We start from the raw sequence: 57,671 nt of genomic DNA on the forward strand, positions 1-57,671 counted from the left end.
CGCGTCGCGCTCGCGCTGAAGGCGCCAAGATACCATATGTGCTGTTCACTTATTATAATCCTGTACTGCAATATGGTATGGATCGGCTGTTCTCAGAGCTGCAGGCTGCTGATATTAGCGGAATCATTATTCCGGACCTGCCGGTTGAAGAGAATGCTGCTGTTCTAGAGGGGGCTGACAGCTTCGGTGTACACCTTATACCTTTGGTAGCTCCGACTTCGAAGGAGCGGATTCGCCGCATCGTCAGCACTGGCAGAGGATTTGTCTATTGTGTGTCATCGCTCGGCGTAACAGGAACTCGCGATTCCTTTGGCGATGAAGTGAATTCGTTCCTCGACGAAGTAAGAGCAGCCACTGATCTGCCGATTGCTGTAGGCTTCGGTATATCTACACGTGCACATGTTGAGCAATTCTCAGATCATTGTGACGGGGTTATCGTGGGCAGCGCGATTGTGAAGCAAGTCGAGGAAGCCCTGCCGCTGCTAGGCGATCCGCAAACTGAGAAAGAAGGGGTCTTGCAAATTTGTAATTTTGTGCGACAATTGAAATCATAAAAATTTGATCATATAAATAGATCCAATTGTGGAAAGGGTGGGGTTTAGGATGCAACCGAAAAGCACTGTCGTACATTTGCCAGTCTATCAACCGGGCAAGTCTGCCGAGGATATTAAGCGGGAATACGGATTAGATTCCGTCGTTAAACTCGCTTCAAATGAGAATCCATACGGATCCTCTGAGAAGGCTAAGCAAGCAATACTTGCGGAAATGAACAACACAAACATCTATCCAGACGGTGCAGCGGTAAGCCTGACCCGCGCTGTGGCGGAGCATTTTAATGTGGATGCCAATCAGGTTATATTCGGCGCCGGTTCGGATGAGATTATATTGATGCTGTGCCGCGCTTATCTCTTACAGGGCGATGAGACGATTATGGCTGATCAGACATTTCCGCAATACAAGCATAATGCGGTGATCGAAGGTGCTGTAATTGTGGAGGTGCCTCTCAAGGATGGCACCCATGATCTTGATGCTATGCTGAAGGCTGTAACCGATCGCACGAAGATTATCTGGATCTGTAATCCTAACAACCCGACAGGTACGATAATTAGTCACGATGAGGTAGCGGCATTTATGGAGCGTGTGCCTGCTAATGTAATTGTCGTATTGGATGAAGCATACTGTGAATACGTAACGGACGAAGCTTTCCCAGATGCATTCTCGTTGTTAAAGCAATACCCGAACTTGATTACGCTGCGAACATTTTCGAAGATACATGGTCTCGCTGCGCTTCGTATCGGCTACGGTATCGGTCACTCAGACGTGATTCGCACGATCAATCAGGTTCGCGAACCGTTTAACACGACGCGCTTCGCTCAAGCAGCGGCATTAGCGTCAATTCAAGATACAGCATTTATCGATAGCTGCAAAGTGAAGAATGCGCAAGGTATCCGATATCTGCAAGCGGAGTTCGATCGTTTAGGCTTTACAAGCTTCCCGGCACACGGCAACTTTATCATGGTGGATTGCGGTATGCCATCCGCACAGATGTTTGAACTCTTGTTGCATAAAGGCTTCATTACTCGCGCGGGACATCGTTTGTACCCGAACCATATTCGGATTACAGTTGGACGTCCGGAACAAAATGAAGGTCTGATAGCTGCGTTGAAGCAGATAGTACAAGAGGTTAAGGTGACATCATGATAAAAGTAGCTATTCTGGGCGTGGGGTTGATCGGCGGCTCCCTCGCCCTTTGCTTTCGCGGCAAGCCTGGCATTCATGTAACCGGCTATTCACCTAACTCTGTCTCGACGGCAAAATATGTCGAACTAGGTGTGGTTGATTCAGCGACGACTTCGCTGGTTGAAGCCGTGCATGATGCTGACTTTATATTCATTTGTTCTCCCGTCGGCATACTGAATGAGATGCTTGTCCGTCTCAGTGCTTTACCGCTTAAACGCGGCTGTGTCGTTACAGATGTAGGCAGCACAAAAGCGTCTGTCTCGAAGTGCGCTCAGGAGCTTGATTGGCAAGGGGTACACTTTATTGGTGGACATCCTATGGCAGGTTCAGAGCGTTCTGGAGTGGAAGCGGCGTCTGTACTGCTATTTGAAAATGCTTATTATGTCCTGACACCCGAGCCTGGTACTGATGAGGAGGCTTATCAACGTTTAACGAATCTGCTTCTACATACACGCGCTCATCTTATACGCATGAATCCAGTGGAACATGACCGTGTGGTAGGAGCGATCAGTCATTTGCCGCACATAGTAGCAACGGCATTAGTGAATCAGGTCCGCCATTACAATGAAGACAATGATATGTATGTCTTGCTGGCTGCAGGCGGATTTCGTGATATTACACGAATCGCATCAAGTGACCCGACCATATGGAGCGATATTCTAATCAATAATCGCGGTGTTATGCTGGATCTGCTGACAGATTGGAAGGCGTCAGTTGAGCAGTGGATTGATGTTCTAGAGAATCAGGACTCGCAGTTTATTCGAGATTCCTTTATGAACTCTGGAGAATTCCGCGGCAGAATGCCTGAGCGACGCAAGGGTGTCATTCATTCGCTATATGAACTATATGTTGACGTTCCTGATGAACCAGGGATCATCGGTAGAATAACTACAGAGCTTGGCAATCATAATGTCAACTTGAGCAACGTTCAAATTATTGAGAGTCGTGAAGATGTGCCAGGCGTGCTGAGGTTATCATTCCGCGATCAGAAGGCTTGGGATGCAGCAAAAGGCTTACTTTCTACACTTGGATTTACCGTATATGTATAAAAATAGGTAAATAAAGGGAGTTTTGTCTAATTAATAGGAGAATTTAGAAAATTGATGAAATTAATATTGCAGAATATATTGACAGTTTGAAAACGTATACAATATAATAAAAGTACAGTATGGTTTCTCTCCACTCCTATCCAATTTATGTGCTTACGAATTTAAGCACTCGCCACTATTCATAGTGGCGTTTTTTTTTGTTGCAGCATATATTAATGCTGGACATCCACGATAAAAACAGTCATCATTTGAATGGTTGTTAAATAAATTAGCTTTTGGGGTAATTATTTTTAGATGTTTTCTTGTATTTGGCATAAAAGATTAAAAAAAATTAAGGATTCCTAAAGTTTTCTATGGTAGAATAATAGCGCATCTGAAATAATGACAAAAGATAACATATCATGCTAAATTCATATAGTTTTTTTGGAAAACAGTTTTTATTAACCGCAACTATTAGTTCCCTTATAGGTATATACAAGTAAGTCAGTACATCGGGAGCGCAGTGGAAAGCAAGGAGGACGCAATCCATGACTGATTCCGAAATCATCCGTGGTATTAAAGACGGAGACGTAGATTTATACGCGGAATTGATGAATCGTTATCAACGCAAGGTATTGGCTTTTATTTATCACATGCTTAGGAGCTCTCAACAAGAGCTGTTAGCTGAAGATTTATGTGCAGAAACCTTTTATAAGGCGTTTCGAAGCTTACATACGTTTCGGGAAGCAGAAGCTTCATTCTCAACATGGTTATATACGATTGCTCGCAATACTGTACTAAGTGAGCTTCGCAAGCAACGAAGCATTCAACTGTCTTTGGATGAAGACAACAGTATTGTCCCTGAAGCGCCGAAAGAGATCGTTCCAGAGAATGCTATCCTTCGCAACGAGAAAGTGCATCTCGTTCGAGAAGCGATCAATCGACTGCCTGAGAAGCAGCGATCAGCCATTATACTTCGTGAATATGAACAATTAGAGTACCAAGAGATTGCGCATAAGCTGGGGCAAACAGTCAGTTCTGTCAAATCATTGTTGTTTCGTGCTCGTGCAAGCATCAAGGTGCAGCTGGAAGGCTATGTTTCGGAGCCTGGTTTGAAGGGATGAACAGCTTATGGAATGTGCGGAAGCGCTCGATTGGATATCGGAATATGCCGATATGCCTGCTGACGATCCGCTGAGACAGGAGATTGAACGACATTTACAGGATTGTGAGAGTTGTACGGAACAGTACAATGTCTGGAATGTAAGTGAACAATGGGATGAAGACATGACCGACTGGAGCTTGAGAGCCATCGATTGGGATAACGAGGTGCCAGCTCATCAGTTTAGGCCAGAGGATGTCATGGAACGGATCTATAATGACATTCCGTGGTTTACTCCTGCTCATAGACGCGGCAACAGGATGAGTCCGAGAATGCGGAATATATTTGCCGGCATCGTATCATTCTGTCTTGCTGTGTTTTTATCTGGTTTATTAGCTTTAGCGGTGACTGCGGAGCAACCAATGGCCAAGCCTGCGACTGGCATCGTGCCGACAGTTGTCGTGGGGAGTGTTGAATCTGAAGTAAGTTCAATTGAAATGGAACTGCCTGATTTTGGCGCCAATGACCCAGTTCTGCTGGATGTGGTGCCGACAGTGCCGCAATACTGGATTGCGCTTTCGTTATTCGGTATTTCACTTGCCTTGTTGCTGCTGAACTGGTTGACACGGGCAAAGGAATAGTTTCATAATGAAATGAATTCATTGGAAGCCGAAGGTGAGCGCATGGGTAAGCAATACATTGGATTAGTAAGACATGGGTTGACGGACTGGAATGTGCTTGGCAAGATTCAAGGCCAGACGGACATACCCTTAAACGATACAGGCAGAATGCAAGCTCGTTTATTAGCAAATCGCTTATATAAGGAAGAAGGCAGCTATCCATTCGCCGGCGTCATGTCAAGCGGAATGCAGCGTGCGGAAGAGACCGCTCACATTATTGCAGATAAGCTTAATATTCCTCTGCTTAATCCGGATCACGGGCTTCGAGAACGAGCATATGGTCTCGTTGAAGGCACTACTCCTGAAGTGCGAGAGCAGCGATGGGGATCGGATTGGCGGAAGATGGACCTCGGACAGGAAAGTGATACGGCTCTTCAATCTCGAGCGCTGAATGCGCTGGAAGCCATCGCACAGCGTGAAGAAGGCAAGAGCTTATTGCTTGTTACACATGGCAGCTGGCTTGCTCAATTGTTTGCCGTATTATTAGGAGGGCGGGTACAAGCTAACATCTCGAACTTGTCCTATTCTGTACTTGAGAGAGATGGTTCAAGCTGGAACCCCATCCTATTTAATTGCACGAAACATATGCAGCCATCAGATGCATTTGCGATTCAACGCAACATTTGAATATGTTTTATAGAAGCATAAGCTTTCAGAATCACTGCGACAGTGGTTTTGAAAGCTTATTTTTGTTGCGAGACTATTGAGATGAATTGAATAAAAGTTGGAGATTTTCCAATAATGGATAATGGATAACGAAGATTCGGCATGATGCAAAATAAGATCGGGAGGAGGGAAGGCGTGAATTTAGCGGATATGCTCAGTTATGCGGACATTGCTCAACTGACACTAATAGCGAAGCGATATGACTGTGAATGCAACAAGCATTCCAAGCATGAGCTGATTCAGTCCATCTTATCAGTGCTGGGCAGAAAGGACGTATTCGAACGATACGTCATGGATATGTCGCTAGAGGAGCTGCGCTTTTTGAACTCCATTCTATTTGATCAGCGCACTTCGTTCAGCTTAGAGGATCTTGTCGCTCGCGTCCAGCAGACGCGTTTCGATATGGAGCAGCAGAAGGAGAGCTTGCCGCCGCCTCGTGATATTATCGTGAAATTTAAGCAAAGCGGATGGTTGTTCAATGGATGCAGTCCGAATACGAAGTATTTGTTTCAGATCCCTGAAGATATGAAGCTGCGCTTTAGAGATGTATTGCACCGCAGATTTGAACATGAACTGCAATATGTTCAAGAACCGGAAGCCTACCGAGATGAAGATGGACATCTAGGTGAGGATGTAGTGAAGCTGCTGGATTTCATACATACGGATTCTGTTCTATTAAATGCAGAAGGCGTCATGTATAAGAAGGCGCAGCAGCAGCTATTGGAGACGCTATCGATCTCTGAAGCTATTGTACAGAAAGGGGAGTGGCGCTTTGGGTATGGACGCAGGTTTCATAATTATCCAAACCGTATGTCCCTGCTGTATGACTATGCATTCTATCAAGGATGGATTGAGGAGCAAGAAGCCAAGCTATCATTATCGCAAGCAGGGCTTGAAAGACTGCATAGCGGCTCAAGTTACGAGCCGGTGCAACCTATATATCGTTTCTGGCTAAAGCTGTACAAGAACGCAATTCCTAATCTGCTGTCGATTGTTAACTGGATCTATAAGTGTACAGGGAAGTGGACGACGCTTGATTCTTTGGAATCCGTGCTGCTGCCTTACGTAAAACCATTTTATTACGATAGTCCAGCGAACATTATTAGACAGCGCATCGTTAGGATGATGGTGCATCTAGGATTGCTTCGTTACGGAGATCATCCAGATTATGGGGCGGTCGTTCAGATTACAAGACGAGGACAGACGCTCATTCAAGGAGTGTACGTGCCTCACGAAGATAAGATCAATCTGAAGATTGACAAATAAATGTTCCGTTGATACTATGAGTCCAACTTTTTACATATGAAATTGGGTGTTGGCCCAAGCATTGATAAGTTGGAGGAGGCAGCGGAATATGTTCATTCCATATCAGGGGATCATTCCAAGAGCGCATCAATCTGTTTATATAGCTGATGGTGCAAAAATAATTGGTGATGTTGAGATCGGTTCGGAGTCTACCATTTGGTTCAACGCCGTATTGCGCGGAGATCTGGCTCCAATAAGAATTGGTCAATGTGTCAATATACAAGACGGAGCGATCGGCCACGTAAACACGGATCAACCGCTAATCGTTCAGGATCGAGTCTCGGTCGGTCACGGCGCAATCATTCACGGCTGCCAGATAGGCAAAGGTACATTGATTGGCATGGGGGCGATTGTACTGAACGGGGCGGACATCGGTGAATATGCTTTAGTAGGAGCCGGTTCGGTCGTTACCGAAAATAAAAAAATACCAGCCTATACCCTCTCTCTAGGTTCACCCGCTCGTGTCGTTCGCGAGCTGACTGATGATGACATAGAGCGAATGAAGCGAACAACAGACAGTTATGTGGTGAAAGGAAAGGAATATAGGATCTCTTAATCGTTCTGGTTTGGAGGTGCGTCCTATGGATAAAATGAAAGTAACATATGAAGCGATGCTGAGTTTGACAGCAGAGATGGTTTGGGATGACGCAATAAAAAAATACCGCACCCGCCAAATTTACGAAGCTATTGATCAAGCGCTGGTCGCTGGTGATGAAGCTGCGTTTCAGATGCTGACAACAGAATTGAAGGCGATACAATGAAGAATCCGAATAACGGTTCTTCTTTTTTTTGTGATTATCGGTATAATAAGAAGGAATAATCAGGAAAATATGTGTTGGGAGGAACATCATGAAATTTAGTGAGTTAACATTGGAGCAATGGGAAGAGTGGAAACCTTATCTAGATACATGCCTGCTGCCTGTCACGGGCTTAAGCGGAATCGAATCCCCGGTTGAAGCAGCGCTTAAGCTAGAGGATCTAAGAGACTGGCTAGATCTAGCGGAAGGGCCATTTCACGGACGTATCGTCACATATCCAGCGTACCACTATGCAGAACACTCAGGTTCAACCGACGAACAGTGGAAGGTACTGAATGCTTTTATCCAGCAATTGAAGCAGTCTAACTTCCGATATGTCGTCATCATGTCGTCACAATTGACAATCCCCGACAAGATTCTCTTCGCAGCTGATCTCGTGCTCACTCCTAATGATAATAGACAGAAAGACTACAGCAGCTCTGCTTCATACGTGAATGCGTGCATCCAAGAAATGTGGACAACTGGAGAAAATATGAATTAATTGTGACAATATATCAACATTTCGTTCAATATATTGGTTGATTGTTCCAAATAAATTGGTAAAATATTGACGATGACATAGTGCTGGGATATTATAGGAATGTCCTAGTAAGAATGTGATAATCGTCATTGAAAGCTGTGAGAACGGTTGGGCAAAGGGGGTAGAAACGATGAGCAATTCGCATGAGAATGAGCAGACACCTCACAAACCGCTGGCGCGCAAGGAAATGTCACGTCGACAATTTCTTTCCTATACGTTAGGTGGGGCAAGCGCTTTCATGGTTGGCGGAGCAGCGTTGCCAATGATCCGTTTTGCGGTAGATCCGCTATTGGTGAAGAAGAAAGAAGGTAACTTCATTAAAGTAGTGGAAGTCAGCAAGCTGACTGATACACCGCAAGAGTTCAAATTTGATATTTTACAAGTGGACGGATGGTACGAGAGCACGGTTACGCTGAAAGCATGGATCATGAAGGATGATGTGGGTGTCCTAGCACTGTCTCCAATATGCAAGCACTTAGGTTGCGTGGTCGGTTGGAACAACAATGCTGCATATAAGGATCAGTATTTTTGTCCATGCCATGGCGCGCACTACACCAAAGATGGCAAACAGCTAGCTGTCGCTCGCGCACCGTTGGATGAGTACACGGTTAGGATTGACAATGGCTTCGTCTATCTGGGCGATAAGAAGCCGAATACACGCGTGAAATAAGGAGGCGCAATGACTGATGGCTAAAGGTGTGTACAACTGGATCGATGAACGTCTTGATATTACGCCGATGTGGCGAGACGTAGCCGACCATGAAGTGCCGGAGCACGTCAACCCCGCGCATCATTTTTCCGCATTCGTGTATTGCTTTGGCGGATTGACGTTCTTTATTACTGTAATCCAGATCTTGTCCGGTATGTTCCTTACTATGTATTATGTGCCGGATATTGTGAACGCATACTACAGTGTTGAATATTTGCAAACGAAGGTAGCCTTTGGGAATATCGTTCGCGGCATGCACCACTGGGGAGCTTCACTTGTAATCGTAATGATGTTCTTACATACGCTTCGTGTATTTTTCACTGGATCCTATAAGGCTCCTCGTGAGATGAACTGGGTAGTCGGAATGCTGCTATTCTTCCTCATGCTGGGTCTTGGCTTAACAGGTTACCTGTTGCCTTGGGATAACAAATCCTATTATGCAACCAAGGTTACGATGGAAATCGCAGATACAGTCCCGTATATCGGACCGTATATTAAAGAGTTGATGCAGGGCGGTACTATCGTAGGTACACAGACCTTGACACGATTCTTTGCAATCCATGTATTTTTCCTGCCGGCAGGCCTATTAACCTTGCTGGGTGCTCATTTCTTTATGATTCGCCGACAAGGCATCTCAGGACCGCTATAAGAGAGGAGGAGAAACCACATGGCGCACAAGCCTTCATCAAATGAAAAAATTGTGTATGTCGGTGATTCCCGGGTTAAGAAAAAAAGCGGAACTACACCGCTTCCGGTAGATTACTCCGCTTATCCGGGTAAATCTGAGGCATTCATTCCGAACTTTCTATTAAAGGAATGGATGGTTGGTGTAGTAGCACTCGTCGCTATTTTGGTTCTGACCATCTCGGAGCCAGCTCCGCTTGGTTACCCTGCGGATCCGAACGCTAACTTTATTCCGATACCGGACTGGTACTTCTTGTTCCTGTATCAATTGTTGAAGTTTCCTTACACTTCAGGTGATTACACTGTCCTCGGTACGATGGTTATCCCTGGTTTAGCGTTTGGCGGGCTCGTGTTAGCTCCTTTCCTGGACACAGGTAAAGAAAGACGCTTCTATAAGCGCCCGATTGCTACCTCGCTAATGCTCGTTTCGTTGATTGCGATCATCGCGCTTACGCGAATCGCATGGAGCGGATACCAGGCAGAACTGAAGGAACTCAATATCGTTCCTGAACATATCGAGCGTGAAGAAAAAGCCCGTCAGGCTGCAGAAGAAGGCAAAGAGACAGGCCAGCCTAAGAAGAATAAGGCTGTGGTTGCTCTCGTCGAGCCTGAGGATCCGGCTCTTGAGCTGATGAAGAAGGCGCAATGTCTAGCTTGTCACGCTGATGATCTCAAAGGTACCTCAAATGGACCAAGCCTAAGAGGTGTTGGCGATAGAAAGAGCCAAGATGAAATCTTAGCTTTCCTGCATGAAGGACCGATGAAGCCAATGTACGAGAGTGCTCTGAAGAACGGTGTAACCGAAGAAGAGATCGTGAAGATTACCGAGTGGCTTGCGAAACAAAAGGCTGCGGAGTAAGATATAGTAGGTATACAACCTGATCGTGAACACGATCAGGTTGTATTTATTTGAAGGTAGCATCTTTCGTCTATATTGATTTGGAGGGGTTCTGTTGCAATTGTCTTGGTATGTTAGCCGCTCATTTCTGAAGCAGCGCTGGTTGTTATGGGCGCTGTTTATCTCGAACTTTATCGGCACAATATATGGTTATTATTGGTACAAGCAACAGCTAATCCAGACTTGGGAAACTAAGCCGCATTGGCTGATCACATTCGTACCCGATAGTCCGACAGCAAGCTTGTTCTTTACCTTGGCCTTATTGTTCCTGCTCTTTCCACCGAAGCGGAACTCTGGCATTCTGCACATCGTGCGTGTCATTATTGAAGCACTTGCTGTTGTGACATCGGTTAAATATGGAGTCTGGGCATGTGCGATGATCATCGCAGGCACAGTACAAGGTGAACCGTTGATTTGGCAGGACTGGATGCTGATGGCTTCACATACCGCTATGGCGGTTGAAGCATTACTCTATGTGCGATTATTCCGTTTTGGAGCTGTAAGCCTGATCATAGCGGGCATGTATACTTGGTTGAATGATGTATTGGATTATACATACGACATCTATCCTTGGCTGCCTCGCACGTTATGGGATGATATCACGGCTGTAGCGTGGTTTACGTTCATTTTAACAGGCATTAGCATTCTAGCAGGATTTCTTGCATGGAGACAAAGGGAGAAGCAGAAGCTTCGAGAGGGATATTACAAATGAATCTACATGCCAACACAAATTTAGAAGAGTATGTGAATCCAGAGCAATATGATGTAGAAAATAAAGGGGCAGCCGAGATGCCTATGCTGTTGAAATGGCTTGGGCAATCTGCTCGGCGCGTTGTCGAGCTTGCATGCGGTACGGGTAGAGTCACGATACCTATGGCCGAGGAAGGCTTCGAAATGACAGGTGTTGACATAACGGACTCGATGCTGGCATTAGCTAGAGATAAAGCACAAGCGAAAAGCGTAGAGGCTCAATGGATTCTTGCCAATATGCTGGAATGGAATCCAGAGGAGCTTGTTGACGCTGTGTACATGGCTGGCAATTCATTTCAACATCTATTAACGAATGCGGAGCAGGAGACCTTTGTGAAGAATGTACATCATATGCTGAAGGAGAATGGACTGCTCATATTCGATCTGCGAAATGCGACCAGTGAAGAATTAGCGACCTCAGATGGAACCGAGTTGTCACATTGTATATCCATGCCTAATGGGGAAACGGTGGAGTACTTTTATAACAGTACCTATGATCCGATCAGTCAAATTCAGCATAATGTGACGTACCGCTTCTTCAAAAATGGAGATAGGCTGCTAAGAACGGAGCAAGCTGTCATTGATCTGCGCTATACATATCCGCAAGAGCTTCGCCGTTTGCTGGAATATAACGGGTTTGACATTGAACATGTATATGGAAACTGGCGTGGAGACGAATTGAACGGTTCCAGCGTACAGATAGTAGCGATATGCCGACGACGTAAGTAACGCTGTGGTTACAAGCGGAATTTGCAGTTCTAAATCTGGACATCTCCCCATAGGTTAACACTGGAGGGGGGATGGACATGCAGCGTTATGTGGTCGCTATACTGTTAGCTGTGGTGCTGCTGTTAGTCCATGGGACAGGCGCTATTGCAGCATTGCAGGCTCCAACCGTGCAGTCAATGGATGAAGAAGATGTGAAATCGCGATGGGAACAAGTTGATATGCTGTCAGAGAGCTTATATCAATTATCGGTAGTTGGCGATGTGCTGAAAGGTATCGCGAGGATGGCAGATATTGAAGCGCTGCTAAGCGATCGGGGCATGTTTGATCATATGCGGATTGAGCAAGTGAAAGCCATATCCGATTCTGTCATTCAAGTTAAGAACGAGCTGCATCGCGTTCAGATCCAGCCTCAGAAGCTGATGCATATGACTTCCAGACTGAGACTGGCTGTCGATGCGATAACGCATCCGAAGAAGCCGATGTGGCTTCAATATGACAAGGTACTGCATCAGGAAATGTCGGATATGCTGCAAGCCGAGACGAAGGAGCAATGGATCAAGGTCAGCTCAGCATGGATGGAGCATGTTGATCGCATTCTGCCTGCCGTTACGATGCAGCGTCCAATCCAGACTGTGGAAATGATGAGTTCCTTAGTTGCGCTCGTCAAGAAGACGCATGAGAATCAAGCTGGAATCGACCAAGCGAAGGCTGCGCTTCGAGATGCTGAGGAAGTGTGGATGCGGGCGTTGTTCGGCCATGGCAGGGATCAAACGACATGGGCTCATGCAGGTGAATCTTCTATCCCATGGAAGAGTGTCATGTGGTTAGCGTGTATCGTGTCAGTGACATTGGCATATGTAGGCTACATCAAATATCAACATCGTGATGATGAAATGTGGAACGGTCCGTGGGGTAACATCTCACAATGATACATGCAATGGCAATTATTATAGTTCAAACATTCGAAAACACAGCGGCTTCAGGATATCCTGTAGCCGCTGTGTTTTTTTATATGCAAATTTGAATTAGATCCGATATATAAACGGGCTGACTCATCATGAGACAACCCGTGTTCGAGTAAAGATAATTTATCATATGTGCAATAATCGGAGTGGTTGTTAGTCCTCCTTGAACCCTTCGCCCAGAACGTCGTGTACCTCGCTTACTACAATAAATGCGCGTGGGTCAATTGACTTTACTATGGCACGCAATTGGCGCATCTCTGAACGACTGACTACGCAATAGATCATATGATTGTTCTTACGGGAATAGAAGCCGATCGCGGGAATCAAGGTCACGCCGCGTTCCAATTCGGTCGTTATCATTGCACCGATCTCTTCGGCGTGCTCAGAAATGATGGTATAGGCTTTGGCTGCGTATGCTCCTTCTTGAATGAAATCAATCATCTTAGATGAGATAAAGACAGCAACAAGTGTATATAGGATCTTCTCCTTAGGTATGTAGAATAAAGCAGAGCCGATAATGAAAATATCCATAAGTAAGATGAATTGCCCCATACTGATATTGTACTTTCGATTCGCCATTCGCGCGAGAATATCTACTCCGCCTGTCGTGCCGCCGAAGCGGAACACGATGCCAAGCCCCGTACCCAGCGTCACACCGGCATATAGTGTCGCAAGTATAAAGTCATGCTCCGTCTGAAAAGGAATGATCAACTCCCGCTTGACGGCTTGCTCAAACAACCATAGGAAAAAGGTAAGAGAGAGTACTCCGTATATACTGTACATCATCTGTATCTTTCCTAATGAACGCCAACCGATAATAAAGAGCGGGATGTTAAGCAGAAGTGTGGATAGCGAGGGACTGATATCGGCCGCGTAATTAAGCAACACCGTAATCCCTGTGACCCCGCCTTCCATCAATTGGTTTGGAATGATGAAGTAAATAAGCCCAAATGCATAAATAGCGGTTCCGATCGTAATGGGTAGGAAAGTATGCCACATTTTTCTGAAGATTGGCGTTGTCATAAGTCCTTTATGCCTCCATGTCTATTCCGAATTCTGCAGGTACATTTAAGGTGATCCTTCATTAGTATATCTAATTGATGGTAGTATAAAAAGCATTTGTTTTCCACTTGTCTTTACGATAACATAGGAAACATAGAAACTTACATATCGTATGTTCAAGTCGTATGTGCAAGAAGGGGATGTCATGACAGAGATGAATCGACAAGCATTCTTGGACTCCCTTCGCAGCAAGCCCTTGGCACAAATGCAGGCAGAGGTGGACCAATACATTTCTCAATTTAAAGAGGGATATTTTAGTCCGCTCTCGATGCTGGCCCGCTTGCTAGAAGAAGCCGGAGAATTATCGCGTGAGATTAATCATCAATACGGTGAGAAGCCGAAGAAACCAACTGAGGCGGACAACTCAATTGAAAACGAGCTTGGAGACCTGTTGTTCATTATCTTATGCTTCGCCAATTCGCTCGGAATCGATCTGACGAAGGCGCATGATGATGTCATGCATAAGTTCAATACTCGTGATAAGGACCGTTGGACACGGATTGATGAGCAAGGCTCATAGGAGGAAGGGAGAAACTTCATGACACGAATTAGAGTTGCAGTTGTTGGAGCAAGCGGTCGCATGGGCCGTGAGGTTGTCAAGATGGTTCTGGAGGAGGAAGCATTCGAGCTAGTTGCGGCGATTGCGCGTTCAACAGGACCAGTAGATGCAGCGAGTTTGGTTGGTAAGTCGGCTTGCGGAGTGACTGTGATGGACGACTTAGAAGCAGCGCTAGCTGAATGGAAGCCGGATGTTGTCGTAGACTTCACTTCACCGAAGTTTGTGATGAACAATACTCGAATTGCGATAGAGCATGGAGTGAGACCTATAGTCGGAGCGACTGGTCTTTCACCAGAGGAGATCGAACAGCTGCAGCAGATGTGTGCTGAGAAGCAATTAGGCGGTCTGATCGCGCCGAACTTCTCAATCGGAGCCATTCTAATGATGCGCTTTGCTCAACAAGCTGCTAAATATATGCCTAACGTAGAGATTGTCGAATACCATGGAGATCAGAAGCTGGATGCGCCGTCAGGTACAGCCGTTAAGACCGCTGAACTAATATCACAAGTTCGCTCCGAGTTCCGTCAGGGCAACCCGAATGAGGAAGAAGTGATTGAAGGTTCACGCGGCGGTTATTATAATGGCTTCCGTATCCACAGTGTGCGTCTGCCGGGCGTATTCGCACAGCAGGAAGTTATCTTTGGCGGGCATGGTCAGACGTTGAAGATTCGTCACGATTCGTATGAACGCGCTGGCTACATGCCAGGTGTGAATATGGCTATTAAGAAAGTAATGGGATTGCAGCAGCTCATCTATGGTTTCGAGCATTTGTTGGATGACTAGAACTTATCTTAGAGCTTTAAGTATTAGAAGCTTTCGTTCAAATGTTAATAATATAGATAGATAATGGAGGAGCGACATGCTGAACATTTCATTCATTGCACATGATCGTAAGAAAGATGAAATGGTGAACTTCGTCATCGCGTATGAGCATGTGTTTGAGGGTCACAACCTATTTTCTACAGGTACGACAGGTACGAGAATTATGAATCAGACAGACCTTAAGATTCATCGCTTTCAATCAGGTCCACTGGGCGGCGATCAACAGATTGGCGCATTGGTGGCGGAAAATGAAATGGACTTAATTATATTCCTCCGTGATCCACTTATGGCCCAGCCGCACGAGCCTGACATTAATGCACTGCTTCGTCTGTGCGATGTGCAGGGCATTCCGCTTGCAACGAATATCGCGACTGCGGAAATTCTGGTCAAAGCACTGGAACGCGGCGACTTCGCTTGGCGTGAATTGCAGCACAAATATAAGCCGGGGATTGAGGAATAATGGAACTCAAGCTGGATATATTGGCGTTCGGAGCCCATCCCGATGATGTAGAGATTGGGATGGCGGGAACGCTGGTTAAGCATCAACGCGCTGGCTACAGCGTAGGGATATGCGACCTGACATTTGCAGAAATGTCCTCAAACGGGACAGTGGAGCGGCGGCAGGCGGAAGCGCAAATGGCTAGCGATCACATGAAGCTGGCGATGCGCCACACGATCGGCCTGCCTGATCGCGGTCTGCAGCCTGTTCAGGAGCAGATTGAGGCAATTGTTCGCGTCATTCGCAAGTATCGTCCGCGGATCGTATTTGCTCCGTACTGGGAAGATCGCCATCCTGATCATGTTGCTGCAAGTAAAATGGTACAGGAAGCTGTCTTTAATGCGAAATTGCGGAAGTACATGTCGGAAGTGCCAGCACATTTAGTGGAAAGTACATATTTCTACTTTATTAATGACACGGTTCCTTGCGATTTACTTGTAGATGTAACGGACGTATATGAGGTAAAGCGTCTGTCGCTTGAAGCTTATGAATCTCAATTTACCCCTCCAGGCACTGGTGAAGATGTGGTCATGACGCCGCTTAATCAGGGATATGTAGAGCGCGTAGCTGCTCGAGATGCGCTGCTGGGTCAAGGGCGCGGGATGAGTTATGCTGAAGGATTTATTCAGAAGGGACCTTATGCGGTCCGATCATTTTTAGATTGAGATGGTTCAAGAGTTCATATTGACTCATGCAGCAGTCGATATGCGACGAAATACTTGGATCGAGGGAGGGACACGATGGGAGATAAGCTGAAGATAGGAATCACTTGTTATCCATCGCTAGGCGGCTCTGGAGTTGTGGCTACGGAGCTCGGCAAGCTGCTTGCTGAACGAGGACATCAGGTTCATTTTATAACACATCATTTGCCTTTTCGATTAGGCTCCAGCTTTCAGAAAAATATTTATTATCATGAGGTTCCAGTTAACGATTATTATGTATTTCGTTATCCGCCGTATGACTTATCCCTGGCAAGCAAGATGGCACAGGTCGCGAACTCGCAACAATTGGACCTGCTTCATGTCCATTATGCGATACCGCATGCGGTGTGTGCATACTTGGCTAAACAGATGGCGAATCCTGGACTGAAGGTTGTAACGACATTGCATGGAACAGATATTACGGTTCTGGCTCAGGATGAGTCGCTGAAGGATATGATTCGCTTTGCAATCAATGAAAGTGATGCAGTTACCGCTGTCTCCAAAGATCTTATTCGTGAAACGCGAGAGCTGCTGGATATTGCGCGACCGATCGATTTAACTTATAACTTTATCGACAAGCGTGTTTACTATCCTCGTGATATATCGCATCTTCGTTCAGAATTTGCGTACCCTCACGAGAAAATAATGATGCATATTTCAAATTTCCGACCTGTGAAGCGGGTTGGAGATGTGTTGGATATATTCGCGAAAGTGCAGGAGCAAGTTCCTTCACGACTAGTGTTCGTGGGCGAAGGTCCTGATATGACGAAGGTGCAGTGCAAGATTAAAAGCATGGGCCTGGAGGATCGCGTTCATTTTCTCGGTAAGCAGGATGAGATCGCGCAGGTGATCTCGCTCGCCGATGTGCTGCTGCTTCCTTCAGAGAAGGAGAGCTTTGGTCTCGTAGCGCTGGAAGCGATGGCGTGCGGTGTTCCAACGATCGGGTCGCTGGCGGGCGGAATACCAGAGCTGGTTTCACATGGTGAAACAGGCTTTCTGGCTCCGATTGGCCATACTGAGCAGATGGCTGAATATGCGATACAGCTGCTTCAGGATGAGGAGATGGCGGCACGCATGCGTGAGGCTTGCTTGCATCGGGCTCGCCATGTATTCTGTAATGATCTTATTACTTGGGAATACGAGAAGATCTACTATCGGGTATTGAATCGTGAAGTTCATGCTCCGAAGCCGCAGTGTTAATAGCTCGAGCTATTCTTCAGCGGGTGATTGAGTTGTCAACGCAAAGTTGAAGAGGTGTCAGAAGTGAAGTTATACATGGAAGGTCCGCTGGCTGATGAAGGGCGCAGCATTATAAACCAACTGAATAAACATGGATACGCTGCTTATATGGTTGGGGGCAGTGTGCGGGATACGCTGCTGAAGCGTCCGATTCATGATGTGGATATCGCCACATCTGCTCTTCCGGCAGATGTGGCTTCTTTGTTTGAGCATGTCATCCCGACAGGGGAGAAGCATGGGACGATGACGGTCATGTCGAACGGCATACCCATCGAAGTGACCACGTTTCGCTTGGAATCCGAATATGTGAACTATCGGAAACCGGAGCAAGTGGAGTACATAGATGACATCGTCGAAGATTTGAGGCGGCGCGACTTCACGATGAACGCGCTAGCGCTGTCCGCGGATGGCGAGCTGCTGGACCCATTTGGAGGTCAAGCGGATATGGCGGCAGGACGCATTCGCAGCGTTGGCGATGCGGCGACGCGCTTTCATGAGGACGCGCTGCGCATGCTGCGCGGCATCCGATTCGCGTCGGTGCTCGGCATGCGGCTCGCGAAGGGTGTGTGGCGCGGCATGCTGCAGTCGCGCGAGCTGCTGCAGCATATCGCGATGGAGCGCGTGCAGAGCGAGCTGTGGAAGCTGCTCGAGGGGCCGGCACCGCAGGCCGGCGTGGCGCTGCTCGCGCGCAGCGGGCTCCTCGGCTATGCGAAGGAGCCGCTGGGCTTCCTCGCGCGGCCTGCCGGGCCCGCGTGGCAGCGCTGCTGCTGCGCGCTAGCCGCGTTTCCGGACCCGGTGAGTCCGGAAACACGCTTTGCGCTGCTCGCGCTGGGGCACGGCGCTGACGCGCCTGAGGCGGAGCCCGTTACACGGGCACTCCGCCTCTCCGGGGCGCAGCAGAACGCCATCCTGGGCGTTCTGCGCGCCTACGCGCGGCTCAGCGCGGCGGCCGATGTCGGTGCCGATGTCGGCACAGCCGACACAGCCGACCCCGCCGCGCGAGCCTTGCGCGAAGCGTGCGCGCGCGCCGTGCTCGCCGATGGCGAGCCTGCGCTTCGCGCAGCGCTGGCGTGCCGCCGCGCCCTGCAGGTGGCGGCGCCAGACGAGCCCGTGCCCGCAGCATGGAACATGCTGCTGCGGGACGGGGAAGCGTGGCTCGCGGCCATGCCGGTGCGGAAGCTGACCGACCTGGCCGTGAGCGGCAATGACGTGCTGGCGGTGGTAAACCGCCCCGCCGGCCCGTGGATGCGCGCTTGCCTGGAACAGGCATGGCTCGCCGCTGCAACCTTAACGCTTCCGAACACAGCGGAAGCGCTACTGACCTATATCCGCCGCATGATGGCGGAGGAAGGAAGAGAACTTGATGAATGACCGATTGTTGGCATGGTTCCAGGAACGGCCGAATGAATATATATCCGGTGAAGAAATCAGCCGCGAGCTTCAAATCTCTCGTACCGCAGTATGGAAGCATATAAATCGGCTCCGCGCCAAGGGATTTGACTTTGAAGCGACCCCTAAGCTTGGCTATCGCCTTGTACAGCAGCCGACAAGACTGGACGAGATATCGCTGTTGTCGAAGCTCAAGACAGAGCGCTTCGGCAGACAGGTTCGAGTTCTGAGTCGAACCGATTCTACTCAGAACGAAGCTCTTGCATGGGCGCAAGATGGCACTGAAGAAGGCGCGCTTGTCATTGCGGAAGAGCAGGTCTCTGGACGCGGCCGTCAAGGAAGATCGTGGTTCTCGCCACCTGGCAAGGGCATATGGATGAGTATGGTGATGAAGCCGCGCATTCCGCTGCAATTTACACCGCACTTGACTCTGCTGACCGCGGTAGCAGTATGTAGAGCCATCAAGAGAGTCGTGAATGTCCCGATAGGCATCAAATGGCCCAATGATCTGCTGATCGAGAACCGCAAGGTTTGCGGCATCCTGCTAGAGTCGAGTGCTGAAGATGAGCGATTGGTCAATGTGATAGCCGGAATTGGGATTGACGTAAACATCGATGAACGCGATTACCCAGAGCATCTGCTGGACATCGCAACATCTTTGAAGCGTGAGGCTGGCCATGAGATCGACCGTGCCACATTGCTTGCGGAGATCCTTCTGGAATGGGAGCAATTGTACAAGCTGTACGAAGAACAAGGCTTTGGACCGATCCGCACGATATGGGAAGCCAACAGCGTGATGATTGGAAGGCATGTACAGCTCAAGACTCCATACGGTGAGGCGGCAGGCACTGCACAGGGACTTGATGAATCGGGAGCACTGGTGCTGTTAGGACCTGAGGGCTTGTACCAGAAAGTATTTTCCGGAGATGTACGTTTTACAGATGAAAATTAGACAATATTCTGATATACTACCCACGTAGGCGATATCTTTAACCGGAATCGCACTCGCAAAGCAAGGGAACATGCAGGACAAGATCATATCCTTGTTATGCTGCTACATTTCTGCTCTGAGCCTAAAGGGACCGAGACAGGAAGATGTCGCAAGCGACCTCTTTTTTTGCTCTGGGACCTTTTTAGTGGAAACGCTAAAAGGTTTTTTTGTTTTGCGCACACTAATGTGCAACCCCAAAAAAGAGTGCAATAAGGAGTTGAATGGAGTGAAAGCAACCGTGAAACAACCACTTAGCATCGTCAAAATGAAGAAAATGAAAAATGAGAAGCAGCCTATCGCCATGATTACAGCTTATGATTATCCTTCTGCTGCTATCGCTGAACAAGCGGATGTGGATATGATATTGGTCGGAGATTCGCTTGGCAATGTTGTACTTGGCTACGATTCGACACTACCTGTTACAATCGACGATATGGTATATCATTCACGTGCTGTACGCAGAGGAGCGCCGAATACATTCATCGTGACGGATATGCCGTTTATGACCTATCACAGCTCAGTAAGCGAGACGATGAGAGACGTGCGCCGCATCATGCAAGAGGGGCATGCCAATGCAGTTAAGATGGAAGGCGGAGTAGAGATTACGCTGATGGTCGATGCTTGTGTGAAAGCAGGCGTACCTGTACTCGGTCATATCGGCTTGACGCCGCAATCTGTCCATCAAATTGGCGGTTACCGCGTGCAAGGGAAGACGGCGGAGGATGCGGAACGCTTGCTGCAGGATGCACTGGCATTAGAAAGAGCTGGGGCGTTCGGCGTTGTGTTGGAATTGGTTACGGATCAAGTTGCCGCCTATATTAGCGAGCGCTTGTCGATACCAACGATTGGTATTGGAGCAGGTGCAAGCTGTGACGGACAGGTGCTTGTATATCATGATATATTGCGTTATTCGCCAGATTACCGCGATAAGCGCTTTGTCAAAACATATGCCGACATCGGCTCCGTCATTAAGGAAAGCATCGGCGCTTATGTTCAAGATGTGAAGCAACGAACATTCCCTGCTGCGACCCACACGTTCCAAGCAACGGAGGATGTTGTTGAGAATCTGTACGGACATGGAAAGGTGGAGTAATCTTTGAAAGTCGCTACAACGATTGAACAATTAAAGGCCGCGCTGACAGCAGCGCGGCGTGAACATACATCTTCTACAGTCGGCTTTGTTCCGACTATGGGGTACTTGCATCAAGGACATGCCAGCTTGCTGAAGCGAGCAGTTGCAGAGAATGATGTTGCGGTGCTGAGCATATTTCTCAATCCGATCCAATTCGGTCCTAATGAGGATCTAGATCGATACCCGCGTGATGAACAACGTGACCTAGCTTTAGCTGAAGAATGCGGAGTCGATATTGTATTCCTGCCTACAGTCGAAGTCATGTATCCGCAGCCGACGAAAACGAAGGTAGTTGTTTCCGAGCTGACTGGCTCCTTATGCGGCGCATCGCGTCCTGGACATTTTGACGGGGTAACGACAGTTGTATCCAAACTGTTCCACATGGTAAAGCCAGATCGAGCCTATTTTGGTATGAAGGACGCTCAACAGGTGGCTGTTATTACACAGATGGTACAGGACTTGAATATGGATCTTGAGATTGTGCCTTGTCCTATCGTTCGTGAAGCAGACGGTCTGGCTCTCAGCTCAAGAAACGTGTATTTGTCAGAACAGGAGCGCGCACAAGCCTTGAAGCTGTCAGAATCGCTCTCCATGGTCGAAAATTGGATCGCATCTGATTCAGAACTGACTGTAGGAATGCTTAGAGATCGAATTATGGCCTGGATCCGTACCGCGCCGTTAGCGAATATCGAATATACCGAAATCATCAGCTTTCCTTCGCTTGAGCCTGTATCGATGGATACGCTTGTACAAGAGCGCACAGAGCAATGGCTGATCGCTCTCGCTGTCCGATATGGGAATACACGATTAATTGACAATAAGCTGCTGCTTGATACGAAAGGGGAATGACCGATGATCCGAGAAATGATGAAATCCAAGATCCATCGCGCAACTGTAACGGAAGCAAACTTAAATTATGTGGGCAGCATCACAATCGATGAGCGATTGATGGAGCTGGCTGATATCTGGCCGAATGAGAAGGTTCAGATTGTGAATAATAATAATGGCGCTCGCTTAGAGACTTATGTTATCAAAGGCGCTCGTGATTCCGGCGTGATCTGCCTGAACGGAGCGGCTGCTCGTCTCGTTCAGCCTGGTGACAATGTCATTATTATCTCTTATGCAGGCATGACGAACGAAGAAGCGAAACAGTATGAACCTAAGGTCGTATTTGTAGATGATCAGAATAAAGCTGTTGAGCTTGCCAATCTGGAAGTGCACGCGACGATTCGCTGATCAAGAAGCAATGAATTGCAGTATTGTTGAATGACTGGTTATCCGCATGAAATGAATCGTGATAACACACAATGAACGTGAGCCGCATAACAACGAAGAACATCACATGCGAAGGTGGGATGAACCGTGTTGCAGCACATGTTCGCGACGATGAATGAATTGCTTGATGACATCATACAACAATATCCTTCTGTTCAAGGAACAGCAAAGCAAGAATTAGACCGACAATTGGCCCTTCTTCGTACGATGAGTGATCATATTGTGGAGGAATGGCTGCGGTTTGAAGAAAAGCTTGCCATAATCAGAACAGCTGCTAATTCTGGAACGAAGCTGAATGCTGCTGCCGCCAGCAGTCTTAAAAATCTGATGGATAATGCAGAGAAGGAAATGGTTGAAGCTGCTGAATTCCAAATTCCGGATTACAGTGATCCATTTCAGAGAGGCCAAGGATACTTTACCCTGCGAATGTACAAGCAAGCAGTTAACTATCTAGAGAATGCCGTAGTCCGTCAGCCAGACAAATGTTTAATTCGCATATTATTAGGTCTGTCGTATCTACATCTCGGTCGCAATCAAGAAGCGTGTCGTCATTTACATTTTATTATTCCATTGACCGATGATCCGAAGTTGAAGGCCATTGCCTATAACGCACTTGGCTGTATACAGATGCTTCACAGCAATACCGAGAAAGCTCAGCATTATTTTCATAAGGCGCACTTCACTGATCCAAGCATTCCAGAGCCGATAGCCAACCTAAAGGTATGTACGAACAAATGCGGCAGCCTGCAGTTTGGAGAGAAAAGGGTTGTATCCATCGTTTAACATACAGTGAGCAGAGGGGAACATTCTTTCGGGTGTTTCCCTCTGCTCATTTTCAAAAAGGCGAACATCTGTTATTCTAATAACAGAATTGGTGAGAGGAATTGTGACAATGAGATTTGCCGTATTAGACTTTGAAACGACAGGCAATCAACCGGGAGACGAGATCATACAGATCGGCCTGGTTATCCTTGATGATAAGCTGCAGATCGAGCAGGAGTATCATACGCTCGTTCGGCCAACGATTAAGATCCCCGAATTTATTGCTCAATTGACTGGAATCGATGACAGTATGGTGAAGGATGCTCCTGATCTGGATGAAGCGATGACGGGAATGGTGCCCTTGCTCAACGATGTTGTGCTGGTGGGTCATCATGTGGCATTTGATTATCAATTTTTACGAAACGCTTTGGAGCAGACTGGATACCTGCCGTTTACTGGAAGGATTCTAGATACTATCGAGATGCTGCGAATTTTATTCCCTTCTCTGACTTCGTATCAGCTCGGATCTGTTGCGCAGACATTCCATATTGTGCATGACAGACCGCATCAAGCAGACAGTGATGCTCGCGCAACTGCAGATATTTTTGTAAAGTGCCTAGAAGCCATTAATGATTTACCCTTGCTTACGCTCCAGCGTATCGTCGAACTGCTTGGGGAAGAGGAACGTGACCTTGGTTGGATGCTACAGGTATTGCTTGAGGAACGAGAGCGCGACGTAACGCGAATGGCTGAAGATGCTCGAGCACTTTCATATCGACAATTGGTATTTAATGTGGACGAATGGACAGATAATCAGCCTCCTCGGGAAGGGCTTAGCGAGTCACCGCTGCAAGGTGTCTCGTTCACATCTTTTATGGGTGACATTCACCGTGCATTGAAGGAGAAGCTTGAGCACTATGAACCGCGCGAAGCTCAGGAGCAGATGTTCCGTGAAGTGATGAATTGTATGGAAGATGACCGACATCTTCTCATTGAAGCGGGTACAGGTACGGGAAAATCTTTAGGTTACCTGATTCCTTCTATCTATTATGCGGTTAAGAATGATAAGAAGGTAATTGTCAGCACACATACCATAAATTTGCAAGAACAGCTGAGACAGCGAGATTTACCGCTTCTAGAGCACATTGTGCCTGTTTCATTTAAGGCAACGGTCTTAAAAGGTCGTAGTCACTATTTGTGTTTGAGAAAATTTGAACATAAAATAAACTATAGAGATTTTCTGCATGGACGCGATGATGTATTAACCGCTGCACAGATGATGGTATGGTTAAGCCAGACTGAGCACGGTGACGATGAGGAGCTGTATCTGACGCATAAAGGCCCAGAATTTTGGGATACTGTGGCGAGCGACAGCGATTCTTGTCTTAATCGGGCGTGTCCATGGTTTAAGCGCTGCTTCTACCATCGCGCGAAGAATGATGCCAATCAATCTGATATCATCATCACCAACCACTCCTTATTGTTTACGGATGTCATAGCTGAGCATCGTTTGCTGCCTGGATATGAGCATTTGGTTATTGATGAAGGTCATCATTTTGAAGAAACAGCGAGCAAGCATTTAGGCATACATCTGCAATATTTTTCATTGATTCACCCGCTGACACGTTTGGTGAAAGATAGTAAGAACGGCTTATTGCTGCTGCTGCAGACACGTCTTCGCCTCTCAGGAAGTGAGAAAGCAATGATCTGGGCAGACGGCATTGAGAAGCTGCTCACACAGCTCGTTGACGTAAGAGACGTCTGGGATCGTCTTCATGATGTCCTGTATCAATTGATGCCGCCTCCAGAGCTGGGACAAGCTGAAGCAGGACAATCCGTGCTCCGACTGCAGTCTGGCGCTCGACCGCGGGATTGGCAGGGGATCGCTGAGCTTGAAGAAGACGTATATGTGCGTCTGGGGGAAATTGTCCGTACGGGCGAAAAGCTTGTGTTGGAATGGAAAGATGCGGATGATGAAGAGCTGCAGCCCGTCATAACGGATGTAACAGGGATATTCAAGGAGATCTCAATCATTCGCGAGGATTTTCGCCTCTTTATGAAGGCGACAGATCCAGATTCTGTGTATTGGATGGAAGGCAATGCTCAGTATAAGCATAAGTCGATGCATCTGTACGCAGTGCCAGTTGATGTCAGCGAAGCGCTAAATCGATACTTCTTCGAACCGAAGAAAAGTGTCATTCTGACTTCGGCAACGTTATCTGTTGACAAGTCATTTCAATATTTAGAGGAACAGATCGGTTTGAAGGAGGCTTCCAGCACGGGAAGATTACATACTGTTATTCTTCCGTCTCCGTTCAACTACCGCGAGCAAGCGCTAGTTGTCATTCCGCGAGACTTTCCAACAGTTAAGGGCTCTGTAGATCCGATCTTTACCGACAAATTGCTTCATTCACTTGCAGATGTTGCCATTGTGACAAAGGGTAGAATGCTGGTGCTGTTTACTTCGTACCGCATGTTGAAGGAAGTATATGAACCACTGAAGGAAATGCTTCAGCCGCACGGCGTACAAGTGTTAGGGCAAGGCATGGACAGCGGCAATCGAAGCAAGCTGACTCGCCGTTTTCAGGAGCATCCTGCATCCGTGCTGTTAGGAACTAGCAGCTTCTGGGAAGGTGTGGACATTCCTGGTGAGGCGTTGACTTGTCTAGCGATTGTCAGACTTCCGTTTCAGCCGCCTAATCATCCGCTTGTTGAGGCGAAGTCAGAACGATTGAAGCGTCAGAACCAGAATCCGTTCCGGAAGCTGTCGATTCCGCAAGCCGTTATTCGCTTTAAGCAAGGTTTTGGACGATTAGTTCGAACCTCTAAGGATCGCGGTATCGTAATTATTTATGATACTCGTGTAATTGAGACGAGCTATGGCAAGCATTTCTTATATTCTTTACCTGGTCCTAAGATGGAGCATATGACTACCGAGCACCTAGTGCCGCGGATCCGTGATTGGTTCAGGGAAGAGCAGGAAAGAGCTTTACAAGATTAATTAAAAATAATATGACAATCAGATAGGTAAAAGGGGGATCAGAGGATATGAAAGCGATGAAGATTTCAGAAGCCGTTGTTAGACGTTTGCCGCTCTATTTACGTCACCTCATGGAATTGAAGCAGCGTGAGGTTCTAACAATATCATCTCAAGATTTAGGTCAGAAGCTTGATCTGAATCCTGCCCAAATTCGCAAAGACCTCGCTTATTTTGGAGATTTTGGCCGTAAAGGCATCGGTTATGATGTGTCTTATCTGATCGAGCAGATTAGACATATCCTTAAGCTTGATCTCAAGATTCAAGTCGGATTAGTCGGTGCTGGTAAACTTGGTCAAGCCCTATGCAACTATACCACGTACTTGCAAGATAATATGAAGATTGTTGCTGTATTCGATGCGCATCCGGATAAAGTGGGAACAGCATTGAACAACCTGATCGTGCAGCCAATGGATCAGTTGATCGATACAGTTAAGAGTAAGGGAATTCGAATAGGTATTATTACGGTACCTGCGCTGGAAGCCCAGCATGTTGCGGATCAGTTTGTCGAGGCGGGTGTGGAAGCAATCTTGAACTTTGCACCTGTTATTCTGAAGGTACCGCCGCATATTCGCGTGCATACTGCAGATTTCACGACGGATCTGTTCAGCTTGGCCTATTACTTGCAAGATGAAGAAGGAAAGGAAACGATTGAGAATGCCTAAACGATTCATCGTCCATAACGGGCGCTTTGCACAGATCCATCCGGACGCAGAATCGAGCACCATACATGGATACATGGTTGTCGAGGACGGAAAGATTGTCTATCTCGGTGAAACTCTGCCGGAGAATTATAAGGAAGATGCGGAGTTATTTGATGGCAGCGGTCTGTTCTTCATGCCGGGTTTAGTCAACACGCATGGTCATGCTGCGATGACGTTATTGCGCGGCTATGGCGATGATATGGTGCTCCAGCAATGGCTCCAGCAAAAAATGTGGCCAATGGAGGCTAAATTTACAGACGAAGATGTGTATTGGGGCTCCGCTCTTGCTGTACTGGAAATGCTGAAGAGCGGCACAACTACGTTTGTAGATATGTACGACCATATGGATGAGGTCGGCAAGGTTGCGGAACAAGCAGGTATTCGCGCAGGACTCATGCGCGGCGCCATCGGTCTATGCAGTGAAGAAGAACAGCGGATGAAGCTAGAAGAGGCTGTGCGTTTCGCAAAAGATTGGAACGGACGAGCGGAAGGTCGAATTACGACGATGCTGGCTCCACACGCGCCGTATACTTGTCCTCCTGCTTTCATCGAGAAGTTCGTACAAGCAGCTCATGATCTTGATATGATGCTACATACGCATATGTCCGAGACTAGAGCAGAAGTTGAACAGAATGTGCAGGAATACGGATTGCGCCCTGTTGCGCATCTTGAGAAGCTGGGATTCTTCAGCAGACCGTCGTATATTGCGCATGGCGTTCATCTTACAGACGAAGAAATCGAAATATTGGCTAAACATAAGGTCGGCGTATCTCACAACCCAGCTAGCAACCTGAAGCTGGCAAGCGGCATAGCACGAGTTACAGACCTTCTCCGAGCAGGCGTGAACGTATCCCTTGGAACAGATGGAGCAGCTAGCAATAACAATCTAGATATGTTCCAAGAGATGCGTTTGGCTGCGTTTATTCATAAGGGAATATCAGGTGATCCTACTGCGGTACCTGCTGCAGAAGCAATGCGAATTGCGACGATCAATGGCGCCAAGACGATCCAGCTTCAGGACGTAGGTCTGCTTGCGCCTGGAATGAAGGCGGATTTCATCGCTGTCGATATTGATCAACCGCATCTGCTGCCGCATACGGATCTGGTATCCCACATGGTATACTCTGCTTCTGGCAAGGATGTTAAGCATGTATGGGTAGATGGCAAGCAAGTAGTCAATAATGGAGCATGCTTGACCCTTGATGAAGAACGGGTTCGCCGCGAAGCAGCACGCTGCTTCCAAGGCTTGCTGTCTCGTTAAGTGGAGGATAAGTAAATGTTGACTAGAAGCAGATCAAGGAAGCGTTACAGCCGAGTGCGTATTGTCGTTCTGGCTGCGCTCGTAGTGATGCTCCTGCTGGCTATCTTGAGCGTGTGGTATGTAAATTATATTCGTACAGATGAAAATTCGCTCGAAGCAAAAGCTGTTGCTGAATCTCAAAAAGCAGTTGCTTGGGCTTCTGTAAGCGGAGTAGAGAAGTCGATATGGGATAGTGTATATTACGTTGTCACAGGTGTAGACGAGGCTGGTGTTACTCAGATGGCATGGGTCGACCTTACTTCAGAGCAAGTAACAGTTAAGGCTGCCTCTGATGGTGTCTCCAAAAAGGATATTGAGCAGTATTTGATACAGCAGTATCCGGGAGTCAGCATTAAACACATCGTTCCGGGTATTAAAGATAATGAATATGTGTGGCAGGCACTAGTCAGACGCAAGGACGAGACTGGTGAACTACGATATTATTATCACTTCTTCCGCTTCGCTGACGGGACACCGACCGGGGACATCTATTCGATGCCAAATCAGTGAAAATAAGCGCAAAGGATTGTGATTCCTTTGCGCTTTTACTATGCAATGAGCATCATGGGAATGAACATCTAGTGCTAGGGGGTAGGAGATGAATAAATATCAAACTCAATTCATATTGAACCTAGAACAACAGTTGAATACTTGGTTCAATCGTAAAGATATCATTCGTTCTGATGAGTTGTATCACTTCTTACATACGGTTAAAGGCACATCAGGCACGATTGAAATGAATGAATTGATGCAGATTGCAAGTCGATTGCTCAATCAGATTGAGTTGAACCAATTGAAGGAATGGACTGCTGAGGAAGTACGGCTGTTTCTGCACGACTTACGTCATTATATAGAGACTCAATCGGAGCGGAGCGTCAAAGGTTCTATGAATAATAGGTTAAACGAGAAAAATGTAGAGACAGACCCCTCTGTCCTTATTTTAGATGATGACGTAAACTTATTGATGGTTCTAAAGGAAGAGCTGCAAGCAGCGGGCTGGTCCGTTATAGCGACAACTTCCTCACAGAAAGCCATTGAATATTTCCACGATGTCTCGCCGGATTGTCTCATCATGGACTTGAATATTCCGGATACGGACGGGTTTGAAATTATGGAGCTTCTGGGAGAGAAGCTCAAGAAGCAGTATATTCCGACAACTATTATTACCGAGGATTGCAGTAAACATACACGTTTAAGAGCATATCGAATGGGTGTCGATGACGTGATCTGCAAGCCGGTTGATATTGAAGAACTGTTGGCAAGGCTGCAAAGGCAGATCACTGGGAAGAAGAGATTGGATGGATTGTTGTTTATCGATGAATTAACGGGAGCATACAATCGAAAATTTATGCATGAAGCGTTCAGCAGGCTGAATGCGGAATCTTTAAGAAACAGCGAAAGCTTTAGTATGGCGCTGCTTGATCTGGATCGCTTTAAGCAGATAAATGATACATATGGTCATCTGATCGGTGATCAGGTACTAACGAAGTTTACAGCCTTTATGAAGGAAAATTTGCGAATCGGAGATATTTTTATCCGCTATGGTGGAGAAGAGTTTCTGGTCTTATTGCCTAAGACAGAACTGAAGGAGGCGCAGATCTTATTGTCGGCGTTGATTGAGCAGTTCTCTAAGGTTGATTTTTATACAGCTGATGGTATCTTCACCTGTACGTTTTCCGGAGGCGTTGTATACGTAGACAATAACGACCTGAGCATTCACCGCTGGATAGAAATGGCGGATCAAGCGCTTTATGCTGCAAAGAGCTTGGGAAGACGAAGAGTTGTAACAAAAGAGGACATTGCGCTGACTCCATTAAAACGCAAGCTTCAGCTAGTGATCGTGGATGATGATATCCTGATGCAAACGATGTTATCAGACCATTTTAATATGGAGCTTGATGAACGACTAGACGTAATACTGACCAAATACCGTGATGGAGAGTCGTTCCTGGAACAATTGCCTGCAGAAGTTACAGAGCCTTATCTTGTGTTATTAGATGGTCTTCTGCCTGGAATGGATGGCCTTGAAGTGTTGGAACGTATTCGTAAATTACCGCATGCCGAAATGTTTACTGTCATTATGTTGACGGGTAGAACTGCTGAACAAGATATCGTCAAAGCGCTCCAGCTAGGGGCGGACGATTATGTCACCAAACCGTTTCGAATAAAAGAATTGGAAGCGCGCATTCGTCGATTAATTCGCAAGTGGGTATAAGTCCAATTAATTGAGAGGGAGAGGTGCCAAATGGCGAAAATATTGGTGGCAGAAGATGAAGCTATATTGCGTATGTTGATCACAGATACATTGGAAGACGAAGGCTACCTAGTAACGACAGCGTCAGATGGAGAAGAAGCATTACGAATGATTGAAGCGAATGATTATGACTTGGCTGTACTTGACCACATGATGCCCAAAATGACAGGTCTTGAAGTTATTAGCGCCGTTAGAGCGAGCGCTGAACATAATCAACTTAAAATGATGATGCTCTCTGCGAAGAGTCAGCAATCTGATCGGGAGCATGCACTGGCCAATGGAGCGGATGAGTTTATGTCCAAGCCCTTTAGTCCGATAGAGCTGGTACGCAAAGTTGGTGTGATGCTGAATGGGTAGGCTGCACTCATATCTGAGGAAAAGTTTAACTCGCCGATTTGTTGCGATGATGCTGATATCACAGCTGTTGATAATGGCTGGCGCTGGCATCGTGCTCTGGCGAAGCTATAACTCATTAGTAGAATATCAGACCAAGACGCAGCAGCTTGAGCATAAAGAATCAATCGTTTCTGAAGTTGCGGGTCATACGAATCAGATCTTTTTCCGTTCTCGAGGGTATTATGCTTTTCTGAATAAAGATGAATACGAGCAGATCTTCGTAGAGTATGATCGATTGAAGGATGCGCTGAAAGCCTACAAACAATTACCTCTCACTAAGGAGGAGCAGGAATTAATTCGATCTATTGAGCTGTTTACGACGGATTTCATTCACAATGTGCTGCCTTCTGCCGTCAAGTATGCTCAGAATGAAGACTATGCTTCGCTTCGAAAGCTGTCATCCAGCGGTGTCAATGACGCGGTTAACGAGATGATTGATTATGCTGCAAAGTTTAAAGTAGATACGAAGAATAAGCTGATTGAAGAAAATGATAGACTGCTCAAGGAACTGTATAGAGAAGGAACCTGGTTTATTCTATTTGTATTGTGTTCATTGTTCATCTTCCTATGGATAACGAACAGAGCTGCTAAAGATGTCGGTACGCCGCTGCACAAGCTGTCAGCTGAATCTGAACAATTTGCAACGGGAAAGGCTGTCGAGCTTCACTATACTGAGCGTCAAGATGAGATTGGTCAGCTGTCACGTTCCTTGAAGTCGATGATGGTGCAGATCATGTCTAAGGAAGAAGAACTTGTTGCACAAAATGAAGAGCTGGTTGCTCAGCAGGACGAGCTACAGGCTTCACAGGATGAGCTTCAGGATGCGCTGCGCAAGATGGAGGAGAGCGAACGATATTTGGAGCGTCGGAATCGTTTTATATTGTCGTTAGCTAATTCCAGCGATAAGCAGCATCTGCTGATCAGCATCATTCGCAACATAGTGGAAGTCTTATATATGGACAAAGGGATCATTGTGCTCTTGAATCCAAGTCGACAGCATGCAGCATTTGGTATCTCGGAAAATGGTGCTAACCAGTTGATCGAGCAATTAGAGGATTCCATATTTGTGAGAGTCATGGACACGAAGAAGCCGTATCTTTTACATAGAGACAGCTTACCGTCTGAAAAAGGGTATGAAACGACAACTTCCACTGTTGATGAGCTGTATCTACCTATTCTCGATGCCCATGATACGATCATTGCTTGCATTGTAGTTACGAGGATCGGAAGAACGATCTCGAGCAGAGATGAGCTTGAAGCGATGGGCCTGGCGAAGCAAATATCGCTGTCGCTTGAGAAGGTTGACCTATTCGAAGAAACCGAAAGACAAAGGCAGATGACGCAGGATATGCTGGATACGATCCAGGAAGGCGTGCAATTGCTCAGTCTCGACGGAACCACTTTACAGGTCAACCGCAAGCTATGTGAATTGCTGGATATTCAGAATGAATCACAGTCACTACAAATGGATCTGTCGAGTTATATGCAATTGCTGAGCAGTATTGTGACAGATCCCAAGCCGCTAATCGCATCGATAGAAGATATCGTTGCTAATCGTGAATCAGAGGCTGACAGCTGGACCTATCATTTGAGAGAACCGCTTAATCGGTACATTCGCATGTATTGTGAGCCGCTATATCGCCATCAGAAACGAATCGGAACGCTGCTCGTTCATCGAGATATTACGAAGGAATATGAAATTGACCGGGTGAAGTCAGAGTTTGTGAGCACGGTTAGTCATGAACTGAGAACGCCGCTTGCCAGTGTGCTCGGGTTCACTGAATTGCTCCTGCACAAAGACTTAAAGCCCGAGCGGCAGCACAAATATTTGAGCACGATTCATCAAGAGGCTAAGCGGCTGACTGCGCTGATTAATGATTTCCTGGACCTTCAGCGAATGGAATCCGGCAGGCAGGTATACGAAGTAGAGTCGGTGAATATGGTGTCGCTGCTAAATGATGCCATTACGGTGGGGCAGGCGGCATCTGCTGCTCATAGAATCTTTCTAACGGATGAGACTACGGTGAGTATTGTGCAGGATGATTGCAATAAACTGATGCAGGTATTCTCGAATCTACTGAGTAATGCTGTGAAATATTCTCCACGAGGCGGAGATATTGAAGTCAGATGCTTCAATGATTCGGAGAATATATACATTGACGTTAAGGATGAGGGTTTAGGAATACCTGAGGAATCCATACAATCGTTGTTTACCCGATTCTACAGAGTAGATAATTCGGACCGCAGAGAAATTGGCGGCACCGGTCTCGGACTAGCCATTGTAAAAGAGATATTAAATGTGCACAACGGTCAGATTGAAGTTCAATCTGTTTACGGTCAAGGCAGCACCTTCCGTGTGCAGCTTCCGCTAGCAGAAGTACAGCATCGTGTAGAGAATCATATTGCGATCCATCCACCCGCAGAATCTCAGTCTATTGGTACGGTTGTAGTCGTGGAAAATGATAAAAGCTGGTCGGAGTTGTTGACAGAAACGCTGCAAGATCATAACTACCGCGTAGTCACTTATGTGGATGATCGCTCAGCATTTGACTCGCTTCCTGCGCTAAAGCCTGACGCCGTTGTAATAGACTTGGTGTTGGATCATGGAGCGGATGGATGGCGAATGATTAAGCGAATACGTGATGATTCAACGTTGAACCATCTGCCGATCGTGGTTTGCAGTGCATTTGAGGAGAAGAAAAAAGCGTATGAATATGGGGCGGACGTATATTTAGTAAAGCCGTTTCAACCACTGATGATCGTTGATGCGATTCGAGAAGCGATTAGATTTCGGTCAGTTGCTCTCATAACAGAATAATTATTATTGTATAGCATGTCTAATCTTCCTGTGGGAAGGGAGGCATGCTTTTTTTATTGCTGAAATGTATACGTATGTGCAGGTTATGTTGAAGAAGTTAACAGTTTGCACGTATGCAACAACTCTTCCACTCATTACATTACAGATAATCCATCATATTGTGATATACTCGTTGATGTATTCATAGTATATATCAACAATATTACTGATCTAATATAGATTAGAATTAGAAAAGAAGGAGTGTTGTAGAGTGAAAAAACTGCGATGGATCCCTATGCTTACGGCAACGGCCGTCTCGGTAGCCTTGCTGTTTGGCGGGTGGTTTCTGTTCCGCGATCAGGTTAAGGAAGCGCCGCTTCAATCAACGCTCGCTTCCTTACCGCAGGTGGCGGCTTCTGATGTACAGTGGCAGCCCAAGCAATTAGTTATTACATTGGACTTGGAACCGGACGCAGACCTGCGCGATGTTGTACAGAAAGCTTATACTGAAGCTTTGAAGCAAGCGGAGGAACGTAATATAAGCATCGTCATAAAGGATGACCATACGACTGACAAATTGGAAGATTGGTGGTCAAGAGCGTTGTTCCCTGTAGCGGAGGCAATGGCTCATCAGGAATTCAGTAATATTCCTAATGAGCTGGATCAATTAGCGAAGACCGTTCCAGGCTTGTCTGTGAAGACAGAGATGGATGAACATTTTGTATATATCACACTCAAAGAAGAACAAGGCACCAAGATGATCGTTCTGCCGTTGCAGGGCGAACGTATGGGGGTGTGGCCGAATGCAGAAGAACAAAAAATTGTGGCCTGAGATTAGTATCGGAGCAGGTGCAGCAGTTATCCTGTTCCTTGCTTACATCGGTGTAAACGTAGGACCAGTTCTCTTTGCGGGAGCGGCGCTTGGTATATTGGCATATGCAGCTAAGGTGCGCGGCAATCCCGGCGGGTTAAGCAAAGAGATGCAATCCAGCAGCGAGAATGGGTTAACGAGAGTTCCCAAATTGAGCTTTTCAGATATAGGTGGACAAGATAAAGCTAAGAACGAGCTGATTGAAGCGCTCGATTTTCTTATTAAGCCGGATGAGATCAAGAAATTTGGTATTCGACCATTGAAAGGCGTGCTGTTAACAGGTCCTCCTGGAACAGGTAAGACACTGATGGCTAAGGCATCCGCTCATTATGCCGATGCAGTGTTTATAGGCGTTACAGGCAGTGAGTTCGTGGAAATGTATGTCGGTGTCGGAGCAGGAAGAATGCGCAATCTGTTTAAGGAAGCTCGTCAACTGGCACGCAAAGAGAAGAAGGCGAATGCGGTTATCTTCATAGATGAAATTGACGTCATCGGTGGAAAAAGGCAGGGCGGACAACAGAAGGAATACGATCAGACGCTCAATCAGCTTTTGACTGAAATGGATGGTCTGTATGCGAATGAACAGCCGCGAATTCTCGTCATGGCCGCGACGAACCGTAAGGAAATGCTGGACGGGGCGCTGCTGCGTCCAGGACGGTTCGACCGACACGTGCAGGTTGATCTGCCTGATAAGAAAGGTCGCGAACATATATTGAGCATTCACGCTAAAAATAAACCATTGGCGGAAGATGTTCAATTATCCAAGGTTGCCGATGAGACCTTTGGTTTCTCGGGTGCACAGCTGGAAAGTGTCTTGAATGAGGGCGCGATCTATGCAATGCGTGAGGAAGAACATGAGATTACTGCGCATCATCTCGCAATGGCAATCGATAAGGTAATGATGGGCGAGAAGCTTGATCGAGAAACAAATGAAGAAGAACGCCGCCGCGTTGCCCTTCATGAGCTTGGACATGCGATCGTAGCGGAGGTGGTACGTCCGGGCAGTGTGTCGCACGTCTCGCTATGTCCTCGCGGACAAGCGCTTGGATATGTTCGTCATCAGCCGCAGCAGGAGCGCTATCTATATACGCTGCCGTTTCTTGAAGAGCAGATTATGATTTCTCTTGGCGGCGCGGCTGCGGAAGAGATGTTCTATGGACATCGCAGTACAGGGTCCCAGGGTGACTTTGATCAAGCGTTGAATATTGCTGAGACCATGGTCAATGCAGGTTTAACAAAGCTTGGAATTGTGAAATCATCTCAGCTTCCTGGAGAGACGTTATCCGCAGAGATGAATAACATACTGGAACAGCTGAATATTCGAACTCGTGAGCTGCTTGAAGGGTATAGACATACCTTTGAGACAGCGCTTGAAACCCTTATTTCGGAAGAAGAATTGACCGGCGATTTGTTTAGATGTCTATTACGTGAACAGTAATATTTACCAGCGTGAAATAGCGCTGGTTTTTCTTTTCATTTCCATAAATCATGTTAAGATAAATTAAGGATCCTATGCGTAAAAATCTTTTTTGTTAACCATGCACGATTATCGGGCACACTAACAGAAGAGCATAGTCACATGAAAGGTGGAAGGAATCATGTTTTTCAAAAAGATCGGCGTCATCGGCGGCGGTACAATGGGCCAAGGTATAGCAGAAATGCTTGCTGTGAAAGGCCTGGACGTGCTGCTGGTGGAACAAAATCCGGAGAAATTGGATCATGCTTATGCAATGATCGAACTCAGCCTTGACAAGCAGCTGGAAAAATGGGCAATTACACAAGCTGAAAAGAAGCTCATCTTATCTCGTATTCACAAAGTGTCGCACTTTGCTGAATTAAGCGCTTGCGATATGGTTGTGGAAACAATATCCGAAGATTTGGAAGCTAAAAAAGAAGTATTTGCTGAACTAGATCGTGTTTGTCCAAGTAACATCATTCTAGCGAGCAATACTTCAACATTATCTTTAACTGAACTTGCAAGTTCCACTAAATATCCTAGCCGAGTTATTGGCATGCACTTTATTTATCCTGTAGCTAATATTAATCTTGTTGAAATTATCCGCGGGTTGAAAACGTCGGAAGAGACTTTCCTTGAAACGAAACGCTTTGTCGAAGAGGTTGTTGAGAAGAAGGGCGTTATGGTTTATGAATCGCCAGGCTTCGTGACAACTCGTATTATCTGCATTCTCATCAATGAAGCTTTGCACGTGCTTCAAGAAGGTGTGGCATCAGCAGAAGACATCGACAACGCGATGAAGATCGGATATAATTTCCAGTATGGTCCTTTAGAAATGGCGGACCGTTTTGGTCTGGATTCCGTTATGGCAGCGATGGAGCGTATGTTCCGTGAATTTGGAGATTTGAAATATCGTCCGTCTGTGTTATTGAAAAAGATGGTGCGCGCAGGTCACCTTGGCGTGAAAACAGGCGACGGATTTTTCAAGTATGACAAGGATGGGGATAGAATATGAAAGTTCTCGTAATTAACGCAGGCAGCTCCTCGCTGAAATACCAATTGTATGATATGACGGATGAAAGTGTATTGGCAGCAGGTCGTGTAGAACGTATCGGCATGGACTCTTCGATTCTCGTTCACGAGCCGCACCATACAGAAGAAGTAACAGAAGTAAGTGAAATTCTCGAACATACGACTGCTGTTCGTAAAGTGCTGGACAAGCTCATTGACGCTAATGTCGGTGTAATCAAGTCCATCTCTGAGATTGATGCGGTCGGACATCGAATTGTGCAAGGCGGCGATTTGTTTAAACAATCGGTTATCGTCGATGCTAAAGTTAAGGCTGGAATTACTGAGCTATTCGACTTGGCTCCGCTTCACAATCCTGCGCATATGATGGGTATTCGTGCAGTTGAGTCTAATATGCCGAATGTTCCACAGGTTGTCGTATTCGATACTGCATTCCATCAAACGATGCCAGAGAAAGCGTTTATGTATGCTATTCCTAAGGTGCTGTATAAGAAGCATAAGGTTCGCCGCTATGGCTTCCACGGTACGTCGCATGATTATGTCAGCAAGATGGCAGCAGAAACGATCGGACGCCCAGTTGAGGAGCTTAAGATCATCACTTGCCATATCGGCAACGGCGCAAGCTTGACAGCTGTTGAAGGCGGCAAGTCGATCGATACTTCGATGGGGATGACTCCGCTTGAAGGACTTATGATGGGTACACGCAGCGGTGACTTGGATCCGGCTGTCGTGCCATTTGTCATGATGAAGGAAGACCTGACGGTCAATGAAGTGAACTCCATGCTGAACAAGCACAGCGGCTTGTTGGCAATTTCGGGCTCATCTAGCGATATGCGCGAAATTACAGATGGTATGGCGGAAGGCGAGCCGAATGCAACATTGGCATTCGAAATGTACGTGTATCGTCTTCGCAAATACATCGGATCGTACGTTGCGGCTATGGATGGCGTCGACGTTATCGTGTTCACTGCAGGTGTTGGTGAGAACTCTGTAGTTATCCGTCAGCATACATGCGAGAAACTGAAATTCTTGGGTGTAGAGATTGATCCGGAACTGAACAAGATCCGCTCGAAGCAGCCGCGCCGCATCTCCACTCCTAATTCGAAGGTGGAAGTGCTGGTAGTGCCGACTAATGAAGAGCTGATGATTGCGCGCGACACGTATCGCCTCGTAACAGAAGCTAAATAATTGTTAAGGGAGAGAGCGAAACGATGGCGACAACTTGTGTCATTCGCGAAGTAAACCGTCATGTGGGCGAAGAAGTCCGCATCGGTTGCTGGCTTCACAATAAACGTAAGAGTGGTAAGATTCAATTCTTGCAACTGCGCGACGGAACAGGGTTCATTCAGGGTGTAGCTGTTCGTACAGATCTATCTGAAGAAGCGTGGGAAGCAACGAAGAGCCTTACACAAGAAAGCTCCCTATATGTTACTGGTGTTGTTCGTGAAGAGCCGCGTTCCAAGTCTGGATATGAATTGACGGTTACGAACGTAGAAGTTATTCAGATCACGCAGGATTACCCGATCACACCTAAAGAACACGGCGTAGACTTCTTGATGGATAACCGTCATCTTTGGCTGCGCGCCCCTAAGCAGCGAGCGATTATGGCGATCCGCGGCGAAGTTATTCGCGCGGTGCAGCAGTTCTTTAATGATCGCGGCTTTACGTTGATGGATCCGCCAATTCTGACGCCTTCCTCCTGTGAAGGAACGACAGAATTGTTCCATACTAAGTACTTTGAAGAAGATGCATTCTTGACGCAGAGCGGTCAATTGTACATGGAAGCGGCAGCAATGGCGCTTGGTAAAGTGTACTCCTTCGGACCAACTTTCCGTGCTGAGAAATCCAAGACTCGTCGTCACTTGATCGAGTTCTGGATGATCGAGCCGGAGATGGCGTTCGTTGATCACGAAGAGAATCTGCGTGTGCAAGAGCAATTTGTATCTTATATCGTACAATCGGTACTGACGAATTGCCGTCTTGAGCTTGAAACATTGGAACGCGACACTTCCAAGCTTGAGAAGGTAGTGGGTGAGTTCCCGCGGATTACGTATAATGATGCGATTAAGTTCCTGCAAGAGCAAGGCTTCGACATTCCATGGGGTGAAGACTTCGGAGCGCCGCACGAAACAGCGATTGCTGAGCGTTACGATAAGCCGGTATTCATCACACACTGGCCGACGAACATCAAGGCTTTCTATATGAAGCCAGATCCTTCGAACCCAGATGTAGTGCTCTGTGCTGATATGATTGCGCCTGAAGGCTACGGCGAAATTATTGGCGGCTCACAGCGTATCGATGATCCAGAGCTGATGGAGAAGCGTTTCCAAGAGCATAACTTAGCGGCTGAAGCGTATCAATGGTACCTCGATCTGCGCAAATACGGCACCGTGCCGCATTCCGGCTTCGGTCTTGGCCTAGAACGTACAGTTGCTTGGATCTGCGGTATCGATCATGTGCGCGAAACGATTCCGTTCCCGCGTATGTTGTACCGTCTGTATCCATAATTAATTTATACATTCACATCCCGTATCACGATGCAGTGGTGCGGGATGTTGTTTATACATAGACATGTATGAGGATATGGACTGATTCAAGATAGCACAGATTTATTGTTAAGTTGGAGGAGGCAAGCGAAACATGAGCGGTGAAGCATATCGAGCTTATGCAATTGGAATTGCGCATACGTTACAGTCGGGTCAAGTATCGCTTCCTTACTTGTTGTTGCAGCATTACAAACGTTTAAATCTATCGGATACGGAAGCGATGCTTATAATCCATATGACGGGCTTTAGACAGAATGAAATGAATGACTTTCCTACAATTGATGAGATGGCTCAGCGGATGAGTGCAGGTGGATCAGCCGTCGTTGAGTCGCTGCAGCGACTGATGAAGGAAGGCTTCTTAACGATTGATGAGGATGTTGACCCCGCGACAAATGTACATTATGAACATTATAATTGGAACGGTCTGTGGGATAAGCTAGGCAAGCTGTTGATGGAAGATATGAGGGAAGAACGAAAGCGGAAACGCGCAAAAGCTCCTTCTTCCGATCAGACTGAGATGAGTCTGTTTGAAATATTCGAGAAGGAATTTGGACGGCCGCTATCTCCATTTGAGTATGAAACGATAGCGAGCTGGATTGATGAGGACCGATATCCACATGAGCTTATTTTGCTGGCACTCAAGGAAGCTGTGTTTGCTGGCAAGATTCATTTTAAATACATCGATCGTATCCTTCTAGAGTGGAACCGGAGCAACATCAAGACGGTGGAGGAAGCGCGCGTATATAGCCAGAAATTCCGAGGGGGCAAATAATCGCGAGGTGCTGACAACTTAGATACGGAGGGAGCTTCGATAACTATGAAGACGGAGAAGGAGAAAATGATCGCCGGGGAGCTGTATGACGGGTATACTGCGGAACTTCTTCAAGATCGACGCAATGCCCGTAAGCTGCAACTCGAGTATAATAATTCTGATCCTGAGGATACAGCAGGGCGGTTAGCTATATTAAAGAGACTCTTAGGCGCTTGTGGACCGCATATTGAGATTGAGCCGCCGTTCCGATGCGATTATGGCTATAACATTGAAGTAGGGGATCATTTTTACGCTAACTTCAATTGCGTCATTCTCGACGGTTGCTCGGTTAAGATCGGTAACCATGTGTTCTTTGGTCCTAATGTCCAGCTCTTTACGGCAACACATCCCATCATTCCGGAGAAGCGCAACACGGGATTAGAACAGTCCAAGCCTATTACGATCGGCGATAATGTCTGGCTCGGCGGTGGCGTCATCGTGAACCCGGGAGTAACGATTGGTGAGGGCACGACGATCGGCGCTGGCAGTGTCGTCACAAAGGACATCCCGCCGCGAGTATTTGCTGCAGGCAACCCATGCCGTGTTATAAAGGCAATAGAATAATGGAACGCCCCTCTGGCTTGTAATGGAAGCTCCCTTCCTAATCTGGCGAGAGGGGCGTTTTTTGTATTTACAGTGTGTGAAGGTGTCTGAGACGTCGAAAAACTGCATCTCAGGGTCAAATTTGCCTCATTCGAGAGCTGAGATGCAGAAAAATAACGTCTCAGCCCCACCGCGTCAAGACATCTGCTTCACAATCTCAGCGCCCATCTCCGTCGCACGATCCGTCGCGCTTGCAATAGCCGTGCGAATCGTCTCGCGGAGCTGATTCTGATTCAGCACTTCAAGCGCAGCTTGAGTCGTACCACCTGGAGAAGTTACCTTACGTCTGAGCTCGGACGGCGCTTCACCGGTACGACGAACCATCTCGGCTGCGCCAAGCACAGTCTGCACGACAAGCGCATGCGCCTGTTCGGGCTCAAGACCTTGCGCGACACCTGCATCAATCATCGCTTCCATGAAATAATAAATGTATGCGGGACCGCTGCCGGACACTCCTGTAATCGTGTCCATCAGCTGTTCTTCAACTTCAGCGACTATTCCAGTTGCGGTAAGCATCTGGCGCGCGGTATAGTGCTGCTGCTCGGTAACTTCACTTGAGAAGCAGATCCCAGTAGCGCCAAGACCGATCGTGCATGATGTGTTTGGCATCGTGCGAACGACAGAAACATGACCTAGTATGCGCTGTATAGCTGCAATCGACAGTCCAGCGACAGCTGAGACAATCAACGTCTCAGGTCGAAGCAGCGGACGCAGCTCTTTGAGGGCTGCGAAGGCATCCTTAGGCTTCATCAGAAGCACGATTACATCCGCTTCGTGCAGCCATCTAGCCTTCGTCTCATCATCATTACTCGTCTTTACGCCATATTGTCCATTCAAATAAACGAGGCGCTCTTTATTGCTTCGATTAAGCATGTGAATGCAATCCGGAATCGTTACTTCATTTGCAAGCATACCTCTGACGAATGCTTCTGCTAATGAGCCTGCTCCGTAAAAGCAGTAGTTCAAGCTTGTTATGTCGTTCAGTTGGTTCTGGTCAACAGCAGATTTCATCATGAGTTCCTCCCAATCCAGTCCTTCTTCTATCCATCTGTCTATTTATCTGAATGTCAGCTAGTTAATATTTCTCATTCTCTCGCAGCATGCAATTAACTTAACCGCGAACCTGGCCTGTACCGTAAACTCGATATTTGCTCGAAGTAAGAGCAGGCAGCCCCATCGGACCGCGTGCGTGCAGTTTCTGGGTGCTAATACCGATCTCGGCGCCAAATCCGAATTCGAAACCATCCGTGAAGCGGGTAGAAGCATTATGATAAACAGCTGCAGCATCTACATCGCACATGAACTGAGTTGCGTTGTGCTCATCTTCTGTCACGATGCATTCGGAATGCTTCGTTCCGTAACGAAGGATGTGAGCCAGTGCCTCATCCAGACCATCCACGACCTTAATATTCAGCACATAGTCATTATACTCGGTGGCATAGTCGTGCTCGGATGCAGGAAGTATATATGGCGCGAGCTTCACGGCCTGCTCACAACCGCGTAGTTCCACCTGACGCTCGTGGAAACGGTCCATCAGCTTCACGAACTCATCTGTAGGGTACGCTTCATGAACGAGCAGTGTTTCCATCGCGTTGCACACGGAAGGGCGCTGTACTTTAGCGTTCCATGCGATCTCTGCAGCCATCTCCGGACGAGCAGAAGCATCGATGAAAGTGTGGCATATACCTGCGCCCGTTTCAATGACAGGCACAGTCGCATTCTGAACGACATTCTGAATCAGCGACGCGCCGCCGCGCGGGATGACAACGTCGAGCAATCCATTAAGCTTAAGCATCTCATCAACAGAAGCGCGGCTAGGATCTTCGACGAGCTGCAGCGCATCTGTTGGAAGCTGGGACTTGCTTAGGGCATCATGCAGCACCTGAACGATCGCTTTGTTCGTATGAAGTGCAGCTGAACCACCTCGCAAAACGACGGTGTTGCCAGTCTTCAAGCATAATCCGGCAGCATCAACGGTAACGTTAGGACGCGCTTCGTAGATCATGCCGATAACGCCAAGCGGAACACGTATTTGTTCAACAAGCAATCCGTTAGGGCGCTCGAAGGAAGCGAGCGTATCACCAATCGGATCTGGCAGCGTGACGATCTGTCTTAGTCCCTCAGCTATGCCCTTGATCCGGTCGCTGTTCAGCAATAAGCGGTCGAGCAGCGATTCAGAGGTGCCATTATCGCGGCCATGCAAGATGTCCTGACGATTAGCTTCGATGATAAAAGCGTCCTCCTTCTCAAGAGCGTCCGCCATCATCATCAACGCTTCATTCTTCGCCTCAGTAGACATACGGTTCATCGTGATCGCAGCGTTCTTCGCCAACTGCGCTTTTTCACGTACCTCACTCATCATTTGATTCCTCCTTAATGCGATTCATCTTACAATTTCGATCTATTCATATAGTTAAGTATAAGGTGGGTCACCACATGTTTAGCGCAGCGTAACCCACTCATCACGATGAATAACTTCTATTCGGCTGACATCGAAATGCTTCAGCACTTCCATCGTCGAGCTGCCCGCGATCGACTGCAGCTGTTCATTATCGTAGTTAACAATTCCGCGGCCGATTAATTTTCCGTCCAGCCCGATTACTTCAACTACATCACCAGCATGAAATTGGCCTTGAACCTTAGTTACGCCTGCTGGCAGCAAACTGGATCCATTCACAAGCAATGCATGCTCGGCGCCTTGGTCGACGACGATGCACCCGAGCGGGGTGGAGTGGAAGCCTAGCCACTGCTTCTTCACAGGAAGCGAATGAAGCTGGGTATCGAAATACGTTCCTTTACCGGCTCCCTGTACCGCGTTGAGAAGATCTCCAGGCTCATTCACACAGCCGACGAAGGCGCGCACGCCGCCGCGCATGGCAATTCGCGCAGCATCGAGCTTGGAGCGCATTCCGCCTGTGCCGACAGCTGAGCCTGCTCCGCCCGCATACGCGTAGATCTCATCCGTAATATGATTAATATGATCGAAGCGGGTGGCCTTAGGATCCTTGCGCGGATCCGACGTGTAGAGTCCGTCAGTATCCGTAATTATAACGAGCCGCGTGGCGTGCACTAGATTCGCTACTAGGGCAGACAGCGTATCGTTATCGCCGAATTTGAGCTCGTCAATCGACACGGTATCATTTTCGTTTACGATCGGAATTACACCTTGCTTCAGCAATTCTTCGATCGTCATATGGGCATTGTGCCCGCGCTTGCGATTGGCGAAGTCCTGACGTGTCAGCAATATTTGCGCTGCAGCGAGTCCATACGGTTGAAGATGTTCCTGATACGCCTGCATCAGCAGCGCTTGACCGACTGCGGCCGCAGCCTGCTTCTCGTGTAGAATTTTAGGTCGCGTCTCATAGCCGATATGGCTGAATCCTGCCGCCACCGCGCCGGACGTCACAAGTACAATCTGCATGCCGTAAGCTGAGAGAGTTTGCAATTCCGCCGCATAAAATGCAATTCGTTCCTTGCATAATCCGCCATGCTCCGATGTTAGGGAACTGCTGCCAATCTTGACGACGATACGTTCATTCATGGTTCAATCATCACCTTTATTTTACTATGCGCTGCATGAGAAGCTGTAAGGCCCAACACGGAAAATAAAAAAAGACTTTCATCCATAAAGGACGAAAGTCTTAGCTCCCGCGGTACCACCTTCATTGAACATGAGCCGACTTTATTGACGCAGCTCCTGTTCCTGCTTAAAGCCGATAACGAGGCAATCCGTTCGCCGCACTTCATAATCAAGGTGGACGAATGCTCCGGGGTAGGTTTCTGCCTTCATGTTCGGCAAATGCTTGCAGCCTATGGCATCTGCTCTCTGTGCAACATGATTGTGGCGTACTGGCCCCATCATCACATGTAGTTTTATCATCTCACGCATTCACGTTAAAAGTTACCGTCAATTTTACCATGTGATTCTAGCGCTGTAAAGGTTGATCTGCTGAGCAGTTGACTGCTTATTCACGATTGGCACCCGGTCCAGTTGGTTCAAGCATCCGTTGCATAAACGGTCCTACATTTGCTTTAGTCTCGAGAAGATACGTCTTTCGTTCCGCTGAAAATAAGAGCAGCAGAGGGGTCCTGTTCGGGACATAGACCAAGAATACATCACGTGTCTCAAATGAATGATTGTTCAGCTTGACCGTATACGGCGCCATAAGAGGAACACGAACGATATAACCCATATTGCTTCCAATGGTAAGCTGAGGCGACATGCCCGTTACGCCCATTAGCCATTCTTTAGCAGCATTCTGAAAAAAGTCATCGTTCTTAAATGTTTTAATGATCCGCTCCTGCTGCATATCGAACAGCTGTACAGGAGGAATAATTAATTTTTCTGATTCTGGATTATCGAAGGCGAATGCGTGTTGATTCGTCTGCAGCCCAAAGGCGCACATGCTGAACAACATCACGATGACGAACCAAACAGTCATTTTTCGCAGCATACGAGTATTCTCCTTTCATAGCAACACCTAATGCAGCATCACGACTTGAGATTTCCTGAGTGCGGGAATACTTACTTACTTTACCCACCTTGACTGAAATCCATGAAACGTTATGATGAAGGAGATGATCCGAGGAAGGTCGAAGGGGTTGAAAGGGATGAATAGACGACCAGATTGGAATGTGTGTGTCGTACAAATGAATGTGCGAATCGGTGAACCGGAACGCAACCGGGAAGAGGTCATTCAACGGGTAGAAGAAGCAGTTATGAAGGTTCCAAAGCCAGATATCATCGTGCTTCCGGAGATGTGGAATACAGGATACGCGTGGAATCGGATTCATGAACTAGCAGAGCCAGACGGAAAGACAGCTCAGCAACTGTTGAGGGAATTGGCTGCATTGCATCATATACATATAATCGGCGGCTCTGTTGCTATTAAAGAAAACGGCAAGCTCTACAACGTTTGTTACGTCGTCAACAATCAGGGAGAGACTGTCCTAACGTATAAGAAGGCTCATTTGTTCCAGTTAATGAACGAGCATCTGCATCTGACAGCGGGCAGTGAGGCGGGAATATTTGAATTGGACGGCGTTCGCTGCGGTGTCATTATCTGCTACGATCTTCGATTTCCAGAATGGGTGCGGATGTATGCGCTGGAAGGGGTTGAAGTTCTGTTTGTACCTGCACAATGGCCTATACAGCGGCTTGTACATTGGCAGACTTTGCTGAGAGCTCGCTCCATCGAGAATCAAATCGCTGTCGTCGCCTGCAATCGAATGGGTACGAGCATTGATGCTGAGGGGGCAGTTACTACGTTTTGCGGTCATTCCGCGATTATTGACCCGTGGGGAGAAGTTGTAGCTGAAGCAGAATTAGGAGAGTCGCTGATCTGCGGCAGGCTGGATCTGACTCTTATCCCGGATGTCAGAGCCAGAATTCCGATATTCCAAGACCGCAGAGTGAATGTATACCGAATGTAGTGTACTCAAAGCGTTTATGAGAGGAGACCGAATGACACGATCTTCAGATTATCGGAGAAAAAAGAGATCCAATCGAGCTAAAGTGTGGATAAGCATATGTTGTTTGGTCATATTAGCTGTAATCAGCTATGGTCTTATGGAAAATGGAGCTGACAAGTTGAAGCAGGCGCTTGGGATTCCGTCAGCATTCCATACTGTTGGAGCTAATACCACCGATAAACAACCTATACAAGCGGGCGATAAATCAACTGAACATTCTTCTCCGAGTGCGGTGGGTCTATCTGATTCGAATGAGCAGCAGAAGGAAGATGAGCTGGAGCGAGAGAAGTATGAACGGGCTGCTCAGCTGGCGCTGAATAAGCTGGATCTTAAGCAGAAGATTGGACAGATGCTGTATGTAGATATATCTGCTGTCAGCCAAGAGCAGCCACAAGTAGAGCTGCCGGCCGCACTTGAGCAGATTCAACCCGGCGGCGTTATCCTGTTTCGCGAGCAGTTCCAAGCGCCCGACCAAACGGTACGCGTGACATCTTTGCTCCAGCATCTAAACGTAAGCGTGCCCGTTTGGATCGGCACGGACCAGGAGGGCGGCTTGGTGACGCGAGTGTCATATGCATCTGCCATGAACGGGAATATGGCGCTCGCCGCTACAGGCGATCCGGAGCTGACGACGGAAACTGCGCGTCGTACAGGCGAGATGCTGCAGCATCTCGGCCTAAACATGAACTTCGCCCCGGTGGCGGATGTGAACGTGAACCCGGATAATCCGGTAATCGGTATCCGTTCCTTCGGGGCTTCGCCTGAGCGTGTGGGCGAATTCGTGAAGGCGTACATCGCAGGCATGCATTCCATAGGCATGCCTGCGGCTGTCAAGCACTTTCCGGGGCATGGCGATACGGCAGTCGATTCCCATCTGGGACTGCCTGTGCTTAACCACACCCCGGACCAGATGGAACGGACCGACTGGGTTCCGTTCCGCGAAGCAATCGCCTCGGGTGTTGATATCGTGATGATGGGGCATGTAACCGTCCCATCACTCGACAACACCCAAGTGAAGTCAAAGCAGGACGGCAAGTCCATCTACTTGCCCGCTACATTATCGAAGGCGATCGTAACCGATGTGCTCCGGGAGCAGCTGAAGTTCGATGGCGTCGTCATGACGGACGCGATGAACATGGGGGCGATTGCGGAGCACTTCGGCTCGGATGAAGCCGCTGTACGAGCGGTTCAGGCAGGAGTCGATGTCATTCTGATGCCGCCGAATCCGGTCCGGGTCCAGGAGCGGCTGCTGAAGGAAGTACGGGCGGGCGTCATCTCGGAGGAGCGAATAAACGAGAGCGTGCTTCGAATACTGCGGATGAAGACCGCTTATGGCTTACTGGATGAAGAGGGCAATCCGGTTGATGTTCAGCCCTACGAGAAGAGGCTGGCAGAAGCGGAGCAGTGGCAGAAGGACAATGACGATGCCGCCTTTGCCCGCCGTGTAGCGGATCAAGCGGTCACCTACGTAGGTGAGTCTAATCAGCTTCCATTCTTAACGGAACAAGTGAAGCGAGTAGTATTGGTAGGAACGGATTCCTATGCGTTAAAGGAATTTAGCGCCGCAATCATGGATTCGATGTCTGAACAAGCATCCAGCTCAACTCGAACACTGAACACACTAACTAAAGTAGTTAAGACAGAGAGCGATATCAGCGCGATCATCAAGCAGCTGGATCAGAAGTCTGGGACTGACGTGGTGCTTGTCATCTCCCGCGATGCTCAGCTTCAGTCCAAGCAGCGCAAGCTATTACAGTCCGCACTGGATCAACTGAGCAAGACAAAGGTCCGTTATGGTCTGATCGCGACAAGCTCGCCTTACGATGTCGATGCATTGAGCGGGATGCCGTTCAGCATTGCTGCTTACGGCCTGACAGAAGCTAACCTGCGAGCGGCTGCCGGCTTGCTGTGGAAGCAAGAGCCGACAGCCGCGCACATGCCGATAACTCCATAAGCTATTTCTCCCGTAGAGGGGATTGAAGACGGTTGCCGAATTGAGTTGCAACCGTCTCTTTTAATGTGCGCATAAAAGCTTCTGCAGCCTTGGACATGTAGCGTCCGCTTCGATAGGCTAATACTAGCGTGCGTGAAGGATCGCCTTCGATGGGTAGATACGCCGGCACGAATTCACTGCGCGGCGCCGTAGCGATCAATCTTGGTACTAGCGCCGCACCCATTCCAGCAGCGACAAGCGATTGCACCGTCTCCATGTTTGAGCTCTCGAACACGATGCGAGGCTCGAAGCCCGCTTGGCGGCACAAGTCCATCGTGATCTGGCGGAAGCCTTGTCCGCGCTTCAAGAAGATAAAGGGCTCGTCCTTCATTTGTTCCAGACGGATTGGCTCCCGCTTGCTCTGAGTATCTGCATTCAGAGGGTGATCCTGAGCTACCGCCAGCATAATCGATTCTTCGATGATGGGCTCATAGTCGAGAGCAGGATCGTGTATCGGTAAGGATAGCAAGCACAGATCGTTCTTACCTTGTGCAGTCATCTTCACCAACGTGGAGGTAGAAGGCTCCTCCGATATGACTAGCTCGATGTCAGGGTAATGCTTATGGAATAACGGAAGCACATGAGGCAGCAGGTGCGATCCGGTTATCGGCATCGTACCGATCGTAACCTTGCCGGCCTTCGTCTGCGAGATATCCGCCATTTCTTTTTTGAGCTGCTCGAGAGAATCCAATATTTTTTGCGCGCGATCTACAAACACTTCGCCTGCATAAGTCATATCCACAGAATTGGTCGTGCGCTGAAACAATAGAACTCCGATTTCTTTTTCCAGCTTGGACAATTGCTGACTAAGCGATGGCTGCGCGATATGCAGCTTCTCAGCCGCTCGTGAGAAGTTCCGTTCCTCGGCGATTTGCAGCGCGTATTGCAACTGTCGTATTTCCATTTGTAAAGGCAACCACCTTTCGCAGACTTATAGTTTCATCCTATCAATCCTATAGATATTATATCTTGGAACAATGAAGAAGCAAATGTTATATTGAGTCCAATAGAATTGTTGCGATAAGGCGCGAGAGGTGAGTGTATATGTCAAAGAAAACGTTGTACGAGAAAATTTGGAATGAGCACGTCATCGTTCAGGAAGAAGGCAAGCCGAGCATTTTGTATATCGACCTGCATCTGGTTCACGAAGTAACTTCACCGCAAGCATTTGAAGGACTGCGCTTGAGCGGACGCAAGGTACGTCGTCCTGAACTGACATACGCGACGATGGATCATAACGTACCGACGAAGGATCGCTTCAACATCTCTGATCCAATCTCGAAGCAGCAGATCGATACGCTGTCTGCCAACTGCAGAGACTTTGATGTTAAGCTGTTTGACCTTCACAATATCGACCAAGGCGTTGTGCATGTAATGGGTCCTGAAATCGGCTTGACTCATCCTGGTAAAACGATCGTTTGCGGCGATAGCCATACTTCCACGCATGGTGCGTTTGGCGCGTTGGCATTTGGTATCGGTACGAGTGAGGTTGAGCATGTATTGGCTACTCAATGCTTGCAGCAAGCGAAGTCCAAGACGATGGAAGTTCGCTTTGTCGGCAAACGCAAGCCAGGCGTCACTGCTAAAGATATGATACTTGGCGTCATCTCCAAGTATGGAACTGACTTTGCGACGGGCTATGTAATCGAGTATACAGGTGAAGCTATTCGCGAGCTGACGATGGAAGAGCGTATGACGGTATGTAATATGTCTATTGAAGGTGGAGCACGCGCTGGTATCATCGCACCGGACGAGACTACATTTGAATATTTGCGCGGACGTCAATATGTACCTCAAGGGGGCGAATTCGATCAAGCGGTTGAGCGTTGGAAGCATCTTGTTACAGATGTAGGTGCGGAATACGATACTGTTGTCGAGTTCGATGTTGAAGCACTCATACCGCAAGTAACATGGGGAACGAGCCCAGGCATGGGTACTGATATAACAGGTCAAGTGCCTAATCCGGTTGAACTGAAAACAGAAAATGAACGTAAAGCTGCCGAAAAAGCGCTTGAATATATGGCACTGACACCAGGCACTCCGATGACAGAGATCGCAATTGACTATGTATTTATCGGCTCCTGTACGAACGGCCGCATCGAGGACCTTCGTGCTGCAGCTGAAGTTGCCCGCGGTTATAAAGTGAGCAACAACGTAACAGCAATCGTAGTGCCTGGTTCCGGTCGCGTGAAGCTGCAAGCTGAAGCAGAGGGCTTGGATAAAGTGTTTATAGAAGCCGGCTTCGAATGGCGTGAAGCGGGATGCAGCATGTGTTTGGCGATGAACCCTGACGTTCTGCAGCCTGGACAGCGTTGTGCTTCAACATCCAACCGCAACTTCGAGGGCCGTCAAGGACGCGGCGGTCGGACGCATCTGGTATCGCCTGCAATGGCAGCAGCTGCTGCGATTAAAGGTCATTTTGTCGATGTGCGCAGCTGGGATATCAAGACGGAAGTCATGAATTAGGAGGAGGACGATCCGATGCAACCATTTACCACTTTAACTGGACTCGTAGCGCCTGTTGACCGTGTCAATGTCGATACGGATGCTATCATCCCTAAACAATTTCTGAAACGCATTGAACGAAGCGGCTTTGGTCAATTCCTGTTTTTTGAATGGAGATTCGACGAGCAGGGCAATGTGATTCCGTCGTTCGATCTGAACAAACCTCGTTACCAAGGTGCAAGTGTATTGATATCTCGCGCTAATTTCGGCTGCGGCTCTTCTCGAGAGCACGCTCCATGGGCGATTCTCGATTATGGCTTCCGCTGCGTCATCGCGCCGTCATTCGCAGATATCTTCTACAACAACTGCTTCAAGAACGGTATACTGCCAATCAAGCTATCCGAGGAGCAGGTTGAAGAGCTGTTCCAACGTACAGCCAACACAGAAGGCTATCAATTGAACATCGATCTGGAAGCGAAGACGATCAGCGATCATGCAGGCTTGTCCTACTCCTTTGAACTGGATGAGCATCGCCGTCAATTCTTGCTTCAAGGCTTGGACGATATCGGTTTGACGCTTAAGCATGATGATGCAATCTCCGCATATGAATCGAAGCATGCTGATCGGCTGACATATCCGATTCAATCATAAGGCAATGGCTAACAGATAACGAAATGAAATTATCTCAAATAGCATTCTTTGTATCTGTGAACGTCACCGGTGCAAGGAATGCTTTTTTGTGCTGTAACACTAGCTCGGTCATTTATACTGGCTTTGAGTGCCAATTCAAAAATATACCTGCGCTGAATATGTTGATTAAACGCAACTTTTGTCAATTTTCAACGTCTATAGGTACGTCTGACACTTTGAATCCTTAAACAACCGTCAGAGTGTTAGAACAACACGAAAGGATGTAGAGGTGAAGATGCAGCGAAAATTTAAAAGTAGTATGTGGATGTTGTTTGTGATGTTATTCTGTTTTGTATTGCCTCAGACAGGACAAGCTGCTCCGCAGCCGACCCTGTACCTGAATGGAAGCTCGATAATGCTTCCAGAACCGATTAAGATGATTAATAATTCTGTCATGATTCCGATTCGCGTCGTATCAGAAGAGTTAGGTTATAAGGTAGGTTGGGAGCAGAAGACGCGAACAGTAACCATAAATAACGGAAGCACCAGTATCAAGCTAGTAATCGGTGAGAAGACAGCTCTAGTGAATGGAAAAGAAGTGAAACTGCCGGTTGCTGCGACTGTAATTAACGGTACTACACTTGTTCCTCTGCGATTCGTTGGTGAATCGATGGGACTAGTAGTAGACTGGGATAATGAGTCTAAATCTGTGTACTTATTCACATCAGATGGAGGTTCGTCCGAGGTACCACCACCTTCTGGTGGGGGAGGTGCAACGAATGATGCGAAAGTAACGGATTTTGATTTTTTTGATAACACCTTACATATTGCAACAGACAAGTCGGTCAAACCTCATATTATGAAGATGTCCGATCCAGATCGAATCGTCATTGATCTGCCGAATACGGTGTTTTCCGATGAGTTCAAGTCTAAATTCTCGTTTGACGATAGTGGACAAGGAGTAATGAAGATTACCGATTATCCGGACGTTCAGCGTATACGATACGCTATGTTCAGCGATAATCCGAACACAGTACGGTTCGTAATCGACGCCAATTATCCATTAACATACGAGAACATCTCAACTACTAATGGACTTATTTCTTTAACATTGAATCCTGCGCCTACGGAACCGACAAAGCCTCCTGAGCCTACTAAGCCAGTCAAGCCAGCAGGCAAGTATACGGTAGTAATCGACGCTGGACATGGCGATCATGATTCTGGCGCCGTCAGTGTGCGAAAGCGATATGAGAAAACTGCTAATTTAGGGATTGCCTTAAAAGTGGCTGAGCTTGCCAAGAATGAACCGAAGCTGAATATCGTATTAACTAGAAGCACGGATGAGTTCCTTGAACTGTCTGAGCGAGTAAAAATTGCTAACAATCTTAACGCGGATTTATTCGTTTCCATTCATCATAACAGTATCGATAATAAGCCGAGTGTAGGCGGTACTGAGACTTATTATAATCGTGCAGACAGCAAAGCCTTTGCTGAAACGATGCATAAGTATCTCATGAAGGGAACTCAGCTTAAAGACCGGGGTGTGAAGTATGGGGATCATCACGTCACACGCAATACGAAGATGCCGGCGATCTTGTTGGAGGTTGGATTCTTGACTAATCCTGATGAGGAAGCCAAAATATTCGATGAAGATTTCCAGTGGCGAGTTGCGATGTTGACAGCGTGCGGAAGCAAAGAGACGGCTAATAACGGTTCTAGTATAGACAATGTTGAGCCGCCCAAGGTAGAGGCGAATAAACCTGAACAACAGCCTGCGGAAGTTGATAAACCTGCGGATACGAAGCCGACACCGCCGTCGAATGAAACGGAAAAGCCTGAAAAGAAAAAGCAAACCATATCGGTGTATGTTTCAGATGATGAATTGATGGAAGTTACATCGTTTACGAAAGACATCGAATATTCGAATGACACGGAGAAGATTGACGCAGCATTGAGCTCGCTGAAAACTGCAGACAGCTCGAAGTACATCGCTCTGTGGGAGAACATAGAGTTTAAATCTCATAAGCTGGATGATAAAGGCGTATTGACGCTAGATATTCATATTCCAGACGATGCTCACTATGGTGCGGGCGGCGAATCTTTTGCGATTCAAGCTTTGACGAAGACGCTGTTTCAATTCCCAGAGGTAAAAGCGATCAATATCTTGATTGATGGTAAAGAAACAGAGAGCTTGATGGGCCATGTATCGCTCGATCATCCGATTGCACGACCATAAATGAATGAGTTTATTTTTGTGCAATTAGTAGTTTCATATTCATATACATGTAAGATTTGTAAACAGGGGCAGGAAATGCCCCTGTTTCTGTCGAAATAGTGATTTTGAAACCATAAAATAAGATGAAGGAGATGCATCATGCTGTTTAATACCAAAAAACGACTACATAAAGTGATAGTTACTTTGTTAGCGGTGTCGATGACTCTATCTGCTGCTCCAGCGGCAATGGCAGCTCAGAACACTGCTCCAGCAAACACATCAGCGTCAAACGCATCAGGTTATAGTCCAGTATTCAGCGATGTTAAGCTTGGCCATTGGTCAGAAAAACATATACATAAATTAGCGTCACTGGGTATTCTGCAAGGCAACCAAGGTAAATTCCGTCCAACTGATCCGATTACTCAGCAAGAAGTAATAGCTGTTGCTATTCGTTTCATGGGCTTGGATGATAAGGTTCAGAAGGATACAGCAGTTAAACTGCCTGAAGAGATCAAGGTCAGCAATTATTTCAAAGGCTATGTCGTTCTGGCGCTTAAGGAAGGTCTGATAGATCTAGAGGAAGAGAGCGCAGTTACTAAAGATAAAACGGCTTGGGGCGAGAGAAAAGCAACTCGTGAATGGGTGTCGAAGATTCTCGTTCGCGCTGCAGGCAAGAAGAGCGATGCGGAAGCTGCGATGAATACCCCAACTTCCTTCGCAGATAACAGTGAGATTTCATCTGATGCGCTTGGATATGTCAATGTAGCGGTTGATCTGAATCTGACGACCGGAATGGACAAGAATCGTTTTGTTCCTAAAGGTACCGTTACAAGAGAGCAAGCAGCTACATTCTTCAGCCGCGCGGATGAAAAGGTATCCAATGTGGATTATGCCAATGATAGCTATGGAATCGTTACGGGGATGACTGATGATCAGATCAAACTGTATACGGAAGATAACAAATGGGTCAATGTTCGTTTTGATAATAAGACGATGTGGTACGAGTTAGGCAGCGACAAAGCTATTACCCCGCAAGACATTCCTTTGTATACAAAGATTCGTTACATTGGACAAGCTAACAATGCAGTTTATGTAGAGTTAGTCGATCAAGAGAAGATGATCAACACAACGCTAGCTACTCTTAAATATTCAGAAGCTAATTCGCTGTGGGTGAAGCAGAACGGACAAGAAGGCTTGCAAGAAATTAAGTATGAGACGAACACAGTATTTAAGGACGCAAGCGGTAACACGATTAAGCCAACTGATCTAGTAGAAAACACGGAGCTCGAGATTACGCGTGAAACATTCTCCAAGGATCATAAAGTGATTGAGATCCAGGTGAAGACGAACCAAGTGAACAAGAGCGGTTCAGGCAAGGTTACTACGCTTGATCAAGCGTCACGCACCCTGACTGTATCGAATGATAAGGGTGTCAACGAGACCTATTCAGTTAGCGAGAAAGCTGTTATCCGTCATAATAATACTTTATTAAGCCTGCAAGATCTGAAGCCTAGTGACTCTATCACGTTTACTGTTGAAAATAATGTGATTACATCCATCGTGCTCTCCAGATCGCCTGAAGCAAGTGTTGAAGGCAAGCTGGTAGCACTTGATAACTCGAAGAAGATGATTACCGTTGTCAAAGATAACGGGGACTTCGATACCAAGCTGCTCTCGACATTAGTCGATGTGCAAATCGAGGGCATGACCAACGCGTCGATTGATAACTTGATATTCGGCGCTGATTATGGTGACCGTGTAAAAATGACCGTGAACAGCGAAGGTAAAGTTACACATATTCAAGTTCTGAACCGCAATGTCCAATCCATATATGGAGCGACGATCAAGAGCTACGATACTAAAGGGCAATATCTGGTGGTCGAGGATGCGAATAAGAATGTTAAGCTTCTTAACCTTGACAACACGACTCAGTATGAACTGAATGGCAATAAGGTGACTCAAGATGCAGTTCTCGGTATGCTTCTTGGCAACCGCAAGGTAAACATACAGTACATTGGCGAAAAAGCGCTGCTCGTTCAATTTGTGTACAAATATGAAGGGAAATATATGGCGTCTAATCTGTCCTCACGTCAAGTGACGATGGAGCTCGCTAATAAAGACATCATCATTATGCCGTATGAAGGTCCAGTTCTGCCAGTACTCGTATATGGCAATAAGAGTGCCACTGTAGCGGATCTGAAGCGCGGCGATCAGGTCACAGCCATGTTGTCCAACAATCAAAGCTCGATCGTGTCCTTATCCGTTCGCAGCCATGTTCAATTCGATGTTGAAGAAGTGAGCACTGCAACGAATCGAGTCAAGCTCCTGAATCCGGACAATAAAATAGAGGACTACAGCCTTAGCAATGTCGCGTTGTACGATACGAACAATAATCGAATTACGGTGTCCAATATCAACAAGGGTGATGTATTGAATGCTGTATTTGATGGGACTGCCCTGGTGGAGCTTCGCAAGGTAAATGTATCGATGGGACGTGTTCAGTCTGTTGATGTAGCTGATGGTAAGGTTGTAGTGAAAGACTATAATGGACAGCTCTATACCTTCAATTCTGCTGATGGCTTAACTGTCTTAACTGATACAGGATCTACTTCTAATATCGCTACATTGAAAGTTGGCGATCGAGTTGAGGGTCGCAAGGATGCATTAAACAAACCAGTACTGAAAGTGATTCCAGGTTCAGAAAGAACATTCTGGAAGTATGATTCCAAGACGAAGGAATTGTATGTCACTCGTAAAGCTAACGATACAAGCAAAAACTATTTCCAACTCCATCCGAATGTAATCATTCATGATGCTGCTGGACAAACGATCTCGGTTGAATCGTTGAAAAATGATGACAAGCTTGTACTATACTTCTTGAACGATCAGATCATTGAGATCGAGAAGAAGTAAATAGTTTATGATGAGAGCCGCTATCTGTAAAAATGGGTAGCGGCTTTCCTATTCCTGGCGGTGGCGAAGTCTGTTGAACGTGTTATAATGACACAAGAGCTTTTTTAAGGGGGCTATGACATGGCTGTCACTGTGCGTGTACGACGTATATTAGATACAATCGGAGAATTATTTCCGAATGCCCATTGCGAACTGAATCATTCCAATCCATTTGAATTGACGATAGCCGTTCTCTTGTCAGCTCAATGTACAGATGAAACGGTGAATAAGGTTACGGTAGATTTGTTCAAGAAATACAAAACACCGCAGGATTATATTGCTGTTCCGTTGGAAGAGTTGGAACAGGACATTCGCCGCATCGGCTTATATCGCAACAAGGCAAGCCATATTCAGAAGCTATGTCGCATCTTGCTGGATAAATACGATGGACAAGTACCGGATAAGCATGAGCTTCTGACTGAACTGCCTGGTGTCGGACGTAAAACTGCTAATGTTGTAGTTTCGAACGCATTTGGAGTACCGGCGATAGCAGTTGACACACATGTGGAACGTGTATCGAAGCGGCTTGGCTTAGCTGATGAAACTGACAGCGTACTAGAGGTTGAGAAGAAATTGATGCGTAAAGTACCGCGAGCGGAGTGGACGCTTACGCATCATCGATTAATATTTTTCGGCCGATATCACTGCAAAGCGCAATCCCCTCAATGCGAAGTTTGTCCGTTGCTGGATCTATGCAAATTCGGAAAACAACGTATGAAAGGGGAATCCAAGAGAAAGACTGGTAAGTAAAGTTTAAGAGAACAGGTGGTACCTAATATGAGATGCATTTCCGTTTACACTGACAACTTTGAGCAATTTTCCGATATTTTTGAGAAAGTGATGCAGAGTCCTGTGCAGGATGATGAAGAAATTATTGTGGATGGGATTACGGTTTACGGCGCTGGCGAGGTGCCCGATCAATATGTTGACCGCATGAAGCAGAAGCGCGATGTGGTTGTGATGCGAGTGAAGGCTGAAGGCATTACAATACTTCAACATGGTGATCTATTCGAAATTATACTCCCGGAACGGGAAAATATGGTACACTAGAACCGAGTTAGCTGGCATGAAGGAAAAGCCGAGCAGCTCGGTTTTTTCTTGTTCTAAGGCTTATTCTAAGGATGGAGTATAGAGG

The 57,671-nt window shown here is 47.1% G+C and carries 56 protein-coding genes; 49 read left to right on the forward strand and 7 right to left on the reverse strand.

The window, feature by feature from the left end; translation table 11 throughout:
* The 16 genes from trpA to ACXX53_RS05935 form a co-directional block, all read left to right on the forward strand.
* On the forward strand, nt 1-554 hold a 554-nt coding region (gene trpA, locus ACXX53_RS05860), incomplete at its 5' end, for a tryptophan synthase subunit alpha (RefSeq protein WP_458567695.1).
* A gap of 49 nt (nt 555-603) precedes the next feature.
* Nucleotides 604-1,701 carry a histidinol-phosphate transaminase gene (hisC, locus tag ACXX53_RS05865; protein ID WP_458567696.1) on the forward strand — a complete coding sequence of 366 codons (1,098 nt, stop codon included), beginning with the start codon at nt 604-606 and terminating at the stop codon, nt 1,699-1,701.
* Nucleotides 1,695-2,789, forward strand: a complete 1,095-nt coding sequence (locus ACXX53_RS05870) for a prephenate dehydrogenase (RefSeq protein ID WP_458568356.1) — start codon at nt 1,695-1,697, stop codon at nt 2,787-2,789. Before hisC ends, ACXX53_RS05870 begins: the two co-directional genes overlap by 7 nt.
* Before the next feature lie 527 nt (nt 2,790-3,316).
* Nucleotides 3,317-3,892, forward strand: coding sequence for an RNA polymerase sigma factor (locus ACXX53_RS05875; RefSeq protein ID WP_458567697.1), 576 nt, complete (start codon nt 3,317-3,319; stop codon nt 3,890-3,892).
* Nucleotides 3,893-3,899: 7 nt separating this feature from the next.
* Complete coding sequence (locus ACXX53_RS05880; protein ID WP_458567698.1) at nt 3,900-4,511, forward strand: zf-HC2 domain-containing protein; 612 nt, start codon at nt 3,900-3,902, stop codon at nt 4,509-4,511.
* A gap of 12 nt (nt 4,512-4,523) precedes the next feature.
* Nucleotides 4,524-5,177, forward strand: coding sequence for a histidine phosphatase family protein (locus tag ACXX53_RS05885; protein WP_458567699.1), 654 nt, complete (start codon nt 4,524-4,526; stop codon nt 5,175-5,177).
* 174 nt (nt 5,178-5,351) lie between these two features.
* Nucleotides 5,352-6,482, forward strand: a complete 1,131-nt coding sequence (locus ACXX53_RS05890) for a hypothetical protein (RefSeq protein WP_458567700.1) — start codon at nt 5,352-5,354, stop codon at nt 6,480-6,482.
* 88 nt (nt 6,483-6,570) lie between these two features.
* Nucleotides 6,571-7,077 (forward strand): gamma carbonic anhydrase family protein, encoded by a 507-nt coding sequence (locus ACXX53_RS05895; RefSeq protein ID WP_458567701.1) that lies wholly within the window; start codon nt 6,571-6,573, stop codon nt 7,075-7,077.
* A gap of 25 nt (nt 7,078-7,102) precedes the next feature.
* Nucleotides 7,103-7,282, forward strand: coding sequence for an IDEAL domain-containing protein (locus ACXX53_RS05900; protein WP_458567702.1), 180 nt, complete (start codon nt 7,103-7,105; stop codon nt 7,280-7,282).
* Nucleotides 7,283-7,370: 88 nt separating this feature from the next.
* Complete coding sequence (locus tag ACXX53_RS05905; RefSeq protein WP_458567703.1) at nt 7,371-7,820, forward strand: DUF2487 family protein; 450 nt, start codon at nt 7,371-7,373, stop codon at nt 7,818-7,820.
* A gap of 169 nt (nt 7,821-7,989) precedes the next feature.
* Nucleotides 7,990-8,529 carry a QcrA and Rieske domain-containing protein gene (locus tag ACXX53_RS05910; protein ID WP_458567704.1) on the forward strand — a complete coding sequence of 180 codons (540 nt, stop codon included), beginning with the start codon at nt 7,990-7,992 and terminating at the stop codon, nt 8,527-8,529.
* A gap of 16 nt (nt 8,530-8,545) precedes the next feature.
* A complete protein-coding gene (gene qcrB / locus ACXX53_RS05915; RefSeq protein WP_458567705.1) occupies nt 8,546-9,217 on the forward strand; it encodes a menaquinol-cytochrome c reductase cytochrome b subunit in 672 nt (223 codons plus the stop codon).
* Between the two features lie 18 nt (nt 9,218-9,235).
* Nucleotides 9,236-10,111, forward strand: a complete 876-nt coding sequence (locus ACXX53_RS05920; RefSeq protein WP_458567706.1) for a c-type cytochrome — start codon at nt 9,236-9,238, stop codon at nt 10,109-10,111.
* Nucleotides 10,112-10,205: 94 nt separating this feature from the next.
* Nucleotides 10,206-10,862 carry a DUF1405 domain-containing protein gene (locus ACXX53_RS05925; protein WP_458567707.1) on the forward strand — a complete coding sequence of 219 codons (657 nt, stop codon included), beginning with the start codon at nt 10,206-10,208 and terminating at the stop codon, nt 10,860-10,862.
* Nucleotides 10,814-11,629, forward strand: coding sequence for a class I SAM-dependent DNA methyltransferase (locus tag ACXX53_RS05930; RefSeq protein WP_458567708.1), 816 nt, complete (start codon nt 10,814-10,816; stop codon nt 11,627-11,629). Before ACXX53_RS05925 ends, ACXX53_RS05930 begins: the two co-directional genes overlap by 49 nt.
* A gap of 77 nt (nt 11,630-11,706) precedes the next feature.
* On the forward strand, nt 11,707-12,558 hold the full coding sequence (locus ACXX53_RS05935; RefSeq protein WP_458567709.1) for a sporulation protein YpjB: 852 nt from the start codon (nt 11,707-11,709) through the stop codon (nt 12,556-12,558).
* 189 nt (nt 12,559-12,747) lie between these two features.
* Here the strand turns inward: ACXX53_RS05935 and ACXX53_RS05940 are convergent, their stop codons facing one another.
* The gene (locus ACXX53_RS05940) at nt 12,748-13,617 is read right to left on the reverse strand and encodes a YitT family protein (protein ID WP_458567710.1); all 870 of its coding nucleotides are present in this window, start codon (nt 13,615-13,617) and stop codon (nt 12,748-12,750) included.
* Nucleotides 13,618-13,801: 184 nt separating this feature from the next.
* Between ACXX53_RS05940 and ACXX53_RS05945 the strand changes: the two genes are divergently transcribed.
* The 25 genes from ACXX53_RS05945 (at nt 13,802) to ACXX53_RS06065 (ending at nt 40,790) form a co-directional block, all read left to right on the forward strand.
* On the forward strand, nt 13,802-14,176 hold the full coding sequence (locus ACXX53_RS05945; protein ID WP_458567711.1) for a nucleotide pyrophosphohydrolase: 375 nt from the start codon (nt 13,802-13,804) through the stop codon (nt 14,174-14,176).
* An 18-nt stretch (nt 14,177-14,194) separates the two neighbouring features.
* Nucleotides 14,195-14,998: a 4-hydroxy-tetrahydrodipicolinate reductase gene (dapB, locus tag ACXX53_RS05950; protein WP_458567712.1), complete on the forward strand. Its 804-nt coding sequence runs from the start codon at nt 14,195-14,197 to the stop codon at nt 14,996-14,998.
* Nucleotides 14,999-15,074: 76 nt separating this feature from the next.
* A complete protein-coding gene (locus ACXX53_RS05955) occupies nt 15,075-15,497 on the forward strand; it encodes a methylglyoxal synthase (RefSeq protein WP_458567713.1) in 423 nt (140 codons plus the stop codon).
* The gene (gene bshB1 / locus ACXX53_RS05960) at nt 15,497-16,201 is read left to right on the forward strand and encodes a bacillithiol biosynthesis deacetylase BshB1 (protein WP_458567714.1); all 705 of its coding nucleotides are present in this window, start codon (nt 15,497-15,499) and stop codon (nt 16,199-16,201) included. The genes ACXX53_RS05955 and bshB1 overlap by 1 nt, the downstream gene beginning before the upstream one ends.
* 75 nt (nt 16,202-16,276) lie before the next feature.
* The gene (gene bshA, locus ACXX53_RS05965) at nt 16,277-17,437 is read left to right on the forward strand and encodes an N-acetyl-alpha-D-glucosaminyl L-malate synthase BshA (protein ID WP_458567715.1); all 1,161 of its coding nucleotides are present in this window, start codon (nt 16,277-16,279) and stop codon (nt 17,435-17,437) included.
* Between the two features lie 63 nt (nt 17,438-17,500).
* Nucleotides 17,501-18,847 carry a CCA tRNA nucleotidyltransferase gene (locus ACXX53_RS05970; RefSeq protein WP_458567716.1) on the forward strand — a complete coding sequence of 449 codons (1,347 nt, stop codon included), beginning with the start codon at nt 17,501-17,503 and terminating at the stop codon, nt 18,845-18,847.
* The gene (locus ACXX53_RS05975) at nt 18,840-19,817 is read left to right on the forward strand and encodes a biotin--[acetyl-CoA-carboxylase] ligase (RefSeq protein ID WP_458567717.1); all 978 of its coding nucleotides are present in this window, start codon (nt 18,840-18,842) and stop codon (nt 19,815-19,817) included. The genes ACXX53_RS05970 and ACXX53_RS05975 overlap by 8 nt, the downstream gene beginning before the upstream one ends.
* Nucleotides 19,818-20,082: 265 nt before the next feature.
* Nucleotides 20,083-20,949, forward strand: coding sequence for a 3-methyl-2-oxobutanoate hydroxymethyltransferase (gene panB / locus ACXX53_RS05980; protein WP_458567718.1), 867 nt, complete (start codon nt 20,083-20,085; stop codon nt 20,947-20,949).
* A 3-nt stretch (nt 20,950-20,952) separates the two neighbouring features.
* Entirely contained in the window at nt 20,953-21,837 is an 885-nt protein-coding gene (gene panC / locus ACXX53_RS05985; protein WP_458567719.1) for a pantoate--beta-alanine ligase, read from the forward strand.
* A 3-nt stretch (nt 21,838-21,840) separates the two neighbouring features.
* Nucleotides 21,841-22,224 carry an aspartate 1-decarboxylase gene (gene panD / locus ACXX53_RS05990; protein ID WP_458567720.1) on the forward strand — a complete coding sequence of 128 codons (384 nt, stop codon included), beginning with the start codon at nt 21,841-21,843 and terminating at the stop codon, nt 22,222-22,224.
* Between the two features lie 126 nt (nt 22,225-22,350).
* A complete protein-coding gene (locus tag ACXX53_RS05995) occupies nt 22,351-23,046 on the forward strand; it encodes a tetratricopeptide repeat protein (protein ID WP_458567721.1) in 696 nt (231 codons plus the stop codon).
* A gap of 109 nt (nt 23,047-23,155) precedes the next feature.
* Entirely contained in the window at nt 23,156-26,026 is a 2,871-nt protein-coding gene (gene dinG, locus ACXX53_RS06000; protein ID WP_458567722.1) for an ATP-dependent DNA helicase DinG, read from the forward strand.
* 47 nt (nt 26,027-26,073) lie between these two features.
* Nucleotides 26,074-26,727: a redox-sensing transcriptional repressor Rex gene (locus ACXX53_RS06005; RefSeq protein ID WP_458567723.1), complete on the forward strand. Its 654-nt coding sequence runs from the start codon at nt 26,074-26,076 to the stop codon at nt 26,725-26,727.
* Entirely contained in the window at nt 26,720-28,027 is a 1,308-nt protein-coding gene (locus ACXX53_RS06010; protein ID WP_458567724.1) for an amidohydrolase, read from the forward strand. The genes ACXX53_RS06005 and ACXX53_RS06010 overlap by 8 nt, the downstream gene beginning before the upstream one ends.
* Before the next feature lie 15 nt (nt 28,028-28,042).
* Nucleotides 28,043-28,576 (forward strand): hypothetical protein, encoded by a 534-nt coding sequence (locus tag ACXX53_RS06015; protein ID WP_458567725.1) that lies wholly within the window; start codon nt 28,043-28,045, stop codon nt 28,574-28,576.
* Between the two features lie 88 nt (nt 28,577-28,664).
* On the forward strand, nt 28,665-30,281 hold the full coding sequence (locus tag ACXX53_RS06020) for a diguanylate cyclase (protein WP_458567726.1): 1,617 nt from the start codon (nt 28,665-28,667) through the stop codon (nt 30,279-30,281).
* Nucleotides 30,282-30,311: 30 nt separating this feature from the next.
* Nucleotides 30,312-30,677, forward strand: coding sequence for a response regulator transcription factor (locus ACXX53_RS06025; RefSeq protein WP_458567727.1), 366 nt, complete (start codon nt 30,312-30,314; stop codon nt 30,675-30,677).
* Between the two features lie 46 nt (nt 30,678-30,723).
* On the forward strand, nt 30,724-33,534 hold the full coding sequence (locus ACXX53_RS06030; RefSeq protein WP_458567728.1) for an ATP-binding protein: 2,811 nt from the start codon (nt 30,724-30,726) through the stop codon (nt 33,532-33,534).
* Between the two features lie 250 nt (nt 33,535-33,784).
* The gene (locus ACXX53_RS06035) at nt 33,785-34,345 is read left to right on the forward strand and encodes a quinolinate synthase (protein ID WP_458567729.1); all 561 of its coding nucleotides are present in this window, start codon (nt 33,785-33,787) and stop codon (nt 34,343-34,345) included.
* Nucleotides 34,317-35,822 (forward strand): AAA family ATPase, encoded by a 1,506-nt coding sequence (locus tag ACXX53_RS06040; protein WP_458567730.1) that lies wholly within the window; start codon nt 34,317-34,319, stop codon nt 35,820-35,822. Before ACXX53_RS06035 ends, ACXX53_RS06040 begins: the two co-directional genes overlap by 29 nt.
* Nucleotides 35,823-35,982: 160 nt before the next feature.
* Nucleotides 35,983-36,855 (forward strand): 3-hydroxyacyl-CoA dehydrogenase family protein, encoded by an 873-nt coding sequence (locus ACXX53_RS06045; RefSeq protein WP_458567731.1) that lies wholly within the window; start codon nt 35,983-35,985, stop codon nt 36,853-36,855.
* Nucleotides 36,852-38,057, forward strand: coding sequence for an acetate kinase (locus tag ACXX53_RS06050; protein ID WP_458567732.1), 1,206 nt, complete (start codon nt 36,852-36,854; stop codon nt 38,055-38,057). Before ACXX53_RS06045 ends, ACXX53_RS06050 begins: the two co-directional genes overlap by 4 nt.
* Before the next feature lie 23 nt (nt 38,058-38,080).
* Nucleotides 38,081-39,376, forward strand: coding sequence for an asparagine--tRNA ligase (gene asnS / locus ACXX53_RS06055; RefSeq protein WP_458567733.1), 1,296 nt, complete (start codon nt 38,081-38,083; stop codon nt 39,374-39,376).
* 133 nt (nt 39,377-39,509) lie between these two features.
* Nucleotides 39,510-40,187 (forward strand): DnaD domain protein, encoded by a 678-nt coding sequence (locus ACXX53_RS06060; protein WP_458567734.1) that lies wholly within the window; start codon nt 39,510-39,512, stop codon nt 40,185-40,187.
* A 45-nt stretch (nt 40,188-40,232) separates the two neighbouring features.
* Nucleotides 40,233-40,790, forward strand: a complete 558-nt coding sequence (locus tag ACXX53_RS06065) for a sugar O-acetyltransferase (RefSeq protein ID WP_458567735.1) — start codon at nt 40,233-40,235, stop codon at nt 40,788-40,790.
* A gap of 174 nt (nt 40,791-40,964) precedes the next feature.
* Here ACXX53_RS06065 and proC read toward each other — a convergent pair whose 3' ends face one another.
* The 5 genes from proC to ACXX53_RS06090 form a co-directional block, all read right to left on the reverse strand.
* Nucleotides 40,965-41,840, reverse strand: coding sequence for a pyrroline-5-carboxylate reductase (gene proC, locus ACXX53_RS06070; protein ID WP_458567736.1), 876 nt, complete (start codon nt 41,838-41,840; stop codon nt 40,965-40,967).
* A 100-nt stretch (nt 41,841-41,940) separates the two neighbouring features.
* Nucleotides 41,941-43,188 carry a glutamate-5-semialdehyde dehydrogenase gene (locus ACXX53_RS06075; protein WP_458567737.1) on the reverse strand — a complete coding sequence of 416 codons (1,248 nt, stop codon included), beginning with the start codon at nt 43,186-43,188 and terminating at the stop codon, nt 41,941-41,943.
* An 81-nt stretch (nt 43,189-43,269) separates the two neighbouring features.
* Nucleotides 43,270-44,370 carry a glutamate 5-kinase gene (gene proB, locus ACXX53_RS06080; RefSeq protein ID WP_458567738.1) on the reverse strand — a complete coding sequence of 367 codons (1,101 nt, stop codon included), beginning with the start codon at nt 44,368-44,370 and terminating at the stop codon, nt 43,270-43,272.
* Nucleotides 44,371-44,511: 141 nt separating this feature from the next.
* Nucleotides 44,512-44,709, reverse strand: coding sequence for a hypothetical protein (locus ACXX53_RS06085; RefSeq protein WP_458567739.1), 198 nt, complete (start codon nt 44,707-44,709; stop codon nt 44,512-44,514).
* Between the two features lie 85 nt (nt 44,710-44,794).
* Nucleotides 44,795-45,283 (reverse strand): type IV secretion system protein VirB6, encoded by a 489-nt coding sequence (locus tag ACXX53_RS06090; protein WP_458567740.1) that lies wholly within the window; start codon nt 45,281-45,283, stop codon nt 44,795-44,797.
* A 157-nt stretch (nt 45,284-45,440) separates the two neighbouring features.
* Between ACXX53_RS06090 and ACXX53_RS06095 the strand changes: the two genes are divergently transcribed.
* Both ACXX53_RS06095 and ACXX53_RS06100 read left to right on the forward strand, forming a co-directional pair.
* A complete protein-coding gene (locus ACXX53_RS06095) occupies nt 45,441-46,262 on the forward strand; it encodes a carbon-nitrogen family hydrolase (protein WP_458567741.1) in 822 nt (273 codons plus the stop codon).
* Nucleotides 46,263-46,365: 103 nt separating this feature from the next.
* On the forward strand, nt 46,366-48,255 hold the full coding sequence (locus tag ACXX53_RS06100; protein ID WP_458567742.1) for a glycoside hydrolase family 3 protein: 1,890 nt from the start codon (nt 46,366-46,368) through the stop codon (nt 48,253-48,255).
* 1 nt (nt 48,256) lies between these two features.
* Here ACXX53_RS06100 and ACXX53_RS06105 read toward each other — a convergent pair whose 3' ends face one another.
* Nucleotides 48,257-49,198 carry a LysR family transcriptional regulator gene (locus ACXX53_RS06105; protein ID WP_458567743.1) on the reverse strand — a complete coding sequence of 314 codons (942 nt, stop codon included), beginning with the start codon at nt 49,196-49,198 and terminating at the stop codon, nt 48,257-48,259.
* A gap of 140 nt (nt 49,199-49,338) precedes the next feature.
* On the opposite strand from ACXX53_RS06105, the gene leuC reads away from it, so the two are divergent.
* The 6 genes from leuC (at nt 49,339) to ACXX53_RS06135 (ending at nt 57,586) form a co-directional block, all read left to right on the forward strand.
* Nucleotides 49,339-50,760 (forward strand): 3-isopropylmalate dehydratase large subunit, encoded by a 1,422-nt coding sequence (gene leuC, locus ACXX53_RS06110; RefSeq protein WP_458567744.1) that lies wholly within the window; start codon nt 49,339-49,341, stop codon nt 50,758-50,760.
* A gap of 15 nt (nt 50,761-50,775) precedes the next feature.
* On the forward strand, nt 50,776-51,390 hold the full coding sequence (gene leuD / locus ACXX53_RS06115) for a 3-isopropylmalate dehydratase small subunit (RefSeq protein ID WP_458567745.1): 615 nt from the start codon (nt 50,776-50,778) through the stop codon (nt 51,388-51,390).
* A 304-nt stretch (nt 51,391-51,694) separates the two neighbouring features.
* The gene (locus ACXX53_RS06120) at nt 51,695-53,605 is read left to right on the forward strand and encodes an N-acetylmuramoyl-L-alanine amidase (RefSeq protein WP_458567746.1); all 1,911 of its coding nucleotides are present in this window, start codon (nt 51,695-51,697) and stop codon (nt 53,603-53,605) included.
* Nucleotides 53,606-53,743: 138 nt separating this feature from the next.
* The gene (locus ACXX53_RS06125) at nt 53,744-56,497 is read left to right on the forward strand and encodes an S-layer homology domain-containing protein (RefSeq protein ID WP_458567747.1); all 2,754 of its coding nucleotides are present in this window, start codon (nt 53,744-53,746) and stop codon (nt 56,495-56,497) included.
* 120 nt (nt 56,498-56,617) lie between these two features.
* The gene (gene nth / locus ACXX53_RS06130) at nt 56,618-57,286 is read left to right on the forward strand and encodes an endonuclease III (RefSeq protein WP_458567748.1); all 669 of its coding nucleotides are present in this window, start codon (nt 56,618-56,620) and stop codon (nt 57,284-57,286) included.
* A 27-nt stretch (nt 57,287-57,313) separates the two neighbouring features.
* Entirely contained in the window at nt 57,314-57,586 is a 273-nt protein-coding gene (locus ACXX53_RS06135) for an NAD/NADP transhydrogenase alpha subunit (RefSeq protein ID WP_458567749.1), read from the forward strand.
* Nucleotides 57,587-57,671: the final 85 nt, after the last annotated feature.

The sequence above is a fragment of the Paenibacillus marinisediminis genome, from assembly GCF_054343325.1.

Bases quoted from the DNA above. Each gene is read 5' to 3' on its own strand.
- hisC (WP_458567696.1), top strand. From the start codon at position 604: ATGCAACCGAAAAGCACTGTCGTACATTTGCCAGTCTATCAACCGGGC.
- ACXX53_RS05875 (WP_458567697.1), top strand. From the start codon at position 3,317: ATGACTGATTCCGAAATCATCCGTGGTATTAAAGACGGAGACGTAGAT.
- ACXX53_RS05880 (WP_458567698.1), top strand. From the start codon at position 3,900: ATGGAATGTGCGGAAGCGCTCGATTGGATATCGGAATATGCCGATATG.
- ACXX53_RS05885 (WP_458567699.1), top strand. From the start codon at position 4,524: ATGAATTCATTGGAAGCCGAAGGTGAGCGCATGGGTAAGCAATACATT.
- ACXX53_RS05895 (WP_458567701.1), top strand. From the start codon at position 6,571: ATGTTCATTCCATATCAGGGGATCATTCCAAGAGCGCATCAATCTGTT.
- ACXX53_RS05900 (WP_458567702.1), top strand. From the start codon at position 7,103: ATGGATAAAATGAAAGTAACATATGAAGCGATGCTGAGTTTGACAGCA.
- ACXX53_RS05905 (WP_458567703.1), top strand. From the start codon at position 7,371: ATGAAATTTAGTGAGTTAACATTGGAGCAATGGGAAGAGTGGAAACCT.
- ACXX53_RS05910 (WP_458567704.1), top strand. From the start codon at position 7,990: ATGAGCAATTCGCATGAGAATGAGCAGACACCTCACAAACCGCTGGCG.
- qcrB (WP_458567705.1), top strand. From the start codon at position 8,546: ATGGCTAAAGGTGTGTACAACTGGATCGATGAACGTCTTGATATTACG.
- ACXX53_RS05920 (WP_458567706.1), top strand. From the start codon at position 9,236: ATGGCGCACAAGCCTTCATCAAATGAAAAAATTGTGTATGTCGGTGAT.
- ACXX53_RS05930 (WP_458567708.1), top strand. From the start codon at position 10,814: ATGGAGACAAAGGGAGAAGCAGAAGCTTCGAGAGGGATATTACAAATG.
- ACXX53_RS05935 (WP_458567709.1), top strand. From the start codon at position 11,707: ATGCAGCGTTATGTGGTCGCTATACTGTTAGCTGTGGTGCTGCTGTTA.
- ACXX53_RS05940 (WP_458567710.1), bottom strand. From the start codon at position 13,617: ATGACAACGCCAATCTTCAGAAAAATGTGGCATACTTTCCTACCCATT.
- ACXX53_RS05945 (WP_458567711.1), top strand. From the start codon at position 13,802: ATGACAGAGATGAATCGACAAGCATTCTTGGACTCCCTTCGCAGCAAG.
- dapB (WP_458567712.1), top strand. From the start codon at position 14,195: ATGACACGAATTAGAGTTGCAGTTGTTGGAGCAAGCGGTCGCATGGGC.
- ACXX53_RS05955 (WP_458567713.1), top strand. From the start codon at position 15,075: ATGCTGAACATTTCATTCATTGCACATGATCGTAAGAAAGATGAAATG.
- bshB1 (WP_458567714.1), top strand. From the start codon at position 15,497: ATGGAACTCAAGCTGGATATATTGGCGTTCGGAGCCCATCCCGATGAT.
- bshA (WP_458567715.1), top strand. From the start codon at position 16,277: ATGGGAGATAAGCTGAAGATAGGAATCACTTGTTATCCATCGCTAGGC.
- ACXX53_RS05975 (WP_458567717.1), top strand. From the start codon at position 18,840: ATGAATGACCGATTGTTGGCATGGTTCCAGGAACGGCCGAATGAATAT.
- panD (WP_458567720.1), top strand. From the start codon at position 21,841: ATGATCCGAGAAATGATGAAATCCAAGATCCATCGCGCAACTGTAACG.
- dinG (WP_458567722.1), top strand. From the start codon at position 23,156: ATGAGATTTGCCGTATTAGACTTTGAAACGACAGGCAATCAACCGGGA.
- ACXX53_RS06005 (WP_458567723.1), top strand. From the start codon at position 26,074: ATGAAAGCGATGAAGATTTCAGAAGCCGTTGTTAGACGTTTGCCGCTC.
- ACXX53_RS06010 (WP_458567724.1), top strand. From the start codon at position 26,720: ATGCCTAAACGATTCATCGTCCATAACGGGCGCTTTGCACAGATCCAT.
- ACXX53_RS06015 (WP_458567725.1), top strand. From the start codon at position 28,043: ATGTTGACTAGAAGCAGATCAAGGAAGCGTTACAGCCGAGTGCGTATT.
- ACXX53_RS06020 (WP_458567726.1), top strand. From the start codon at position 28,665: ATGAATAAATATCAAACTCAATTCATATTGAACCTAGAACAACAGTTG.
- ACXX53_RS06025 (WP_458567727.1), top strand. From the start codon at position 30,312: ATGGCGAAAATATTGGTGGCAGAAGATGAAGCTATATTGCGTATGTTG.
- ACXX53_RS06030 (WP_458567728.1), top strand. From the start codon at position 30,724: ATGATGCTGATATCACAGCTGTTGATAATGGCTGGCGCTGGCATCGTG.
- ACXX53_RS06040 (WP_458567730.1), top strand. From the start codon at position 34,317: ATGCAGAAGAACAAAAAATTGTGGCCTGAGATTAGTATCGGAGCAGGT.
- ACXX53_RS06045 (WP_458567731.1), top strand. From the start codon at position 35,983: ATGTTTTTCAAAAAGATCGGCGTCATCGGCGGCGGTACAATGGGCCAA.
- ACXX53_RS06050 (WP_458567732.1), top strand. From the start codon at position 36,852: ATGAAAGTTCTCGTAATTAACGCAGGCAGCTCCTCGCTGAAATACCAA.
- asnS (WP_458567733.1), top strand. From the start codon at position 38,081: ATGGCGACAACTTGTGTCATTCGCGAAGTAAACCGTCATGTGGGCGAA.
- ACXX53_RS06060 (WP_458567734.1), top strand. From the start codon at position 39,510: ATGAGCGGTGAAGCATATCGAGCTTATGCAATTGGAATTGCGCATACG.
- ACXX53_RS06065 (WP_458567735.1), top strand. From the start codon at position 40,233: ATGAAGACGGAGAAGGAGAAAATGATCGCCGGGGAGCTGTATGACGGG.
- proC (WP_458567736.1), bottom strand. From the start codon at position 41,840: ATGAAATCTGCTGTTGACCAGAACCAACTGAACGACATAACAAGCTTG.
- ACXX53_RS06075 (WP_458567737.1), bottom strand. From the start codon at position 43,188: ATGAGTGAGGTACGTGAAAAAGCGCAGTTGGCGAAGAACGCTGCGATC.
- proB (WP_458567738.1), bottom strand. From the start codon at position 44,370: ATGAATGAACGTATCGTCGTCAAGATTGGCAGCAGTTCCCTAACATCG.
- ACXX53_RS06085 (WP_458567739.1), bottom strand. From the start codon at position 44,709: ATGATAAAACTACATGTGATGATGGGGCCAGTACGCCACAATCATGTT.
- ACXX53_RS06090 (WP_458567740.1), bottom strand. From the start codon at position 45,283: ATGCTGCGAAAAATGACTGTTTGGTTCGTCATCGTGATGTTGTTCAGC.
- ACXX53_RS06095 (WP_458567741.1), top strand. From the start codon at position 45,441: ATGAATAGACGACCAGATTGGAATGTGTGTGTCGTACAAATGAATGTG.
- ACXX53_RS06105 (WP_458567743.1), bottom strand. From the start codon at position 49,198: ATGGAAATACGACAGTTGCAATACGCGCTGCAAATCGCCGAGGAACGG.
- leuC (WP_458567744.1), top strand. From the start codon at position 49,339: ATGTCAAAGAAAACGTTGTACGAGAAAATTTGGAATGAGCACGTCATC.
- leuD (WP_458567745.1), top strand. From the start codon at position 50,776: ATGCAACCATTTACCACTTTAACTGGACTCGTAGCGCCTGTTGACCGT.
- ACXX53_RS06120 (WP_458567746.1), top strand. From the start codon at position 51,695: ATGTTGTTTGTGATGTTATTCTGTTTTGTATTGCCTCAGACAGGACAA.
- ACXX53_RS06125 (WP_458567747.1), top strand. From the start codon at position 53,744: ATGCTGTTTAATACCAAAAAACGACTACATAAAGTGATAGTTACTTTG.
- nth (WP_458567748.1), top strand. From the start codon at position 56,618: ATGGCTGTCACTGTGCGTGTACGACGTATATTAGATACAATCGGAGAA.
- ACXX53_RS06135 (WP_458567749.1), top strand. From the start codon at position 57,314: ATGAGATGCATTTCCGTTTACACTGACAACTTTGAGCAATTTTCCGAT.